Origin of the sequence: Vibrio sp. 10N.237.312.B06 (assembly GCF_041464685.1) — a bacterium.
GTDB lineage: Bacteria > Pseudomonadota > Gammaproteobacteria > Enterobacterales > Vibrionaceae > Vibrio > Vibrio tasmaniensis_A.
The window spans coordinates 1-57,671 of record NZ_JBFSPI010000021.1 but is presented as its reverse complement, the minus strand read 5'-3'; the positions used below and the strand labels follow the sequence as shown (position 1 = coordinate 57,671).

Here is a 57,671-nt window from a genome sequence, read left to right as displayed (position 1 = left end):
TGAGAGTTTTCTCTTTCTTTGGTGCGCTTGGCTGGTTAGCGATGGCAGGCAAAATTGCAATGACGAAGACACCAACATTTTTCGGTTAATTATCTCCTTATTTCGGTTAGTTACGTATGTACGAATTTTTTGATGAAGACTTTGACCAGCTAGAGTTAGCTGAAGGTGCATTGATCTTAAATAAAGCGATTAACCCAGAAACTCAAGACAGCTGGGCTGAGCAAGAACTGGCGAGATTGTTAAAAGACGCTGAGTTTGCTTTGGTTAATGAAACCGATGAGCAGCAGAAGTTTGAATCTTTTATTCGACTATTCTTTTACGAGTGGGGTTTTGCTGGCGATAAAGACGCTTACTTCTCATCGGAAAACGCGTTTATCGATAAAGTGCTCGAGAGAAAGAAAGGCATCCCAGTGAGTCTTGGTGCGATTTTTCTTTTTCTAGGTCGCAAGCTAGGCTTCCCTGTAGAGGGCGTCTCTTTTCCTACTCAATTCTTGCTAAAAGTGAGTTGGTACGGGCAAGCAGCCGTCTATATTAACCCTTACAACGGTGAGTATGTTGGCGTGCAAACTTTACGAGCTTGGTTAATCGGACATGATGGCCCACTCGCTAAGGTGAAAGCGGAGCACTTAGAGGTTGCCGACCACCCAACGATTATTGGTAAGTGGCTAGCGTTGCTTAAGAGTGCATTACTGCGAGAAGAGCGTTATACGCTTGCATTGAAGTGTACCGATCTTGCGTTAACCTTTGTGCCGGATGATCCGTACGAAATCCGTGACCGTGGCTTTATTTATCAGCAGCTAGACTGTCATCAAGTTGCAGCAACGGATTATCAATACTTTATCGACCAATGCCCAGATGACCCTGCATCTGAGTTACTGAAATCTCAAGTGAACGTCATGAACGAAAAGACAGTGGTTGTTCACTAATTAATAATTATTTAGAGAGAATATGATGGAACAGAAAACAGTTCACATTGGTGATATGCCAATTGCTAACGACAAGCCATTTACGCTATTTGCAGGCATGAACGTTCTTGAATCTCGCGATCTAGCAATGCAGATCTGTGAGCATTACGTGAAAGTCACAGAGAAGTTGGGCATCCCTTACGTATTTAAGGCGTCTTTCGATAAAGCAAACCGCAGCTCAGTTCACTCATACCGTGGTCCAGGTATGGAAGAAGGTCTTAAAATCTTCCAAGAACTGAAAGATACCTTTGGCGTGAAAATTATCACGGATATCCACACAGAAGCACAAGCTCAGCCTGTTGCAGATGTGGTTGATGTAATCCAGCTTCCAGCGTTTCTTGCTCGTCAAACTGACCTTGTTGAAGCGATGGCTAAGACCGGCGCTGTAATCAACGTGAAGAAGCCTCAGTTCATGAGCCCAGATCAAGTGGGTAATATCGTTGATAAGTTTGCTGAGTGTGGCAACGACAACATCATTCTTTGTGAACGTGGTTCTTGCATGGGTTATGACAACTTAGTTGTTGATATGCTTGGTTTCGGTGTAATGAAAAAATCATCAAACGGCAGCCCAATTATCTTTGATGTGACTCACGCGCTTCAAATGCGTGATCCATCAGGTGCTGCCTCTGGCGGTCGTCGTGAGCAAACCGTTGAGCTTGCTAAAGCGGGTCTTGCGACGGGTATTGCGGGTCTGTTCCTTGAGGCACACCCGAACCCTGATCAAGCACGTTGTGATGGCCCATCGGCGCTACCTCTAGATAAACTAGAGCCGTTCTTGAAGCAAATGAAAGCACTTGATGACCTTATCAAAGGCTTCGACCACATCGATATCAAATAGCTTTGGCTGGTGCTAAATAACGAGCATTAAATCGCTAATGTTAGTGAGTTTAAGTGGTTATTTAACAGCATAAGATAAACGCCCAACTCTTAGAGTTGGGCGTTTTTGTTTAACGGGACATCCGTTTAGCGAACTGAAGCCTCGGCCTATTTTGACGATGACTAAGCTATTTTTCGATGACTAAGCTGTGTAGTCGTTAGCTAACCTGTTTTTCAGAGTACTAATCAACGGCAGATGATTAATTCTTTGTTAACAGAACCTCTGATTCCCTAAGAAAGTGGTATAGGTGTGTGAGGTCTGTCCTGTTTATAGTAAATTACTGATGTTCATCACACTTTATAAGTAAACGATTGCCTGTGATGCAGGGGAAGTTTGAGTGTAATCTCATAATTTTGTTACACTTAACTGCCGATCTATGCGTGACCAATTCGACATAAATATGAAATCGTCGTGTTACATCTAGAATGTTAATTTAAGATTAGTCATGTTGAAGTCTTATTGTTCGAACTCCAGGAAAGGGGTTGCAATAGATTATAAAAAGCAGTGGATTCCCCTAAAAAGTTCAAAGGTATGACAATGAAGCAACGCCTTATTCTAAAGACAGCACTAAGTGCTGCAATCCTAGCTACTCTAGCTGGGTGTGCGTCTCAATCAACTCAAGATTGGAACCAAGACGAAACTTACAAGCTAACGGTTCTACACACTAACGACAACCATGGTCGTTTTTGGCAGAACAAATACGGTGAATACGGCATGTCTGCGCGTAAAACGCTTGTTGACCAACTTCGAGCTGAAGTTGAAGCAGAAGGCGGTAGCGTGTTGCTTCTATCTGGTGGTGACATCAACACCGGTGTGCCAGAGTCAGATCTTCAGGATGCAGAACCTGATTTCAAAGGTATGAATAAAATTGGTTACGATGCAATGGCATTGGGTAACCACGAGTTTGATAACTCATTAGACGTACTACAAAAACAGATCGACTGGGCTAACTTCCCAATGCTATCTGCAAACATCTATGATAAAGCAACAGGTGAACGCAAGTTCCAAGCTTACGAGATGTTTGAAAAGCAAGGTATCAAGATTGCGGTTATCGGTCTAACCACTGAAGATACGGCTAAAATCGGTAACCCTGAGTTTATCGCGAGCATTGATTTCCGTGACCCTAAAGAAGAAGCGAAGAAGCTGATCGCTGAACTTAAAGAAACAGAGAAGCCAGATTTAATCTTCGCTGTGACTCACATGGGTCACTACGAAAACGGCCAACGTGGTGTTAACGCTCCGGGTGATGTAGCACTAGCGCGTTACCTAAATGAAGGCGACCTCGATATGATCGTTGGTGGTCACTCTCAAGAGCCTGTATGTATGGAAGGCCCTAACGTTGCGAAGAAAAACTTCAAGCCGGGTGATGAGTGTGAACCGGACAAAAAAAATGGTACTTACATCGTTCAAGCTCACGAGTGGGGCAAGTACGTAGGCCGTGCTGATTACGAATTCCGCAACGGCGAGCTAGAACTAAAGCGCTACGATTTGGTTCCCGTAAACCTTAAGAAAAAAGTAACGGATAAGAATGGTAAGAAACAACGAGTTTTAGTTGGAGATGAAATCGCACAAGATTCAGAGCTACTTGAGTTCTTACGTCCTTTCCAAGAGCAGGGCCAAGCTCAGCTAGAAGTTCAAATTGCTGAGACAAATGGTAAGCTTGAAGGCGATCGTAACGTGGTGCGTTTCCAACAAACTAACTTAGGTCGTTTGATTGCGACTTCTCACATGGAGCGTGCACAAGCAGACTTCGCTGTGATGAATTCTGGTGGCGTTCGTGACTCAATTGAAGCGGGCAATGTCACTTACAAAGATGTACTGAAGGTACAACCTTTTGCAAACATCCTGACTTACACAGATATGACAGGTAAAGAAGTTCTAGATTACCTAAACGTTGTGGCGACGAAACCAATCGATTCTGGTGCTTACGCGCAGTTCGCTGGCATTTCAATGACAGTAGCAAACGGTGAAGTATCGAATGTCTTCATCGGTGGCAAACAGCTTCGTTTAGACGAAACATACCGTTTCACAGTGCCAAGCTTCAACGCGGCTGGTGGCGACGGTTACCCTAAACTGTCAGATCACCCTGGTTACGTGAACACAGGTTTTGTTGATGCTGAAGTACTGAAAGAGTACCTAGAAGCGAATAGCCCAGTTGACGTGAACAAGTACGCACCTTCTGGTCAAATGGTTTACAAGTAATTAAACCCAGTTGATAGAGTCAATAGGTGCTAAATTAGATTGACTCTAGCACCATGATAAATTTAACTAAAGCGACGCCTCGGCGTCGCTTTTTGTTTATCTATCGTTTGGATTTGTTATGACCCCTGCAATCAATCTCGCTAAGAAAAAGAAAATCGCTCATAGCGTGCATCAATATCACCATGATGCGAATAATATGAACTACGGATTAGAAGCCGTTGAAGCGCTTGGGCAGGATCCTAAACGTGTATTTAAAACGCTTTTGTTCTGTTTGAATGGCGTCGCTAAAGATTTAGCTGTTGCCGTTATTCCCGTTGATCAGAAGCTAAACCTGAAGCTTGCCGCAAAAGCGGCAAAAGGCAAAAAAGCAGAGATGGCGAATCCTGATATTGCTCAGAAAACCACGGGTTATGTGGTGGGTGGGATCAGCCCTCTTGGTCAAAAAAAGGCCCTGCCTACCTTTGTTCATTCCAGCGCGACAGATTTTGAAACGATATGCGTGAGTGCAGGGAAGAGAGGGTTAGAGATCGAGCTAGATCCGAAAGACTTAGTACTACTTACGCGTGGTCAGTTTGCTGAACTATGCCTGTAGCTTGTGCTTTCCATAACGATAAACGTACATGATCATAAATAAAACGCCCGCTAGACTAATCTAGCGGGCGTTTCTTTATCGACAGTCCCGTTTGAAAGGGTTCTGACTACTTTTTTAAACCTAAAGTACCACCAACACGTTTCGGTGCAGGTTTGTTCGGCCTGTTTGAATCTTGACTACGGTCTGTCGGTTTACCGCTTCGACGTTCGTTATTGTCGCGATCTGTGCGATTGCGATCCGAACGGTTTTTATCTGAATTAGAACGCTCTGAACGAGAGTTTGATTTCCAGTTTTCGGTATTGCCACCGCCACCGCTTTCACTGCTCGATGAGTTACGGCCACGCTTTGAGTTAGGCGCATGACGGAATTCATCCGCATTGTTACCGCGGTAAGTGCGAGTACGGTTCTCGTTTTGATTACGGCGCGCTGTTGAAGTTTGGTTCTCTTCACGGCTATCAAAAAGTTTCGCGTCAGTTGCTTTACGAATGCGTTGACCTTTCGCGTTCATTTTTGACGCATCTTCAGTACTTACTGAGCCTTCACACATTGCCAAGATTTCAGTAATCTCTTCGTCGCTCAGGTAGCGCCATTTTCCGTTAGGAATGCCGTCTAATGAGATGTTCATAATACGAACACGGCGAAGCTTAAATACTTCATATCCGAGCGCTTCACACATACGGCGAATTTGACGGTTAAGGCCTTGCGTTAATGTGATGCGAAACGAGAACTTGGTCTCTTTCTCTACCTTACATGGCAAGGTAACAGTATCGAGAATATGAACGCCAGCGGCCATTTGCTTCAAGAATTCCGTCGTAATTGGCTTGTCTACACGCACTACATATTCTTTCTCGTGGTTGTTACCTGCACGTAGGATTTTGTTTACGATATCGCCGTCGTTGGTCAAGAAGATAAGACCATCAGAAGGCTTATCTAGACGACCAATAGGGAATATACGCTTGTGGTGACCTATAAAGTCGACGATGTTGCCTGGAATATCACGCTCAGTCGTACAGGTGATACCTGTTGGTTTATTTAAAGCAATGTAGATCGGCTTTTCTCTTGAACGAACCGGTTTATTGTCGATCTCAACATCATCACCAGGCAAGACTTTAGTGCCCATTTCAGGGATCTTACCGTTAATAGTAACTCGGCCAGCATCAATGAGTTTGTCGGCTTCGCGGCGTGAGCAAAAACCAGTTTCACTGATGTATTTATTAAGGCGTTTAGCTTGGGATTCTTGTGACATGATATTCTCTTAGCGTTTCACAACGGAAATATAGATAAACAAAAAGCAACCTCTGAATAGTTGCTTTGAGCTGGGATTCGTTAACTGAGGACAATTTTAGCACTTGGTGTGAGTCTAGGCACGAAATATCGCTCTTGATGCAAGACCGCTATTAGCTTAATTATTTATCTCAACTTATCAACTGCTGCGCTTTTGATGGCGCTCTCTGTTCTCTAGCTTTTTGTCATTACTCTTTCTGAGCATGACATAGACCGCGCCAGTACCACCATGAAATTGCTGAGCAGAATGTACACATTGAACATCGTTAATCTGTGTTAGCCAATTTGCCACGTAGCTTTTCATCATTGCTGGTGGATTCGAACGCTCACCTTTACCGTGGACAATGATAACGGTGCGAACATCCATTCTTAAACACTGGCGTAAAAATGAGAGTACTTCGTTACGAGCGTCTTTCAGTGTTTTCCTGTGAAGGTCGAGTTTGGCTTGAATTGGATACTTGCCCAAGCGCAGCTTTTTGTATACGCCTTCTTGTACACCATCTTTCTTATAAGCAATGACATCGTCAGGTTTGATCATTGGAGAGTAGTCTAATGATAAGTAGTCTTTCTCGTCGTCAGACAGCCACATAGCGGCTTCACGCTTAGCAAGGTGAGATTCTGTGACTCGGTGTACTTTCTGGTGTTCGGCGGTGTCATGGTCGATACGTTTAACATCGCCCATCATTTCTTGGAATAGATCTAAGTCGTCATCATGAGACATAGTGTGTATCTCAAGTTGGATAAGGATAGGGTAAGTATACCTAAGTTAAGGCCGGGTTTAAAAATGAAAAAACCGGAGAAGACACTAAGTCGGCTCCGGTGCAAAGCGTTTTTACATCTACCTAAAGAAAATGATACTTAAAAGTAGATGATTTAGGCTGAGCGATTCTAGTGAGGAGATTTTTCAGTCATAACTTTGTAGATGAAGAAGCCTCCATAGAACATCATGAGACCCAGAGCCCCGAATATTACTATCATTGAAGATAGCCCCACCGCATTACCAAATAGGAGTTCTAGCCAAAAGTCCATGTGTATACCTCAAAGTTATATGACACGAGTTAGTGTATTAACTGGTGTTATCAATTCACTGATCTGGATCAATCCTGTTTCATAAGTTAAATACTTGTTGGTAACTGTGTGTTTTTCGTCACATTGGCATTTCACTTGTACGTCTTTTGTTCGAACGATTCGATATTGTAAAAAAGAGTGAAAAAAGCCCTTGCGGATAAACTCAGAATCCGTATTATACGCTTCATCGACAGGCAATCAGCCAGTTAGATATCTCGGTGAATAGCGCAGCTTGGTAGCGCATCTGGTTTGGGACCAGAGGGTCGGGGGTTCGAATCCCTCTTCACCGACCACATTAAGAAAGCCTGCTCAATGAGCAGGCTTTCGTCGTTTTAGAGCGTTGGAAATAGGATTAGAACCAAAGTGGGGTTCGCCTGATGTTCAAAATAAGATCTTCACTGCCACATTGAAGAAAGCCGTAGCACTCTCGTAATAGAGGGGGCTACGGCTTTTTTGCATTTTGGTATATGTGTCATTCCCTAGAGCGACGAAGGAGCGAGTCGGGAATCTCTTGTTGTTCTAAACATCCCGTATAGAGAAAGGATTGACTCAATAAGCCAGCCGAAAATCTGTTTACTTCACATCACACGTGATGTTCTTGATTGGCGTCTCTGAAGTAACAAAGCAAACATACGCTTCAACAGGGTTATTTCGACCAATTCGAATGTAACCCGCCTGTATTTCATCTTCGTTAAACGTCACCGAGTGAGAGTTACTCGTTTGGCCATCGTAAAAGCTCGCTTCAAATTTTCTATTCATTTGGCTCGCGATACGGTTGCGTGTCGTCGATGTAATGAACGTAATATTGGCACAGCGTATCGGTGGCTTCTCAGTGATCAGAAACTGGCCGCTTTCTTTATCTAACACACCGCCTTTTGTATCCGGTTGAATGTCTATCGCCTGAAACTGTTCGATGGTACAAGTTTCTTTAGCCGTCACTACCGTAGGCGTGAGGATCGCTAGGGCTAAAGGTAAAGCAAAGAGTACTAGTTTCATGAGAACAACACCGTATATAAAAAGAGCGAAAGATAATAACACCGTTATGGTGCGATTAAGTGTAATGATTCAGTTATTAAGTAATGGTTATATTATGAGAAGGTCATGGTATCGAATTTAGTTAGTTGTCGTCACTAGTCTCAAATTGACACCGGGCCTGTTGGCTTTGTGATTGTTGAGTGACATTGAAACCTTTCTCTTCTAACAACTGCAATAAGTTACCTTCTCCTATTAGGTGCAAGGCGCCAACCACAATTAAGTAGCTCTCTTTCGAGTCAAGTTTCCAATCATTGGCGGATAGTTTGTTTGCCCAGTCTATATTGCGATCGGTTAAAAATGCTTTCTCTAGTTCAGGTGACATCTCAGACAGCTCTGCGAAAGCTTCTAGCTTCGCTAAATCACCCGCTTTCCAGCTTTCGATTAAGCAATGAACCACACGATCAGTTTGGTCAAACTCTTCAAGGCTACTGACTAACCACTCCTTACCGTCGTCCTTTTGTTTTGTCATCAGGTCTATTTGGAATTGAAGCGGCTCTAAGTTGATAACGGGAACATCTTGGATAGTCGCTTTGTAAGCTAGCGTCGCATCAACGCCGCCGGCGGAGCCATAACCGAGTTTTTTTAACTGCTGCATCTGTATAGAAAGAGATGTCGCCCAAGGCGGTGAGCTAAGCAGTTGTTGCGTCGGCATGTCCAATGATTTTGAGATGTCGGTTAATAATCGCAGCTGTTCTTCATTGAGTACATCGGCTGTAGTGAATTTGTTGCGGGGATATACAACGTCATCAGACTTTCTGATATCCGTTTCGATAACTAAGCCATCACTGTTTTTTAGCGCGTCGGTAATTGCCGAAGGAAGTGGGTACATGCTCTCGTCTCCCACGTGCACAGAACCTAAGATAGTAAGCGTCAGATCATCCTTTTTGGCTTGCCAATAAAGAGGCTCGGCCACAGCATGTTTGGCTGAAAATGCGAGAACGAATAAAGTTACGTACCAAAATGTGCGCAAGGAAAGCTCCTATTAAAAGATATGAACTCGTTAAAATTGATTTTGACGGCGTTTTTTAACGGTTTTTTTTGAGAACAATGTCACGTTGTTTGTACGAAAAGTATAACAACACGAACAAACTCTTAAACCTTTCTCCCTATCAACAACACGATTTTATGAAATCCTTTAAAAAGATTGTGATTCATTTCTCAGTTTTTACGTCAAAATAAAAATGACGGAAGTGCCGTGGATTGTAACTTTATGATTTTAATATAATTAATTTTATCAGTGTTTTTGAGATTTGAAGCTGATCACCTTATTAACCTGATTTAATTCACGGCAAAAAATAAGCCCATATAGTTTATCTAACTTTCGAAGCGCTCCACTTTGCTTCTGACTCAATTTTAAATTTATGGGTGAATACGATGTTGAAGAGAAACTTACTATCTGTAGCGGTACTGGCTGGTTTGACGGGTTGTGCTGTAACGCAAGCACCTGAGCAACAGGTGGTTAATGCACTGGCTGATAACCTTGATGTGCAATATGAAATTCTAACCAATCACGGTGCGAATGAAGGCATGGCTTGTCAGGACCTAGGTGCTGAGTGGGCGTCATGTAATAAAGTGAACATGACTCTGACCAATGACGGTGAAGCGATTGATTCGAAAGATTGGACTATCTACTTCCATAGTATTCGCCTTATTTTAGATGTTGATAACGAACAATTTAAAATCACTCGTGTAACGGGTGACCTACACAAACTAGAACCAACAGATAAGTTCGATGGTTTTGCCGCTGGTGAAGAAGTGATTCTTCCGTTAACGAGTGAGTACTGGCAACTGTTTGAAACTGACTTTATGCCGGGTGCATTCGTAACTGCGCCAAACGCAGAACCTAAGATGATTGCTTCATTGAATACTGAAGATGTCGCGTCGTTCGTAACAGGTTTGGAAGGAAACAACCTTAAGCGTACACCTGATGACAACAATGTCATGGCGACTGCTGTTACGCGTTTCGAAAAGAATGCGGATCTAGCAACGCAAGACGTTTCAACAACGCTTTTACCAACCCCAATGTCGGTAGAAGCGGGTGAAGGTTCAGTGAGCATTGCTGGTGGTATTGCATTACCGAAAGAGGCATTCGATGCTGAGCAGTTCGCTGCAATTGAAGAACGTGCAGATGTGGTAAACGTAGATGTGAGTGGCGACCTACCTGTTAGTGTTGCCGTTGTTCCTACTCAGTTTACGGGTGATTTAGCAAAATCTGGCGCTTATGAACTAAGCATCTCGGAAGAGGGGATTGCGATTAAAGCGTTTGATAAAACAGGTGCTTTCTACGCAGTTCAGTCTATTTTTGGCCTAATAGACAGTCAGAACGCTGAATCACTACCACAACTGTCGATCAAAGATGCACCACGCTTTGATTACCGTGGTGTGATGGTGGATGTTGCTCGAAACTTCCACTCAAAAGATGCCATCCTAGCGACGCTAGATCAAATGGCTGCATACAAGATGAATAAACTTCACCTTCACTTAACGGATGATGAAGGTTGGCGTTTAGAAATCCCAGGTTTACCAGAGCTAACGGATGTAGGGTCTAATCGTTGTTTTGATTTGGAAGAGCAAAGCTGTTTACTGCCTCAGTTAGGTTCAGGTCCAACAACAGACAACTTTGGCTCTGGTTTCTTTAGTAAAGCGGATTACGTCGAGATCTTAAGCTACGCAAAAGCGCGCAGCATCGAAGTAATTCCAGAAATTGATATGCCAGCACACGCTCGTTCTGCTGTGGTATCTATGGAAGCGCGTTACACTCGCCTAATGGCGGAAGGCAAAGAAGCTGAAGCAAGTGAATATCGCTTGATGGATCCACAAGATACGTCAAACGTGACGACTATTCAGTTCTACGATAAGCACAGCTTCATCAACCCATGTATGGAATCATCGACTCGCTTTGTTGATAAAGTGATTACTGAAATTGCAGCTATGCACAATGAAGCAGGTATGCCACTAACGACTTGGCACTTTGGTGGTGATGAAGCGAAAAACATCAAGCTAGGCGCAGGCTTTCAAGATGTTGATGCTCAAGACAAAGTGGCATGGAAAGGTAACATTGAGCTAGACAAGCAAGACAAGCCATTCCAACAGTCTCCACAATGTCAGTCTTTGATTGCTGATGGTTCAGTGAGTGATTTCGGTCACCTGCCTGGCTACTTTGCAAAAGAAGTATCAAAAATTGTTGCAGACAAAGGCATTCCTCACTTCCAAGCTTGGCAAGATGGCTTGAAGTATGTGGAAGAGGGTGAATCTGGCTTCGCTACTGAAACGACTCGCGTTAACTTCTGGGACGTTCTTTACTGGGGCGGCACTTCATCAGTGTACGACTGGTCAGCGAAAGGTTATGACGTGATTGTCTCTAACCCAGATTACGTATACATGGATATGCCATACGAAGTTGACGCAGCAGAGCGAGGTTACTACTGGGCAACGCGTGCAACGGATACTCGTAAGATGTTTGGCTTCGCACCAGAAAACATGCCACAAAATGCGGAAACCTCATTAGACCGTGACGGCAATGGCTTCTCTGGTAAAGGCGAGATTGAAGCAAAACCTTTTTACGGTTTGTCGGCGCAACTTTGGTCTGAAACCGTACGTACTGATGAGCAGTATGAATACATGGTATTCCCGCGAGTTCTTGCAGCTGCAGAGCGCGCATGGCACAGAGCGGATTGGGAAAACGACTACAAAGTGGGCGTTGAGTACTCTCAAGATACCGACCTTGTAAATAAGCAGTCTTTAAACAACGACTTTAATCGCTTCGCGAATATTGTTGGTCAACGTGAACTGGCCAAGCTTGAGAAAGCGGGTATTGATTACCGACTACCAGTTCCGGGGGCAAAAGTGGTTGATGGCAAGCTAGCGATGAACGTTCAATTCCCTGGCGTAGAGCTTCAATACTCAGCGGATGGTGAAAACTGGCTAACGTATGATGAGCAGCAACGTCCATCGGTTTCTGGCGAAACTTACATCCGCTCTATCTCTGAAAGTGGCGAGAAAGTAAGTCGAGTGACTTCGGTGAAATAATCGATAAGCAACATTAATAGATGAGCTCCCTAGCTATTATCTTACTCAGATAAAAGTGGGAGCTTTTTTTTCGTCCAAACTAAGTTCGGTACATTCCTTAAACTGAAACATATAGAAATAGCCTTTGTTTATAACGTCAACAATGCACATAAGGTGAGCTTCATCGCAAAAGTGACGCACTTCTCATTCTTCTCTTCAAAAAATAAGTCCGCCATAAAAAACTATAAATCAGGTGTGATTGAAATAACTGAATCTAATTTTACGCCGTGAAATAACGTGATCTTGATCCGTTTTGATTATTGGGTTTCTTTTTTTATCTATTTTTATGTTTTTAAGTTATTGATTTGTTTGGTTTAAATAACTTTCTTTTTTTTGATGGTGAGAGAGATCACTCTGTTTGCCCTTTTATTTTGAAACGTAAATTAATTCGAGCAAGATAGATTTCATGCCAGGGAGGCTACCAATTACTCAAGCGGCGAAGGTGAATGATATACCGAAGATATGTCGCTGAAAAATTTAAACTAAGGCAGTTTACTATGAAAAAAATTATCGCTCTAAGTGCACTTTCTCTTGCTTTCGCTTCTAGTGCTTTCGCTGGTTCTTCTTACGTTACAGGTAATATCCAATTTCACGACGATGGCCGTATCCACGGTTCTGATATGACTTCGACTCTAGAAGCTGGCCACACGTTTGACAACTCTCTAGGCGGTTTAACTGTTTACACTGAGTTTGATGGCATCCAACTTGGCGACCTTGAAGGTCTAACTGCTGCTGAAACTGGTGGCGACGCAACAACTGGTCAAGCAAATGCATTCATCACTGTTGGTGGTGAGCAAGCTTTCAATATCACTGACAACCTATGGGTTGCAGCGGGTTACCAACATGTCTTCTCTGCTGGCGAGAGCATTCAGTTCCGTCCACTGGTTAAAATTGGTTACAACTTCGATAACGGTATCTCTATTAGTAACCGTACTCGTGCACACATCGATGACACTTCTGCAGATGCTGACACTGATTACCGCATGGATAACCGCATTGCTTACTCTGTAAACGAAGACCTAGCGCTTAGCTACAACAACGTATACATGATTGATGCTGAAGCTATGGATCACGAGCTTCGTGCAACATGGACTCGTCAAGGTGTTCAACCTTACTTCGAATTCCGTAGCCAAGCTAACGGAGTTGATTTCGCGAACGGCGCGTCTAAAACAAACAACGCATTCGTATTCGGTGCATCTTACGGCTTCTAAGCTGATTCACTTGGCTGCTTAATCGATTAGATTATTAGCCAAGTGAGTTTCTTCGCTAATTAGCTTTTTTGTTAAATAGAGTTTTTGCTAACTAGCGACGAAAACATAGTGGTACTAACAGCCCGGTTGGTGTCGCGACAAGATTTGCTTTACTGTCCAAAAGCAAAGAGCCTAGTAAGTAAACCACAGTCTTGGGTTTACTTAATGCTAGGCTCTATTTTTATTGCTGTTCGTAGGTCTATTTACGCTCTATTTTCCGTTGTAATGACGGTATTCAAACACCTGACCTTTCTCGTTAAACGCATACACAGAATACTCGTCTTTCTTATCGCCATACTCCATGCCCGGAGAGCCCATTGGCATGCCTGGAACCGCCAAGCCAATCGCATTGCGTGGTGGATTTTCTAAAAAGGCTTTCACGTCCTCTGCTGGAATGTGCCCTTCAAATACGTAACCGTCGATCTCTGCCGTATGGCAAGAAGCCAGTTCTGGCGTTACTCCTAACTTCTGCTTGATTGGGTTCATGTCATCATGGAGTTTCTCTGTGACATCGAAACCTGCGTCTTGCATGTGTTCTGTCCATTCTGTGCAGCAGCCGCAGTATGGGGATTTATGATTTAGTACATTAGTAGCGAGAGCTTGTCCTGAAATTGCAGCGAGTGCAGTAAGAGTCATAACTTTACGAATCATGGTGAACCTCATGAATATGGTTTTTGTTGATATTATAATGAGTGGGTTTGAACAATCTTAATCTGTTGGCATTGCTGACTACGGTGATTGATGACATCGCCATCGCAGCGCCTGCAACGACAGGGCTAAGTAAAAACCCGAAGAATGGGTAGAGCACACCAGCCGCAATTGGAATACCTAACGAGTTATAGATGAAGGCACCAAACAGGTTTTGCTTCATATTTCTCACGGTCGCCTGGGAGAGCTCGATCGCATTACTCACAGACAGTGGCGACGAGTTCAGCAGCGTCATTTGCGCACTTTCAATCGCCACATCACTACCACTGCCCATTGCGATTCCTATATCCGCTTGAGCAAGAGCTGGTGCATCGTTAATACCGTCTCCTACCATGGCAACGCTCTTATATTGTTGTTGAAGCTGAACAATATGCTGAGCTTTCTGCTCTGGTAGTACTTCCGAGATAACCTCGTCGATACCGACGTTTTTACCTATTGCTTGAGCCACAGAGTCGTTGTCGCCCGTTAATAGTACGGTGTGAATTCCGGCGGATTTTAGTTGAGCAATGGCTTGTTTGCTATCTATTTTTAACGAGTCTGAAATGCCAAATATACCTTCCAGTTTTTGATCGATTACAACGAAGATGGGTGTCCATGCTTGTGTACGACAAAGCTCGATGAAATCCGCGCCAATGTCTGTATTGACACCTAATTGGGTGAGGTACTTAAGCGAGCCAACTTGCACGTTCTTGCCGTTAATTATTGCCTGTACCCCAAGCCCTCGTTGGTTTTCAAATTCGCTGTGGGGTAGTGCTGAAACTTGTAAGCTTTCAGCATATTGGCAAACGGCTTTCGCTAATGGGTGTTCTGACCCTACCTCTACCGAATAGGCGTAAGCCAGCAGTTCTTGTTCTGATAAGTCGCCATAAAAGGCCTGCTGAACGGTTGGTTTACCTTGGGTTAGGGTGCCTGTTTTATCAAATACGACAGCATCAATTTTGCTTGCAGATTGCAACACATCTGCATCCTTGATCAGAACACCAAACTCAGCGGCTTTGCCAACGCCAACAGTAATAGAGAGCGGTGTCGCTAAGCCCAATGCGCATGGGCAGGCGATGATTAGCACTGTTGTTGATACCACGAGCATGTAACTTGCACTCGGTTGTGGTCCAACAAAAAACCAAACTAGGGCGGAAATGGCTGCGATCGCGACCACAACTGGTACGAAAACGGCAGAGATAGAGTCGGCAAGCTTCGCAATCGCAGGCTTGCTGCTTTGTGCTTGGCGAACCATCTGAATGATTCGAGCCAACATGGTGCTTGAGCCAATTCCTGTCGCTTCAATGATTAAGCTGCCATCACCATTAATGGTACCTGCTGAAATGCCATCATTAATTGATTTAACGTTGGGAAGCGGTTCGCCAGTCAGCATCGATTCATCAATATAAGATTCGCCAGATACCACGACACCATCGACAGGGACTTTTTCTCCCGGTTTCACTCGAACTTGCATACCGACTTGAATGGCTTCTACAGCGATGGTTTGCTCTTTACCATCGACGATAACCACAGCCTTTTGAGGTTGTAAATTAATCAATGCCTGCAAAGATTTGGTGGTGCGTACCTTGGCTTTGGCTTCAATGTAGTGACCCAAAGAAATAAGGCCAACAATCATTGCGCTCGCTTCAAAATAGACATGGCGTGATGGTTCTGGGAACCATGATGGAATCAGCACAACCAGCATTGAATAGAACCATGCCGCGCCTGTACCTAGAGCGACCAAGGTATCCATGGTTGCACGCTTGTGCATCAGTGATAGCCAAGCGTTAGTAAAGAAGCTGCGTCCTGAGGTCGCAAGCAGTATCAAACAGACGACTCCGACCAACCCCCAAGCCAATTGGTCATTAAATGTAGCAATGGTCATGCTGCCACCGAACAGACCCCACGCCATCAGCGGAGCACCGATCAGCAGTGCACTTACTGAATTCTTTAGGAAAGCTTTTTGGGTACGAAGTTGTTGTTTTTGCTGTTTTTGTTGTTGAGTCGCCGCGTCATCAACGAACTCGGCACCATAACCTGCGGTTGTTACCGATTCTATGAGAGCGCTTTCGATGATGTCACGTGTTTCAGATGTGAAGACCAAGGCTGTCTGTTCAGCGAGGTTGATCTGAGCTTGGTCGACGAACTCATTCTTTTTCAGCGCTTTCTCTACCGAAGAAACACAACTCGCACACGTCATTCCCTCAAGAACAAGGTGATAGGTATATTGGCTAGCAGCAGGTTTATCTTGTGTCGGTTCCACTGACGCTGTTTTTTTATCGTCTTCTGATTCTTTATTAGATAAAGGCTCATTAATTTCAGAGTAAGGAGTCGCGTGATAACCCACACTTTCGATTAGCTCAATAAGCTCGGATTCTGAAAGCAGAGTAACCAACGACAATTCATGTTTGCTGACTTCTAGGTCTGAGATTTGCTCGGTCTGCTCAAGCGCTTGTGTCAGCTTGTTCACGCACTTACCGCAGCTAAGACCGGATAACGAAAGGTGCAGTTTATTGCCCATGCTATAACCAAGCGTCGCTAACTGTTGGTTGAGTTGAACGTAATTAATTGGAGTCGAAATATCGATGTAGGTCGGCGATATGTCGTTGATCTTCGTATTCTCGAGATCGTCAAACAGTGTGCGAACTTTCTTCGCACAACCCATGCAATTTAGGCCGTTGAGCATAGCTGTGTAATGGTTCATATCGATACTCCAATTCTCATCTACGCCTAACATAAACCTTCCCGTAAGGGTAAGGTCAAACATAAATTCAAGAATTTGATATTTGCTGGAATATTGAGTGATGGAATAGATGAGGTTTATCGCGAGCGTGGCGAGAATTTGCCGTTTTAGAGCATTTGACATGTGCTTGAGCTATTGGTTTTCTCCTTCTACGATAGCTTTCGTACAAGATCAGCGCATTAATCATTCACTACTGATTGTAGATTTAAGCGGTGGTGATAAAATAGCGCCCAAAATTTAGTGATATTTTTCTGTTGCAGGCTTTGTAATGGCAATCACTAAAAGAATCACCTACATAATCAAGGTATTTAAATGACGGTTAAAACTCGTTTTGCTCCTAGCCCAACTGGCTATCTTCACGTTGGTGGTGCACGTACTGCACTTTACTCTTGGCTATTCGCTAAGAACCAAGGTGGTGAATTCGTTCTACGTATCGAAGACACGGACGTTGAGCGTAACTCTCAAGAAGCGGTTGATGCAATTCTAGAAGGCATGCAATGGATGGGTATGGAATGGGATGAAGGTCCTTACTACCAATCTAAGCGTTTTGACCGTTACAACGAAATGGTTGATAAGCTACTTGCTGAAGACAAAGCTTTCAAATGCTATGCGTCTAAAGAGCTGCTTGACGAAATTCGTGCAGAGCAAGAAGAAAACAAAGAAATGGCTCGTTACGATGCGAACCACCCTAAAATTGTTGCAGCAAACGAAGCAGCAAAAGAAGGTGATGCATGCGTTATCCGTTTCCGTAACCCTAAAGAAGGCAGCGTAGTATTTGATGACCAAATCCGTGGTCGCATCGAAATCTCTAACAGCCAACTTGATGACCTAATCATTCGTCGTACAGACGGTGCACCAACATACAACTTCGTTGTTGTAGTGGATGACTGGGACATGGGTATTACACACGTTGTACGTGGTGAAGACCACATCAACAACACACCTCGACAAATCAACATCTATGAAGCACTAGGCGCGCCAGTTCCAACTTTCGCTCACTGTGCAATGATTCTTGGTGATGACGGTGCGAAACTTTCTAAGCGTCACGGTGCTGTTTCTGTAATGCAATACCGCGACGAAGGTTACCTACCAAATGCACTAAACAACTACCTAGTTCGTTTAGGTTGGTCTCACGGTGACCAAGAGATCTTCTCTCAAGAAGAGATGATTGAATTCTTCAGCCTGAACGCTATCAGCAAGTCTGCTTCTGCATTCAACACTGATAAGCTACTTTGGTTGAACAACCACTATATCAAGACTTCTGAGCCTGAGTACGTTGCTAAATACCTGCAATGGCACCTAGACGCACAAAAGATCGATACAACAAATGGCCCGGCGATCACTGAAGTGATCACGCTAGTTGGCGAGCGTTGTAATACGCTTATCGAACTTGCTGAACAGTCTCGTTACTTCTACGAAGATTTCTCTGAGTTTGAAGCTGGCGCAGCGAAGAAGCACCTACGTGGTGTTGCTAAAGGCCCACTAGAGCTTGCTCTTGCTAAGGTTGAAGCGCTTGAGGATTTCACTACTGCAAACATCAAAGATGGTGTGATTGCAGCAGTATGTGAAGAGCTAGAGGTCGGCATGGGTAAAATCGGTATGCCACTTCGCGTAGCAGTAACAGGTGGCGGCCAGTCTCCTTCTGTTGATGCAGTGATGGAGCTTGTTGGTAAAGAGCGCGTAATCGCTCGCATCAAGATGGCTCTTGAGTTCATCGCTGAGCGTGAAGCTAACGCTTAATTGAGTATTAGCTAGATTGAAAAAAGGGTCAGTAACTTGGTTACTGACCCTTTTTATTTGTCTTGAGTTTTATCTAACCAAGCTCAGATTTTCTTGAAGATGATTGAAGTGTTGATCCCGCCAAAGGCAAAGTTATTGCTCATCAGGTATTCAACATCCAATTCGCGACCAGAACCTGTGATGTAATCGAGTTTACCGCAGCGTTCGTCGATGTTTTCAAGGTTCAATGTTGGGCTGAACCAGCCAGAATGCATCATCTCTAGGCTCAACCAAGCTTCAATCGCACCACACGCACCAAGCGTATGGCCAAAGTAGCTTTTCAATGAGCTGATTGGCACTTCACCAAAAATGTTCGCGGTCGCATTACTTTCTGCAATATCGCCTTTATCTGTTGCCGTTCCGTGCGCCGAAACGTAACCAATTTTTTCAGCAGGAAGCTGTGCATCTTTCAGCGCTTTCTCCATACAGATTTGCATGGTTTCCATTTGAGGTTGGGTCACATGGGCGGCATCGCAATTGCTGGCAAAACCGATGATTTCCGCGTAGATCTTTGCACCGCGAGCAACCGCATGTTCATACTCTTCAAGAACAAGCGTACCAGCACCTTCACCGATAACTAGGCCATCGCGCTCACTGTCGTAAGGGCTAGGGGATTTTTCTGGCGTGTCGTTTTTTAAACTGGTAGCAAAAAGGGTATCAAAAACGGCAGATTCGGTTGGGCATAGCTCTTCACCACCACCGGCAACCATCACGGTTTGGTAACCGTGTTTGATTGCTTCATAGGCGTAGCCAATCGCTTGGCTACCTGAAGTACAGGCACTGCTAGTGGGAATCACACGTCCACGTAAGCCAAAGAATAGCCCGACGTTGACCGCTGCGGTGTGTGGCATCATCTGAACGTAAGTCGTTGCGGTGATAGCTCGTGTCGATTTCTCGTTAAGCATCACGCCAAATGCACCAACAGCGTCAGTACTGCCGGTTGAAGAACCATAGGCAATGCCTGTTTCGCCATTAGTCAAAACGTCGTGGCCAATCAGTCCTGCTTGCTCTAGTGCATTTTCGGTCGCCACTGTTGCTAGGCGAGACACGCGGCCCATGCCACGAACCTGTTTGCGCTTATAGTGCTTAGGTAGTTGGAAGTCATCAATAGGTGCGGCAAGCTTAGTGTTTAGACCATCATACTGCTCAAAGCTAGGCATGTACTGGGTCGCATTTTCACATGCTTTTAGTTTTGGCTCGATGTGCTGCCAATCGTTGCCAAAAGCGGTAACGCCTGACATGCCAGTTACAACAACGCGGCGGGTCATACTAAGCCTCCATTAACTGAAATCACTTGGCGAGTTACGTAGCCGGCAATATCCGACATTAGGTAGCTGACTAGGCCGGCGACTTCTTCTGGCTCGCCCATGCGGCGCAGTGGAACTTGAGGCAGCGCATGCTCTTTTACATGCTCATCAACCATGCCAGTATCGATTAAACCCGGAGCCACACAGTTTACTGTGATCTTGCGTTTTGCTAGTTCTAGAGCAAGTGACTTAGTAGCGCCAATCACACCTGCTTTTGCTGCGGCGTAGTTGGTTTGACCGCGGTTTCCCATGATGCCAGATACCGACGCCAGAGTAACAATTCGACCGCCTTTACGCTTTTGAACCATTGGCATTACGCACGGGTGCAGTACATTGTAGAAACTGTCGAGGTTGGTGTGAATCACGCCATCCCACTCTTCTTCCGTCATGGCAGGGAAGGCTGTGTCGCGTGTAATGCCCGCATTGTTCACCACACCATAGTAAGCGCCATGCTCGGCAATATCTGACTCAAGCGTTTCGCGACATTCGCTGCGATTGCTGATATCAAATTGGATCAGACGTCCAGCGCCACCCAGTCCGGTGATCGACCTTAACGTGTCTTCAGCACCTTGCTTGTCACCCATGTAATGAACGGCGATTTCAAAACCGTCTTTCGCGAGTTGAATAGCGATCGCTTTACCAATGCCTTTACTGGCACCAGTGACTAAAACCTGACGGCTCATGATGGGCTCCTAGTTTTCATTTCTTGTAATTTTTGTTCGGTCGGCACGTAGACGTTGAGTTGGCATTGAGCCACTAACTCGCCTTGGTCTTCGACTCGGGCGGTAAACACGGCCATGCCACTGTCTTCCATGAGTTGTTCAGCATAGATATCAAGGATTTGACCTTGAGTAAATTCATCACACAGTGACTTGTAGCGACGAGAACCGAGTAAGAAGCCGATTGGAGGAGTAGTGCCGTTTTTCAGCGCATGGTATCCAGACCAAGCTGCAACTGACTGCGCCATAAACTCGATGCCAACATAAGCTGGGACCGTTTGAGATTCGGCGTCAAAGAATAGGTTGTGCGCGCCAATATCGACCTGGCAGTGAATCGACAATGCCTCAACGTTGATAGCTCGATCGATTAATATCATCGGATCATCGTGTGGGAGAAGTTGGTCTACAGAAGGGATATCAGTCATTTATTACACCAAAAATCAGGCTAATGTTGTTGCCACCAAAAGCGAACGAGTTGCTTAAGATGTTCTTTACTTTAAGTTTCTGGGAACAGTTTACCAAATCAATCTCAATATCTTCAGCTTTATACTGACATTTTTGTAAGGGGAGTGGTAAGTCATATTTTAGAATATGCCACGCAATTGCAGCCTCTATCGCACTTGCCGCTCCAAGAGTATGTCCTGTTAGAGGTTTGGTTGAACTGACGGGAACCTTGTTTGCAAAAATACGATGGATGGCTTTGCTTTCCATTGAATCATTGAGTGGAGTTGCGGTGCCATGGGCATTAATATAACCGATGTCTTTTGCTCGTAACTGTGCAGAATCTAACGCCTTTCTCATTGCTTGTTCTGCACCGTTCCCTTCTGGATGGGGCGCGGAAATATGGTGTGCGTCGGAGCTGTCGCCATAGCCTAATAGGACTATATTCGAAGTGCTTTGAGTTGTATTGGTAGCGGTTGGTTTTGTCTTGCTAAGCAACATAAATGCCGCAGCTTCTCCGATGTTGATGCCATCACGAGAGGCGCTAAAGGGCTTACAATGTGTGGTTGATAGCGCTTCAAGACCATGAAAGCCATTGAGCGTCAGTTTACATAGTGTATCGACACCTCCAACCAACACAGCATCAGCCATTCCTGAATCTAACAAACGTTGGGCAGTAACAAATACACGGCCACTTGATGAGCAAGCGGTCGATATCGCATAGCTTGGCCCGGTTAATGCACAATGTTGGCTAACAAACTCAGAGGTGTTGCTTAGCTCTTGTTTTGAATAGTGGAAATCTTCGGGGAAAGAGCCATGTTCTAGTTTGTGTTTAAACGCAGTTTCACCATCAGAAATTCCCGAGGTGCTTGTGCCGATAACTACAGCAATTCTATCGGCACCAAATTGTGATTTTGCTTGCTCGATAGAGTCTTTGATTTGATTAACAGCCGATAACGCCAGTTGATTGTTGCGAGTGGCGTATTCCGCTTGTTCTGATGGGATTTCTGGTAATTCGCCAGCCACCTTACCAACGACCGTCGGCTTACCGTCGTTTAGCATGTCGCTCACTTCAACCATGTTTGATTCATGCTCGCCTTTGAGGCAGCCATGAATGTCAGCAACGCTTGAGCCTAATGCGGAGTGGAAACCACAGTCTTGGATATAAATAGGCATAATGTTTAGCTCTTACTTGGGTTGTCGACAATCGTTGAGTTCAACGTTTGAATGGTGATGGTGTAGCCTTGAATCAAATGCTTGAAAACAATATTGCCTGCCGTTTTATGTGCTCCGGGCTCTGCTTGGTAATCAATTTCAATGATTGGCTGTTGGTTTTCATCAAAGACGGTGCGGCTGTTTTCTGTATCGACCAAATACCAACCGATGTCTTGTAAAGGTTGAGCCCATGCTTCAACTGGCCATAGAGTTAGCATTAAATTAAATAGTACTTGCTCGGGTTGCGGCAGGGTTGCGCCAAGACCAGATAGAACTTGAGTATCAATCGTTTGGTTTTGGTATTGCAGCGATAGAATGCGAGTACCCCAAGAGGAGAAACCTGCCAACACGACTTTGTCTGATGTGACTTCGACTTGAACCGGTAGTTGCTGCGTATCATTTTCCCACGTAGCGCTGATCAGCTGGCTCGCCGTAAATGAGTATCCCAGTTCAGCAGGCAGCGGCAAGGCGAGCTCTGTGTCTTTATCGATTGCGACACTTGCGCCTGTAGGCTGTTGAGACACCATCGAACAAGCGCTGAGTAGTAAGCCCAATCCAACGACGAGCGCTATCTTGATTGTTTTGTTCATCTAAAAGCCTCTCGAGAGTTTGATTTTTCCGCTGCTTGTTGGTTGTTGATTGCAAGTGGCGAAAGCAACCACGCGACGAAAATACCAGTTAGGACGGTAACACCGAAACTATGAATGGCATGAGTTTGACTCAACGATAATAAGCCAAACGAGAGTAACGTCGTGAGGCCTGACAAAGTAATCGCCAATAAGGTGCTTAGTGATTTCTTCTGCTCAGCAAAGAACAGGGTATAGTCGATACCAATCCCTAAAATTAGAATCAGTCCAAGCAGGTTAAACAGATTCAGTGTCGAGCCTAAAATGCCCGTGACCGCTAAACCAGCGACTCCGGCAATTAATGAAGGCAACAGCATTAATAGGCTTTGCTTCACACCGTAGCGCCAACCTAACACCATCCCAATAGCGGCCAAAGCTATCAATAATAGCTCGGTGATCTTGACTCTATATTCCGCAAAGAGAGCAGAGATTTCATCAGCTTTATTGAGGTATTTAACACCTTGCTGCTGAGCAAAGCTTGAATCAAGCCATTGAGAGAACAGTTCTGAATTTGTGACGTCTTTGATCAAAATGACTGACGCTGCTTGTCCGTCTATCGGCTTTAACCAAAGTGGTCGAACAGGTTCTGACACTGGTGATTCTAAAAATCCAGATACCGTGATTGCTTCGAACTTAGGTAATTTTGGAAAGCTAGGCCAACCAAGTGTGTTCTGTAAGATATGGCTTTGCTGGTCATAGAGTTGCTCAACCAATTGATAGTTATCATGCTGGTCTTGTTTACTTAACAATTGCTGATTGATGCTGCGATATCCTGAGATACCTTGGCTATCGACCAAAGAATCTAAGCTCGTAGTGATCTCAGCCAGTTTTTTTAGCAGTTTTTGATCGCTGTTGGCAGTCACCAGCAGCATATTTTGACCACTGCCTAATCCTGATATCTCAGTAATGGCTTGCTCTTGCTGTTTGAGTTGCTCTGGCATCGCCTGAAGTTGTCGAATATCGTCATCGTAGCGAATTTGACTGAGTGATATCAAACTAACGACAGTCACTATTAATGGTAAGCCAATTCTAAACTTTTGGTTGTTCCAGAGGCTTAACCAAGTATGCCAAAGCTTCGACAAGGGAAGACGGCGTTCTTGGCTTGGTTTTGCCGCTAAAACGGGGTACCAACACACCACGCTGGCGTAAGCGGCAATAAGTCCAATTGACGAGAACAGAGCAAGTTGCTGCAAGCCAGGGAAAGGTGCCACCAACAGACCTAGGTAGCCAATCAAGCTGGTGATCAGACCCAAGGTTATCGCAACGAGAATGTGCTTCAAGCCTTTTTCACTTTGCCATTTACTCCCAGCTGCTAAGCGGTCAGTCAGGTAGTGAAAGGAGTAATCGATGGATACGCCAATTAAGCTGGCACCGAACACCAAACTAAACAGGTGAACTTTACCGAAGATAGCGACGGTGCTTGCCAGTGCGACCAATAATCCGGTACTGATTGAAAGCAAAGACAAGGCAAGAGGTAGGGCACTACGAAACGTCAGCCACACCAATAAAATCACACCTGCCAATGAGCCTAAACCAATGGTACTGATTTCTGATTTCGCGCTTTCGGTACCGTAATTGGCGTAGAACACCACACCGGTATGCTGCACTTTGACACCAAACTGCTTTTCGATCTCGCGCTCAATTGAACCAAGAGCGGGAAGTTGCTCTTGAATCGACAAGCTATAAGGTGAGCCTGCCAGAGTCGCCGTCACCAAAATATGAGTTTGCTCATTAGATTGAGCGGTGAGGTAGCCCTCTTTCACAACAAAGTTACTTGATTGAACGCTAACAGCACTGATGTAGTCGCGAAATAACAAGAATGGGTCTAGAGATAGCTCTGCTGCGGTGACGCCTGAGAACGGATTGTACAGAGACTGAATGACATATTGAGCTCGCGAATCCGGCGAGTGTGTCAGCGTCTCTTTTTGTTGTTGAGTTAGAAGTTGAGCTCGGTGACGAAAATAGAAATCGCTCCATTGGCTTTGCGTGCTGGCGTTGATCTTGCCTTGAACTTGCTTAAACAGAGTTGGCTGATTTGAGAAAGATCTTTGGTTGAGGGCTTTTTCAAAAGCGTCAGTCGCTGTCATGGCTTGTTCGACGTCGGAGGCACTTATGATAAACACCACTTGCTCGCTCATCGAGCTGGATATTTGCTGAAAGGCTTGCTCTACCATGGGATCTTGCTGGTTTTCTGGCAGCAATTTCATGATGTTGCTTTCAATGGGTACCGACGAAGAAAAAGCGAATTGTTTGATCAACAATCCGCTAAACAGTATTACGACAACAAGCCAAGCAAGGGCTAGGCTAGAATTGGAATTGTTGCGCTTCAGCATCTGATAATACTTCCGGTAGATGGCTTAACTGGCTAAATTCGATCACAGTGCTGTCCCCACGAACTTCTCTAAGTTCGATACGTTCAATGTCACCTTTTCCTTGCAGTGTGATGGCTTCAAACACCGCGTTCATTGGCGCATTCTTTGGCTTTAGAGTGAGTGTCCATCGTGTGTCTTCTGAACTTGAGTTTGCACTTTCATCAGAATTTTTCTCAGTCGCTGGTTCAAATGACAGTGAGAATTGCTCTTGAAGTTTTTGCGTGTCCCCGTGAAACACCGACAGGAATATATGGCTGAAATAAAATGCCATTGGGTTTTCTTTATCGGTAATGATCTTAGCGGGTTGATCGGCAAATCTTTGGCTCAGTTTGTTATCGGTTAGCACCAAGCTCACAGGAAAGGGGGTCGCTTGTGTCCAAAGCAAACCATTCGACTTGTCTAACAGGAAAGTACCTTGTGATGTTAGAGGTTGGGCGAACATTTCCATGTTACGTGTTTGAGTAAACTCACCACGAACGATACTATTTTCGCTTAACACGGTTTGTAGTTCTGTAATAGAGCCGACAGCATTCGTGTTCTCGCTAGCGCCAGCAAAGTGGCTCGCCATCATTGAAGCAAGCCCTAGCAGTGCGATACTGATTTGCTTACGCCCGTGTTTAAACAGACTCATGTTTCACCTGCTGCTGTGTGTTAGGTACTTGCGGTTGCTCTGATTGGTGATCGTTTGATTGCTGCTCAGTTGATTGGGGTAAGCAGCCAAATTGATGCCAGTGTTCGATTTTATCGGTAAACACTTTCGGCGAAGCAAAACACATCTCTTGCTCTTCAATGGTTACTGCAACCTGCATGGTGTGAGCGCGTGTCATACGAGCACCGGTGTTGGCATCGTGAATTTCGTAGTCAACACGCAAGCGGTTTTCCCATTCAGTTAACTTAGCGGATACCGTGATCTGATGATTAAACGGTATTGCTTTGATGTACTTTACGCGCGTGTCGATGATCGGCCACATGTAGCCAGAATCCTTCATCTCATGGTAGTTGTACTCAATCTTATCCATCATGATGCGCCTAACTTCTTCAAAAAATCGGAAGTAGTTGCCATGGTAGATCACGCCCATTGGGTCGGCATCTTGGAATGAGGTTACTAAAGTAACCTCTGATTTTAATGGATGAAGGATTTCAGACATAAATCGCTCTCAACAATATTGCGTAAAGGGTTAGCTACTCTAGGAGTAAAGTGACCAGTGTTGACTTTGAATACGAGCAATGAAGTGGCGTAGATCGCCTTCAAGTGGTCGATCTTCTACGATAAATTCAAACTCTTTAAGCACTTCGTCGCGAATGTGCTTTAGGTTTTCACTCATGTGGTGCTCATCAAGCTCATTATGGCGTTTACGAAGCTCAAGCGCTTGTGTCCCCGCCAGAAGTGATGCTGCCGCTACTTGTTCAGTCAGTTCAAGAACGCGTAAGCAGTCACGAGCCGCAATGGTGCCCATGCTGACTTTGTCTTGGTTGTGACACTCGGTTGAACGAGAGAACACGCTTGCTGGCATGGTGTGTTTTAATGCTTCTGCTGTCCAAGCTGAAACGCCAATCTGTACCGCTTTGAAACCGTGGTTGATTGGTTTACGTTCGCCTTCAGCACCGGTTAGGTTAAATGGCAAGCCGTTGTTGAACTTGTAATCCATCAACTGCGCCATTTGTCGATCAAGTAGGTCTGCAAGGTTGGCTACCGCTGTTTTTAGTGTATCCATTGCCATTGCGATATGACCACCGTAGAAATGTCCACCGTGCAGTACGCGCTCATTGTCGCCATCGATAATTGGGTTATCGTTAGCGCTGTTAAGCTCGTTCTCAATCATTTGGCGTAGCCAAGGCAGAGAGTCTTGAACCACACCAATCACATGTGGGGCACAACGCAGTGAGTAACGATCTTGTAGGCGATCACTGTTACGTGGCGGACGATCCGCTTGTAAGTCATCACGTAGCCATGCAGCAACTTGCTGTTGACCCGGATGAGGCTTCACTGCAAACAGCGCTTCATCGAAATGGAAATCGTTGCCTTGCATACCTACAGACACCATTGCGGTGATCTTAGTCGACAGCTGAGCTAGGTATTCTGCACGTTTGTAGGCGATACAAGCCAGAGCCGTCATTACCGACGTGCCATTCATCAATGCTAAGCCTTCTTTTGGCTTAAGCTTGATAGGGTTAATCCCTAGCTCTTTGTAAACGTCACTAGTAGGGCGAACTTCACCTTTGTAGATGACATCGCGCTCACCAATCAGTGCAGCTGCCAGATAAGACAGCGGCGTTAAATCACCACTGGCACCAACCGATCCTTCTTGAGGAATACGCGGTGAGATATCTTGATTGATCAGAGTGACGATCTGGTTGAGCAAATCGTGAGTCACACCAGAGACACCTTGTGACAATGAACAAAGGCGCGTTGCTAATACGGCACGAGCTTGCTCATGAGACAGTATTTCGCCTAAACCACAGCCATGAAAGCGCGTTAGATGCAGTGGTAATTCATCAACAAGGTTTGGTGGAATTGCAACGGTACATGAGTCACCGTAGCCCGTTGTCACACCATAGATCACGCCTTCTTCTTTCAATAGGCGTTCTAAAAAAGCGACACCGCGGTCGATCTTTGATGTGAACTCATTACTTGAGTTCATCGAGGCTTTTGCGCCTTGTGAAATAGCGACAACATCCTCAATCGTGAGGCGTTCGGCACCAAAGGTGATGCTATTTGGATTTTTTTTCGTCATGGTGCTTGCTCAATGTCCAAAAGTTAAAAAAGTTGTACCACTGAAGCGGTGCTTTCAGTGTGTAGTGCTGAAGTCGGTCTGCGTATTTCTGCACGACTTGCTGTAAAGATTGTTCGCGAGTCTTCCTAGGTAGCTCTAGCTTGTCGCTGAAATGCTCAAAATAGACATTAAAATGCGGTTTGGTTTGTGAGTCATCTCGTAGGCCAAACAGTAAGAATACTGGCGCTTTGAGAACAGAGGCTAACATAAATGGTCCTTGAGGGAAGGGAGCTTCTTTACCCAAGAACTCTGCCCATACTGAGCGACTCTCTTTGCTGGTGGAGGTTCTATCGCCAACGATCACAATCCATTCACCTTGCTCCAATTTCTGTTGCAACAAGATGGCGGTATCAGGGCCCATCGATGTCACCTGAATCAGGTTTAAATCAGACTGTGGGTTTACCGCTTTCATCACCGAATTAAAGCGTTCGGCGTGTTCCGTGAAGACCAGCGCATTGATTTTGATGTGTGAGTGTCGACGTCCCAAAGCGCGGCACAACTCGATATTACCAAGGTGAGACCCCAGGATTAGCACACCTTGCTGGTTTTCCACCATACTTTCGAATTGCTCTTGACCATGAATGGTCAGGTTATCGACTGAAAAATCACCTTTCCATGCGGCTAATTTGTCTAGCATGGTGTGACCAAACGAAAGCAGGTGGTTATAACTGGTTAATTCAGCGGGTAAATCAATATTCTGTTGCTCTGCGTATGTCTTAAGCTGGAATAGGTATTGCTCAGAAGCGTTTCGTGCGCGCTTTCCTGTCAAATGGTAGTAACGCATTACACCGCGCAAAATTAGGTTGAATACACCTCGGCCTAATAGTGAGTAAACAGCTAACAACAGTTTGATACCGAGTACTGTGCCGCGCTCTTGAGTTCTGGACCAATGAGGCTGTTCAGTGCTATTTGGTGCCTGCTGCGCCTGATTGCTTTCTGAAAATTGTGTAGAACTTGTTAGGTGATCTTCAGAATCTGATTTGAAGTGACGAGCAATCAGCTTAGGGGCTCTTGGCAGCATGCCGAAGAACAGTCGAGTATGCATCCAACTGATTTTTACGTTGTCCCACAGCGCATCGAAATGAGAGACACCATTTTCAGGGTAGATGACTCGCGTCTCAATGAAGTCAATGTCGCAGCCTTCCCAGTATAAGCGAACCAGAATCTCGATATCGAAGTCCATTCTCGAACCGACATCGTATTTATTCAGTACTGTTTGTGCCTTATCGATTGGATACGCTCTAAAGCCACACATGCTGTCTTTAATCGAGAGAGATAGAGTTTCTATCCACACCCAAATATGTGTCGCGTAGCGCCCGTAGAGCCTTGCCTTCGGTACGCTATCGTCATAGACAGGCTGACCTGAGATCAGGCGCTGGGGCTTAGCTTGTGACGCTTCGATTAATGCGGGTAGGGCGTCTAGGTCATGTTGACCGTCAGCATCAATCTGAATGGCATGACTAAAGCCGAGCTCCTGTGCTCGCTTGATGCCAGCCTTTACGGCACCGCCTTTGCCTTGGTTCTGCTCAAGCGTAACCAAGGCTACGTTTGAATTCTCTACTAAGGGAGCCAGAAACTGTTTCGTGGTGAGTTCACTGCCATCGTCAACGATGATGATCGTCAACTCAAAATGATGGAGTGACGACACCACTGCAGGCATGGTTTCACCGTGGTTAAAGCACGGGATTAGGAAGCAAGCTTTGTAGTTGCTTTCTTTTGTTACGTGTTGAGAAGCAGCCTCAGCAGGAGCGCTATTCACTTTTCTCTCCCAGCTTCATTTTTCCTGAAGAGTGGGTCTGTTCACCGTTGTTTGAGGTGTAGCTGAAGCTCAGCTTGTCTTTGTCAGCATCCCATTTGAGTGATAGCTGGATTGTGGCGTCAGGAAGGATAGGCTCTTGGAATTTGATGACCTCCATACCTTTAAAGTAACCAGGGACATTTAACTCTTGGACAGCATAGTGAAGTGCCCAGTCAATTTGTGTCACACCGGGAAGAATAGGGAAGCTCTTAAAGTGCCCCTTAAAATCGGTGATGTCTCCGGTAACATGGAGTGTCAGGGTCGATTCTTTCTCTACAGTGTCAACAGCAATGACGTTTGGTTTTCTCTTATCCATAGCGTGTGCTTAGAATCCTTGGGCTAAAATGGGTCTTCTGACAAAAATATAAAAGATAATCTCAGTATAAAATGCGACCAGTGATTTTTATGATTTTACGAGCTGCTCTATGTGAGAGGTTAGTCTCTTGCCTTGGCTGTTGAGGGGGATCTCATCAACAACACGATACTTTCTTGGAATAGCGATTGGCTCTAACCATTTTCTGAGTTCTGAACGTAACATTAACCAGAATTTACCTTTACTCATGGTTGCGAGAGTCGCTTGGCCTTCCTCTGATAATACCAAAACTGACGCCAAGATTAAGCGCTCCGGTTCTTCAAATGGAATCACCACACACTCGCTTATCCAAGGCAGTTGCTCAAGTCGCTTTTCGACTTCAACCAGTGATACTCGTTTTTCTTCTATCTTGATCACTCGGTCGGTTCGGCCTTTCAATATAAATTGATTATCTGAGACCATTTCGCACTCGTCTGCGGTTTGATACCAGTTGTTTTTGTCGATGTACGGCGACAATAACTTAATGCAATTCTCACTATTGAGACTGGCCTTAATACAGTCAAAAAGCTGCCAAGGTGTTTGAACGCTCTGTTGCTGACGAAACGCGATGCCGCCGGTTTCTGTGCTGCCAAACACTTCGATAGGTAAATGCCCAAGCAGACCTCGTGATTGATGAGCCGACTCGGTAGGTAAAGGGCCACCAGAAGAGAATACCCCCGCTAGATGCGTAGACTTTGTCTCGTGTTTTAATCGTTTGAGTAGCGCAGGGCTGCTGATCAGCACGCTCTGCTTGTTAGCGTGAGACAGGATCTGTTCCGGGTATTCGAGATTGTTTCGAGAAAATGGAACGCTAGAACAAAGCGGCCATAAGATTCGAAACAACAGACCATAGATATGTTGGTGTGAGACGGTGCTGTGGACTTGGTTGTCTTTAAGCAAGGCGCCCCAGTTTTTATCTAGCTGAGCGATTTCAATATCTAGGTGTTCTAAGGTCTTATGGATTGCTTTTGGTGTACCGCTTGAGCCTGAAGTAAACAAGGTCAATTGGATTGCTGCTAACTCAATGGCGGGAAGATTATCGGTTAGAGGTTCTCGTATTTCGGTGTCTAATAAGGTTTGGATATTGCGAACTTCATTTATTTCCACTGCACCAATCGCATCATCGACCAACAGACAGTCAAAATGCTCACTCAGCTCGGCAAGCGCACACGGTTGATAGTTACCTGGCAAGATGATGTGTTTGTTGCTGGCTGCGCACGCTAAAAAGGCCACTGAAAATAGGTAGCTGTCTTGGGTGCAAATCGCAACTCGTTGAAAAGGGGATGAAGATAAAAGCTGTACGAGTTGAGATAAGTCGTCGTTAAATGTTTGCCACGAAATCTCGCTATTGTCGTCAAAGCAGACAATAGAATCAGGCGATCTGTTCTGACTGAGAAGTTCAGACAAGGAAGTGTAAGAGACGGTTTGTGTCATAACAATTTAACTCTGACGAATGCGCTGTCTTACTATCCACTCTCCTGCAAAGAGCAACCCTGCAAATACATAGCTGAGTAAGCCATTGTATAGGGTCCATATTTCAAGAGGTTGGAAGCAGGTGTAAAGGGCGATAGAGCCATTGATAACAAAGAACAGACACCAAACTTTGGTGACTGTTCGTGTGTAATCAACGCCACTTTGTGGAAGTTCTGGCTCTTGGAGGCGAGCAAGCCGCTCGATAATCGTTTGCGGTTGCCATAGGCTCGAGGCGAACACAACCAGCATACAAACATTAACGATGACGGGGTAATAAGTTAGCCAGCCGTGCTGTTTGAAGGTTAACCCTAATGCCAGCAGAACAATCCCTGCACTTCCGCTGATCCAAGCTAGGTGTTTTAGCTCTTTGATTTTAGCCTGACCACCGGTGAAAATGCGGACAGCAAAAATAGCGGCTAAGACGATACCAACGGTTTGTAGGCCAAACTTGTTGAGTCCAAAGTAAACCGCTATTGGATAAGTGAAAAGTATGATTGCCGACAGTAAAGTCAGCAGAGGACGCATTATGCGTCCTTCAATAGTTCAACCACAGACTCGACAACGTCATTAACGGTGCGTACTGCTTTGAACTCTTCAGGCTTGATCTTCTTACCTGTAACGTTCTGTAAGTGAACGACCAAATCAACGGCATCAATGCTGTCGAGGTCTAGGTCGAGATAAAGGTGTGCTTCTGGAGTGATATCTTCAGCATCAAGCTCAAACAGCTCGATAAGCGCATCTTTAACCTGGTTGAATACTTCTTGTTGGTTAGCTTGTGTCATAAAGATCTGTCTAGTTGTTCGTTTTAGATGAAATGTAGTTAGCTAGGTTTTCAACCGATGCAAAATGTTGGCGAGTGTTTGAATCGTCGGCATCGATAACAATGTTGTACTTTTTCTTGATAGCAAGGCCGAGCTCAAGGGCATCGATAGAATCTAATCCAAGTCCATCACCAAACAGTGGTGCTTCCGTTTCAATTTCATCAATGCTCATATCTTCAAGATTCAGTGCGTCGATAATCAGTTGTTTTAGTTCGTTGTGTAATGTTTCCACTTAGGCCTACTTAGTACTTTATCTAAATGCTACTTCAAGGGGGGCGATTCTACATTATGTGATGTATTTTCGAAACGCTGATATCACCAGTTATTTTATTGATGAGCTAAATATTTTCTTCGGAAGGAAAAATAGTCTGTGCAAGGTGTTGATTGAGGCGCCTTGCTGCCGAAGTTAAGTTATTTGAATTCTCAATAAAGGGTGCGACGTCTATTTTACCTTTCACTGCGATATGAAAAAAGGGTTTAGTGGCAGGAACTTGATACCATTTTTTCTCTTTTGTTAAGAATGTCGGAGAAACTGTAATATGAATCACGCGTAAGTCGGTTTGTGTTCGAGTGGCAATTTGTGCCGCACCACGTTGTAAGGATGGTTCAATTCCTGGCGTTGTGCGAGTTCCTTCAGGGAAAACTAACAATACATTTCCACGCGAAAAGCGTTCTTCACAGCGTTCTAAAAGATCGTCAGGGGTTTGGTTGGGTATGTATCCCGCTGCTTTGACAATCCTCTTCATAAACGGGTTTTCCCATATTGCCGCTTTAACAAGACAATCACATTGAGGAAGTTGAGAGGCGATCAGTACATAGTCAATCAAGCTAGGGTGATTGGCGACAATGATGCAGTTGCGATCTTCGCGGAGCAGTTCGGCGCCATCAATTCGGTAATCAATCGCGCCTGTGAACTTCATTATTTGGCAGAATGCATTGAATGAGAAACGGATTAATCGTTGTGCTTTGAGCTCTCTTTCTATGACGTTGCGAGTCGTTAGGGCGATCGAAGGTAAGATTAAGAAGCTTAAGACTAAGCCTCCCAAACCAAAGATGGTAAAGCAGAGCCCCGTCGCGAATACTCGCCAACATTGGCCTACTTTGCTCATTTCTGTGCACCTGCTTGGGCGTTATTGACCCAGAACCAGTTTTGGTGCTTACCAGCAATAGTCCAATGCTGTGTTCCCAATAGGATATGTTGTAGCGTTTGTAGGCCTTGCGGTAAATCAGCGGCTGAGCTGTCTCTAACTTTGGGGGGGCTAGCGATTGGTTTACTTGTTACTGCTCTCGAAACCGAGTAGTCACTGCCTGCAGTGAGTACTAAACCTAGAGCGTAGTCAGCATAGTGCTGATTTTCGTATTCTCGATATACATCAGGCAGAGGTTGGTCGAAGTCAATGACGAGTACACGATGTGACGGATACTGATGTAGGTAAAGATAAGCTTCAATCAGGGCGTTGTAAAAGGTATCTTGCCCAGCAGCGATAGAGGTCAGTGGAATCGGCGCTTTTGCAGCAATCGTTGTTAGACCTGCAGCGGTGTTGTGTACCGATTGGGAAAACGCCATTGGAGAGGCGTCGTCACCTTCTAATATTGATTGAATTAAAGTGGCTGTTCGGTGGAGCTCACCATGTCGACTGGCAAAAACCAGATAATCAATCGAGGTATCTTTTAATAGGGTTAATGCGGTTTGGACGGCCAGTTTGCTTTGCAGGCTCATTCGGCGGCGCATCATCGGAGGGATGGCTTTAAATTCAGTTGAGCCATTTTGTGGCCAATCTAAATGAGTGCTCCACGTTTGCCACTCGGCAACGGAATAGAGGCCTGGCGAATTTGCTGACCATTTTTCAATATTAAACGACATTAATTGGGATTGATTTGACATAGAGTATTGATTTACTTTGGGTCTAACTAATACTATGCATGCTTATAAATAAACACGGGTAAGGAGTTTAAATGAAATTACTAAAAATAGCCGTTTCAATGTTATTTATACTCGTTCTTGCAGGCTGTGGACGTGTCCAACCTGTAATGAATATTGAGGATACTCCAGTTGCTTTGAATCTTCAAAGTAAACAGGTGAAATCAGCGATTTATGAGTCTGCTGAGAACCGAGGTTGGTTGGTTTCAGAAATTAAGCCAGGCCTAATCCGTGCTGAACTGTATGTCCGTTCACATCATGCTGTGGTTGATATTCCATATAATGATAAGTTTTACTCTATTCTTTACGTCGAATCCGAGAATTTGAAGTACGACGATGGTGAAATTCACCGTAATTACAACCGTTGGGTTAATAACTTGAACGTTGATATTAAACGCAAGCTTGCACAAATGGCTGCTATGTAGCTCTCTATTATTTTAAAGTTAGGTTTTTCGTGTCGGAATATAAATTAGATCCATTTAACGCATTAGAAGCAAAAACAGAAGCGCAAAAATTGTCTTTTGCTCCTATTGTTTTTCATACAGCTCGTACACTTCGTGATTTAGGTATTTTGAAAGCGTTAGATGACGCGGGCAATGATGGTTTACCCGCTGAAACTATTTCTCAAGCAACGGGTGTATCCGAATACGGTGTCAAAGTTCTGCTTGATATGGCGTTGAGTGCTCACATCGTTACTTGGGATAAGCCTCATTATAAAATGGCTAACCTAGGTTTTTATCTATTGCATGATGGCATGACCAACGCAAATATGGATTTCACGGCTGATGTTTGTTATGCCGCGATGATGCATTTAACCGAAGCAATAGAAGAAGGTACACCTGCAGGCCTGAAAGAGCTGGGTGATTGGGAAACGATTTATCAAGGTTTGTCTCAATTACCAGAAAAAGCAAAAGAGAGCTGGTTTAAGTTTGATCATTTCTACTCAGATCGTTCGTTCCCTGTGTTGCTTGAGAAAGTTTTCAGTAAGAAGCCTAAATCGCTGGTGGATATTGGCGGTAATACAGGTAAGTGGGCAATGCAATGTTGTAACTACGACTCTGATGTCGAGGTGACGATTGTCGATTTGCCGCAGCAATTAGAAATGGCAATGGCAAACGCAACACAGCACGGTCATCAAGATCGAGTGACTCCATTCCCCGCTAACATGCTTGATAAACAGCAAGCGCTGCCGACAGGTACGGATGTGTGGTGGATGAGTCAGTTCCTTGATTGTTTCTCGCCAATGGAAATTCTTAGCATATTAAAGCGTGTTCGCTCTCATATGTCAGAAGACGCGACTGTTTATATCCTTGAACTGTTTTGGGATGCACAGAAATACGATGCGGCTTCTTATAGCTTAAATGCGACGTCTCTCTACTTCACTTGCTTGGCCAACGGCAACAGCCGCTTTTACCGCAGTGAAGATTTCCTAGAGATAGTGGAAGAGGCTGGCTTTGATGTGGTGACTCGTACCGACGATATCGGTCTTGGGCATACGCTTCTGGAGCTGAAAGCTAGCGCGAAATAATCATGGTAAACATGGCTTAAATTAATGAAAAAACTGTCAACTCAAGTAGTGATCATCGGAGCTGGCCCATCAGGGTCTATTGCGGCGTCTTTGCTTCATAAAAAAGGCATCGATGTTCGAGTGATTGAAAAAAGCCTTTTCCCCCGTTTTTCTATTGGTGAAAGCCTGTTACCAGCGTGCATGGAAGTGATCGAACAAGCGGGCATGAGCGAAGCTGTGGCTAATGCTAACTTCCAATTTAAAGATGGCGCGGCTTTTCGTAAAAATGGTGTTTATACGGCGTTTAATTTTGAAGATAAGTTCTCTTCTGGGCCGGGAACGACGTTTCAGGTTCAACGAGGTACTTTTGATAAGGTAATGGCAGACTGTGCTGAAGCGCAGGGTGTTACCATTGATTACCAACATGAACTGATAGGCATTAACTTCGCTGAAGACCGTACTATATTAGATGTACAAATACAGGGTGGAGAGCGTTATCAGCTAGAGGCTCAATACGTCCTTGATGGTAGTGGTTTTGGTCGAGTGTTACCCAAGATGCTCGATTTAGAAGAGCCATCACGACTTCCTCCGCGCAAAGCTATCTTCACACATATTAATGATCATATCTCAGCAACGGATACTGATCTTGAATACGATCGCAGTAAAATTTTGGTCTCGGTACATCCAACCAATCCTGATGTTTGGTATTGGTTGATTCCCTTCAGTAACGGAGTCTCTTCATTCGGTGTGGTAGGGGAACCTAAATTCTTTGAATCATACCCAGAAGACAAGATTTCGGCGATTAAGCAGCTGGCAACAGAAGAGTCGGGCTTGGCCGAGATTTTGGCAAATGCGGAGTATCCAAATCCCGCAGGCGAAATTGGTGGCTATTCTGTCAACGTTAAACATCTTGCAACCGATAAGTATGCATTACTGGGTAATGCAGGGGAATTTCTTGACCCTGTATTTTCATCGGGAGTGACTATTGCGATGAAGTCGGCTCAGTTTGTGGTTGAGTGTGTGGAAAAACAACTCAATGGCGAGAAAGTCGACTGGGATCGTGAATACGCTGAACCATTGATGATTGGGGTAAATACTTTTAGAACGTATGTTGAGGGTGGTACTCGGGGGCTCTTCAGGATGTGATTTTCTATCAAGAACCAAACCCGAAGATTAAGCAAATGGTGTGTTCTATTTTGGCTGGTTACGCATGGGATCAAAGTAACCCCTATGTGAAAGAATCAAAACGCCGACTGACGACACTGTCGGAGATATGCCGAAGCTAGGTGGTCGATTAAGGTGTAGCAATCTACTAAAGCACCATAATGATAAAGCCTATAAATCAAAACAGCCGCAATGCGGCTGTTTCTGTATCTGCTAAATATGGGAAGCTGATTCTTAGCTTACTCGCTTTACTGAAGTTGATACTACTTCAGGTCGATGCTGTTCAATCGTCCCATAAAGATAAGTAACTCAATCACATCTTTGTGGGCTTCAAGCAGCGCTCGTTTGGTTTGGCTGTAGGCGGCGAGTCGCCCGTGCTTCCTTATAGAGCATACTTTGGTTCTGTATTTGTATTCACCACTTTCAGAGAATACGCGCCACTTAGCGATGTAGCATTCATCTCGATGTTCGGGATCTGTCTGAGTCGGGTTTGGTTTGAATACTATTTTAGGTTCTAAACTATGAGGCAGACGTGTCATGAGATAGGGCTCTTTGAGGACTTTTGGCCAAAACTTTCCCCAGAGCTTTCTGCCAAGCTCATCTCTTAACTTGATGGTTTTCTTTAGTGCTTTGTCTTCACCCATACGAACAAAACCGACAGAACGATGTAACACCGTATCTTCGGGAGTATGGATGTGGATTTTAAAAGCGGTTTGGCCTTTCGAGATAAAGCGGTAACCGGTAGCACCAATTAGATTATTCTGGCTCATAGTTTGCTAAATGATGATTATGTTATTAATAAGATTACGACAAATACCGCGAAACCGAAACTAATCCTCATGAAAAAAATAAAGCCTTAGTACTTTTGCTAAGGCTTTATTAGAAAACATGAGTTGATGGTGCTGCTAACTACATGATTTTCTGCATTACATCACCAATTTGAATGCTTCCCGCAAGGCTTGGTTGATCAATGGTGAGTTCAGCTTCGTTTTCATAAACGCGAGAAACCGTCAGGGTGATATCGCTTTGAGAGACCTTATTGCGTGGCAAGCCTCTTTGGTCGATAAATGAACCTGTGTGCCAAAGCTGAAGTTTGTCGCCTTGTTCTACACCGTGTATTCGGCCTAAATCAATGGTCACCATATTCCCAAACACAGCAGCAACTTCAGGAAGCGTGATTTTACAAGATACTTCCGATTCTAAATCCAACATAATATTACGACTGACACGAAGCATCATGCTGCCATAGGTTGATGCCCAGAAACGAGCACTGCGGGTGTCGATTTCACTGGTCTTCGCAAATGGCCATTTTGCTACTTCACGATAGCTTCGGTTGTAAACCTGATGACCTGTTTTACCATCGAATACCTGCATTTCTAACGCAAATTGGCGATTGATAATGTCGTCTTTCAAAAGCTTCGATTCAATGGTTGCGGTTAAGTCGGTGATGTCACCACCTATGATGTACTGTGCCCCCGTATCTTGTGCGATCATTTTGATCACTTCCGGTCGACGCTTGTCTATGTCGTAATTTGTTGTACCAACAGAGACAAAACTGCGAGATTCTTGCGCCAGTTGTCGGTTAACGACATGGCCAAAATCATCACCAATGTTATAGATTCGGCCCATCACAGCTTGTTGTGGAGAGCTTACATCAATATTACCGACCAAAAACGTCTTCTTATATTGGCTTTCATGGCAAGCACTTGCCGAAGGGTAGATGTCTATCCTTGCAGTGACCATTATATTGCCACCGCGTTTCTTCTCTTTTTCTACTAAGATGTAGCGCACTTCATGATTGGTAAATTGAAATTCTTTCTTTTTTGCATCTAAGTAGGGGGTGAGGTTTGCAATACTGCCGATGTCAGCGCCAGAGAACTGTATGGCTTTGTAAACGGCATCCTCTAGGGCATGAACCCTTGCCGCATCCTCTGACGATACGATGGTTGCAGTACCGGTAACTTCATACCAAGAGGCATGAGTACTGAAGCTGATGGTTGTCAGTAAACTTATTGAAAATAAGTAATAAATTATTTTTTTCATCTATTCGTTACCAGTTGGGTATAAATATTGCTTAACAAATATCTATAAGCTTAAAGCTGACTCAAGTGCGTTTTTCATAATCTGAACCATTAATGAAAAGCAAAGATTGTTCCAACATTGTAATCCATTGAAAAGAGTCATGGCGAGAACATATTGGAACAGCAAGCACTAAATATATCTGGAGATAAGAGAATGAAAAAATGGCTCGTAGTAATGAGTGTCATGTTAATGACATCATGCGCTTATTCGCCAATCTATAACGGTAAATCTGAGTATTCAGGCAGTCCGTTTATGTTGATGGACAGCCCGCGTCATACCATGGATTTTTTCGTGGAAAGCATGACCGAAGATTTGATCTTGTCGAATACGAGTATTTCAGCCAGAACACCCATTGCCATTACCTCGTTTGTCGATCTGCAACACATGGACACAACCAGTTGGTTAGGAAACTCGGTATCAGAAGGTTTCATTCATCAGTTTCAGCGTCGAGGTTTTAAAGTGGTTGATTTTAAAACCACAGGCTCTATCCAAGTGACCCACCAGGGGGATTTTGCTATTAGCCGCGATTGGAAAGACTTAGCCCAAGAGCAAGACGTCCAGTATGTTTTGACTGGAACTATGCTTCGTCAAGAAGGCGGTGTTCTAGTAAATGCTCGTGTGGTCGGAATGCAAACTCGCATCGTTGTTGCTTCCGCACAAGGCTTTTTACCTGCAGACCGTATTGGTCGTGACTTAGATACTCTGAACAGTATTCGAACTCAAGATGGGGTTATTATTCGTTCTGATCCAACGATCAGTCAGCCTCATACTGTTATTCTTCGCCCTTAGGAGTTCGTGATGAAGAAGTTAATATTTGTTGTTGCCGCTTTATTGCTTGTCGGCTGCCAACCATTACAAAGCATGAGACCTAATGACTTTTTGGTTGCGGTTGGCTACGCGAGTGTCAGCGAGCAGAAAGGTCGTAATGACGAAGAGAAACGTATTCGAGCAATGAGAGCCTCTAAAATTGATGCGTATCGTGAACTTGCCGAGCAAGTGTATGGTATGCGCGTGAGTGGTCGAGCTGAGCTTGAAGATCAGCGTCTTGGTACTGAGAGAACTTCAGGCGCGGTTGATGGTGTTATCCGTGGTGCCGAAGTGGTGCGCAGTTACCCTGTTGGCGACAGCTATGTGACTGAACTACGGTTAGATATCCGAAAAATGGAACAACTGCGTAATTATGGCGAAGTTCAACCAGTGCCTGAGAAGAGACAACAAACGTTGTTCTAGTTTAAGGATCGTCTAGTTATAGGTTTCTCCTGTTATATTGGCTGCTATTCGCTTTCCAGATGGCGTAACGGCAACCAGTAACGGCTATGAATAAGAAAGCGGCAAGTATTAAAGTACTTGCCGCTTTTTTGTTTATTGGCTTGGGGAGTACATTCACTGGCTTAATAGGCGTTTTGATAGGTGTAACGAGAAGGGTAGGCTGAGATACAGATACAGATACAGATACAGATACAGATACAGATACAGATATGAGAGGGCGGTGGTTTACCTAACTAAGCTTTAACGTTGGTTCCTAGCGTAGAAATTGTATGCGTTTGGCCTCCGGCATTGTAGGTCATGCCAATTTTGCCGTGACTTTGCTGCATCATATTGCTGAGTTTTTTGAAGCTAAGGTGTGCTCGATTCAAGGCTTCGCCATTTACTAGGTTCGCTTGATGGCAGTCGTGCACTATGGACTTGATGGTTGCGACTAACTGAGCAAGTTCAGGGTTCTCGGTTAGTTCAGATATATTAGTATGGGCAGCGATTCGTTGATCGGTTGATCTTAGTTGTTCAACAAGAACCACTTTCTCTTTGGCTATTCGCTCAATATCGCTCGATTGTCGGCTTGTAATAGCGATTTTCTCTGAACTCAATAATTCAGATAAGGCTTTGGCATTTTGAAGTTGGAAATTAACTAAATCTGCTAGTGCCGCCATAATGTAACCTACTAATAACCTCGTGTACTTTAAGATAATAACTTTATTTAAAAGCTAATGTTTGCTTAAAGACCTTTTAATTCGTTTTCAAATTTCATCATGTTGTCGGCCAACTTTTCTGGATCAACAGTGTATGAGCCATTTGCGATCGCTTCTTTTATTGCCGCGACTTTCACTGAATCGAAACTTGGTTGTGCTGCCATCTCTTGATGGAGTTGACCAATCGCCTTGCCTTGTTGGCTTAGTGAAACCGCATCTTTGCTTGCGGGTGATTTAGATGACACATCAGCTCTTGATGCCTCAGACTTAGAATCAGAGCGCACTGCTGAGCGGTTAGTGCTCGCTAGGGTTTGCCCTGAACGAATATTATCAATACCTGCCATAGTTAAGCCTTTTTCTTCAAAATGGGAACCTGTACAGTCAATATCGACCATGGGTGAGAATACTTTAGCAATTTTTAGCTCAATAGTCGAAAACGAACCAAACACCTCAACCGTTATAATTGGATGTTAGAGTTGAGAATAAAAGCGCTAACGATACCGACACTTTAAAGTGAAGTGTTAAAAGTAAACCGTGACTTCAGACATGCTGGTAACAATACCTTCGATTATACGCTGTGATTTGTCATTTTTCACCCTAACTTGATCACCCATTGAGCCATCGGTAAGTGCAGTACCTTTGGTGGTAATGGTCATGCCACCTTTTACTGCCTGTATGATAACCTTCTCATTTCGGCATACGACACAAATATCGCCTCTTTCGACAACATCACCGGGTCTTAGGTTCTTTTTTACCTTAGCACCGATGACTTGTTGTGGAGTGGTAAAGCCTTGGCGACGAAATTTGTTGAGAGAGATCATCGCAGTTGTGACGTCGTATTGACCGACAATTTCGCCTCTCGCCAGTGAACGAGTCGTTGTGACAAGTGGTACTGACATTGAAAGGCGCACTGGCACGTAAACACGCCATTCATCAGGAACACAACGAACTAAAACAGTAATGCTGCTGCGAGTGTTGGTTGTTGTAGAGGCACTTGTCTCAAGGGGGATAGGACAATTTGTTGCTTTGATTCTAGAGTCTACATTAGCGGAATTAACAAAAAGTTCACCGCCTCGCGGTTGCTCCACCGAGTCAAGGATGTGTTGCTCAGCCGCTGATTGGATCATGTCAATTTGTTCCGGCGTTGCCGCGTGTGTAAAAAAACTAAACAATATTGTTAGAATGCCGATAAACTTAGCGACAGTTTTAAAAATAGTTCTACACATAGCTATGGAAAAAAGATATATGTTTGCTTTATGATATGTCATTTTATTTCTCTAGTGGTTCGTAGCCTGCAGTAGACTAACACTTTCTATCCAAAAAGTTTGATATGGAGATGAGCTCATGACGGGTATTCTTGATTCAGTGAATCAGCGTACGCAACTCGTCGGTCAAAACCGATTAGAATTACTAACCTTTCGCCTAATGGGGCGTCAGCGTTACGGTATTAATGTATTTAAAGTGAAAGAGGTTTTACAATGCCCTCGTCTGACTTTAATGCCAAATTTACATCATCTCGTAAAAGGTGTGGCTCATATTCGTGGTCAGACAGTTTCTGTCATTGATTTGAGCCTAGCGGTAGGCGGACGTCCTACATCTGATATCGATAAGTGCTTTGTGGTGATTGCTGAATTTAACCGTACTATCCAAGCATTCCTCGTAAGCTCTGTAGATAGAATTGTTAATATGCACTGGGAAGCTATTCTTCCACCACCAGATGGTTCAGGTAAAGATAATTACCTAACAGCGGTAACCAACATCGATAATGAATTGGTTGAAATTCTGGATGTTGAAAAGATTCTTGCTGAGATCTCACCTGTTGATGAAACCATGGATAGCAGAATCGCAGAGGAAATTGCAGAAGTTGAACAAGAGAAAGAATTGGTTCGCCGAATCTTGATTGCCGATGACTCGACGGTTGCTCGTAAGCAGGTTCAACGTGCTATAGAATCTATTGGTTTTGAGGTCATTGCTGTCAAAGATGGTAAAGAAGCCTATGAGACTCTGATGAAAATGGCATCGGAAGGCAGTATTTACGATCAAATTTCATTGGTGATTTCAGATATTGAAATGCCTGAAATGGATGGATACACGCTGACTGCTGAGATTCGTCGTCACGCAGAACTAAAAGATTTATACGTAATTTTGCACTCATCATTGAGTGGTGTATTTAACCAAGCCATGGTTGAGCGTGTAGGGGCTAACTCCTTCATCGCGAAATTCAATCCTGATGAGCTTGGTGGCGCGGTTAAAGCTGCGTTAACTAACTAAAAGAGACATTAATGACTGCTATAACAATAAGTGATCAAGAGTATCGCGATTTCAGCCGTTTCTTAGAATCTCAATGTGGCATTGTATTAGGTGACAGTAAGCAGTATTTAGTGCGCAGTCGTTTAAGCCCATTAGTAACGAAGTTTAATGTTGCTTCATTGTCTGATTTGCTAAGAGATGTAGTGACAGGTCGAAACCGTGAGTTGAGAGTGGCGGCAGTGGATGCTATGACGACTAACGAGACACTTTGGTTCCGAGATACTTATCCGTTTGCTGTACTAGCGGATAAACTTCTACCGGAAATAGCGGCAAATAAACGTCCTATCAAGATTTGGTCTGCGGCAAGCTCTTCAGGTCAAGAACCATACTCAATGGCTATGACGATACTTGAGACCCAAGCACGTAAGCCGGGTATGTTGCCAAATGTATCGATTACCGCTACTGATATTTCAGCAAGTATGTTAGATATGTGCCGCACTGGCGCTTATGACAACCTTGCCTTGGGCCGAGGACTTTCTCCTGAGCGCCGTCGCACTTTCTTTGAAGATGCTGGCGATGGTCGTATGAAAGTGAAAGACAACGTTAAGCGAATGGTAAACTTCCGTCCTCAGAACTTGATGGAGAGCTATGCACTGTTAGGCAAATTCGACATTATCTTTTGTCGTAACGTGTTGATTTATTTCTCTCCGGATATGAAGTCAAAAGTACTTAACCAGATGGCAAATAGCCTGAACCCTGGTGGTTACCTGTTATTGGGTGCGTCTGAATCGTTAACCGGCTTAACAGATCGTTTTGAAATGGTTCGCTGTAATCCAGGCATCATCTACAAATTAAAGTAATTAGTGTCACCACTTTAAGGTGCAATATTACTGTCCAAATTTAAAACCCAGCCAAGTGCTGGGTTTTCTTTTTCTCATTTAATCTATATCTTTAAGTCAGAGTGACATTCCAATTTACTCTATTTGTTGGCTTGTATATTGCAAGTTTACCCACGAGTAACCTGTAAAAGTAATGGTCGGCCACTTTATTTTTAAAGTTGGTATATATATTGCTTGGGTTATTTCATAACAGTCAGTTCTTGAGTTGAGGTTTACATGGCTATTTCTTTTGACAATGCTTTAGGCATTCACCAGCACACAGTTGGTGTACGTGAGCGTAACGCTGAGGTGCTTTCCACCAATATCGCGCAAGCTAACACGCCTGGGTATAAAGCAAAGGGATTAGACTTTAATAAATCACTGCAGGCGGCAAGTTCTGGGGCAAGCATTGGTCTTAGCCGAACAGACGGTCGGCATATTTCTGCCTCAACAACGGTGAATGGGGAAACGAAGTATCGAATTCCTACGCAACCTGATACTGGAGATGGCAATACGGTTGATTTGGATTTGGAACGAAATCTTTTCATGCAAAACCAAATTAGGCATCAAGCCTCTCTCGACTTCTTAGGAAGTAAGTTCAAGAATTTAACTAAAGCGATAAAAGGGGAATAACTAGATGAGCTTATTTAATGTATTCAATGTGACTGGTTCTGCGATGAGTGCTGAATCTGTTCGTCTAAATACTACCTCAAGTAACCTTGCTAACGCAGACAGTGTAAGTAGCTCTGCTAAAGACACTTACAAGGCTCGCCACGCAGTGTTTGGCGCTGAGTTAAATCAGGCACGTAATAGTGGTCACACTGTGCCAGTAAAAGTATTAGGTATCGTAGAAAGCGATAAACCGCTGAATGCGGAGTACAACCCAGATCACCCGTTAGCGAACAACGAAGGCTACATCTATAAGCCTAACGTTAACGTTATGGAAGAAATGGCTAACATGATTTCAGCATCACGTGCGTATCAAACAAACGTACAGGTTGCTGACTCGAGTAAACAAATGCTGCTGCGTACGCTGCAGATGGGTCAATAAGGATAAGGAGGTAGCAAATGGCTGGAATCAACAATGTTGGTCAAAGCGGCTTGTCCTATGTTGACCAGCTGAAGAGTCTTCAAGATGGTGCTAAGAAGCCCGATGAAACGACAGGTAAGCAAGATCTTAAACAAGATGACTTCTTATCGTTGTTGACTAAGCAACTTGCACAACAAGACCCTTTTAAGCCGGTTAGCAATGACCAGATGATTGCGCAAATGGCTTCATTTGCGACCGTAGATGGCATTGGCAAAATGAATACACAGTTTGAAAGCTTGAATTCATCAATGACTTCTAACCAAGCACTGCAGGCATCCTCTTTGGTTGGCCGCGATGTATTGGTTCCTGGAGCGGCAGGTGTGAAACAAGGTGATGGCGGTATGGCGTCAATGGTTAAGCTTCCTCAGGCAATGGACAATGTAATGGTCCGTGTTGAGAATGAAGTTGGCCAATTGGTTCGCACTTTTGATATCGGCTCAAAACCATCGGGTGACACGCGTGTTGAGTGGGACGGAAAAGACGAAGACGGTAATCCATTGCCGGCCGGTAAATACAACGTGAAAGCGTCGGGTTTATTGGAAGGTGAGAACACAGAGTTCCAAGTGTCGAGTTATGCGAACGTGAACAGTGTGCTTCTTGGTAAAGGCGATGGCAACGTACTACTCAATCTGGCTGGTTTTACATCGCCAGTACGACTTGCTGAAGTACTAGAAGTTGGTAAAGCGTAGCTCTTTTTAGAGTGATTATGCTAGCTAGATTAGGAGAATATTGGAATGTCATATGTATCTTTAAGCGGTCTATCCGCTGCACAGTTAGACCTGAATACAACCAGTAACAACATTGCGAACGCAAACACATTTGGCTTTAAAGAGTCTCGTGCGGAGTTCGGGGATGTTTACTCAAGCTCGTTGTTCACTAACGCAAAAACGACGCCAGGAGGCGGTGCGCAAGCTAGCCAAGTGGCACAACAGTTCCATGAAGGTTCAAGTATCTATACGAATAACCCAATGGACTTGCGTGTAAGTGGTACAGGTTTCTTTGCAGTATCGAAAGACCGTATGGTGCCAGAGATCAATGAACTAACGCGTAATGGTGCATTTCACCTAAACAAAGACAACTACATGGTTACGGCCAATGATGAGTTTCTTTTAGGTTATGATGTCGATCCAAACTCGGGTGAAGTTCTTTCTTATGCACCAAAGCCTCTCGACATTCCAGCTGAGTTTGGTAAGCCTAAACAGACAGAAAACATTGAAGTAGGGGTTAACCTTCCTGCGAACGGTGATCTTAAAGACCCGGCAACATTTGATTTCAAAGATCCAGATACCTATAACCGTGCAACGTCTTCGACGGTCTACGATTCTATGGGACAGTCTTACAAGTTAACGACTTACTACCTAAAAGATCAGACTCAACCGAATACTTGGCAAACGTACTACACCATGTCAGATGAAACGGGCGAGAAGCCGGTAAACATTACTGGTGGCGACGCGACGAATTCAGCAGGTCATGTTGGTCACACCATGAAATTCAACAATGACGGTACCTTAGCAAGCCTTAACAGTGGTCAGCCAATTCTATCTGATCCAATCGGCGCTGGTGAGAACGCAGTTGATTTGAACGGTGCAGATCCGACACAGGTACTTAACTTTGGTCTGGATTCTTCAACTCAGTTTGCCGCTCCATTCGAACTGTCTAGGTTTGATGAAGATGGCGCGACAACTGGTTTCTTAACGAAAATCGATTTTGATGAGTACGGCAGTGTTCTAGGCAGTTACTCAAACGGTGAAAATGTGATACTAGGCCGCGTAGGTTTAGTTCGTGTACCTAATGAGCATGGTCTAGATAAGAAAGGCGGCACTCAATGGGATTCTACTAAGGCTTCAGGTGATAAAATCTGGGGTGAATCAAATAAAGGTTCATTTGGTAGTATCAACAATGGCTCACTAGAGCAGTCGAATATCGATATGACTCAAGAATTGGTTGATTTGATTTCTGCTCAACGTAACTTCCAAGCGAACTCTCGTTCTCTAGAAGTACACAACCAACTACAACAGAATATTCTTCAGATTCGTTAATCGTTTCGAGCGTTTGAATCATCTGCGAATACCCAATTCAATGTTATTGAATTGGGTATTGTTGGTGAATTACGTATGGCTGCTTGCTTGTCTATTTGCCGCCCCTATTGCCGCCCGGTAATGCCTCTGGCAACAATTCTTCCTCAATGATCCTTTGCGATCAGTCTTTTTTGTTGTTTTTTCATTTAAGTTTTTGATAAATAACAGTTAAAAATATTGGCATAGTGTTTGCTTTATTAGTTCCAGAAAATGATTTTTTGGAGCAAAATTATGGATCGCGCACTGTTTCTTGCCATGAGTGGCGCTAAGCAAAATATGCAGGCTTTGCAGCTGCGTTCAAACAACCTCGCCAACGTAAGTACAACGGGTTTCCGTGCTGATTTAGCACAGGCACGTTCAATGCAAGCGTATGGCGAAGGCATGCCTACTCGTGTTTTCAGCATGACAGAGCGTCCGGGTCATAATTTCGCTCAGGGTAGTGTGGTTACTACTGGCCGAGATCTCGATGTCACCATTCAAGGTGATGGTTGGATTTCAGTAATGGACAATACTGGCCGTGAAGGTTTAACCCGTAACGGTAACCTAAGGGTTGACCAAAACGGTTTGCTTACCAACGCAAGTGGCCATTTAGTGCTTGGTGAAAACGACGCACCAATCACGCTCCCAATCCCAATCAGTAAAGTAGAAATTGGTACAGATGGTACGATTTCGGTGATTCCTCAAGGCGCTCCAGCTGAAGAATTAGCCGTAGTTGATCGTATCAAGCTTGTGCGTCCAGATAACCAAAGCTTGTTTAAAGATACGAATGGCCTCTTCCGTTCGAAAAACCCAGATCAGGCATACGAAGCAGATGCAGCGGTAACGTTGCTTAAAGGTGCTATCGAAGGCAGTAACGTAAATGCCGTAGGTGAAATGACCAGCTTAATTGACTTACAACGTCAGTTTGAAATGCAGGTCAAGATGATGAGCACAGCAGAGGAAATGGACAAGTCGTCTGATTCACTGCTTCGTATGAGCTAATAGAATTTTAAGGAAATTGCTATGCATCCAGCATTATGGGTAAGTAAAACCGGTTTAGACGCCCAACAAACCAATATTTCAACAATTTCAAACAACCTTGCCAACGCCTCAACCATTGGTTTTAAAAAGAGCCGTGCGGTGTTTGAAGATTTGTTCTATCAGAATATTAACCAACCAGGTGGCCAATCGTCTCAGAATACTGAGTTGCCAAGTGGTTTGATGTTGGGTGCTGGTTCTAAGGTAGTTGCAACTCAAAAGGTGCACACTCACGGTAACGCACAAACAACGTCGAATAGTCTAGATATGATGATTGAAGGCGACGGTTTCTTCCAAGTTGAGATGCCAGACGGTGAAACAGGTTACAGCCGTAATGGTCAGTTCACATTGAACGGTGACGGTGCGATCGTAACATCGGGTCAAGGTTATGCCCTACAACCCGAAATCGTTATTCCTGAAGACGCGATCTCGGTAACGGTTGGTAACGATGGTGAGGTGTCGGTTCGTCTACGTGGTCAGCAAAACAACGTCGTGGTTGGCCAAATCACCATTACTGATTTCGTAAACCCAGGTGGTTTAGAGCCCATTGGCCAAAACCTTTACTTGCCTACAGGTGCAAGTGGTGACCCGCAAGAGGGTGTTCCGGGGTTGAACGGCTTAGGTAATGTTCGTCAGTCTATGCTTGAAGCATCCAATGTAAACGTAACTGAAGAATTGGTTAACATGATCGAAGCTCAACGTGTATACGAAATGAACTCAAAAGTTATCTCGGCGGTAGATAAGATGATGAGCTTCGTTAACCAACAGCTGTAGCTGGTTAATTCGCTGTTTACTTATTTCTTTTAATCGTTCTATTTACTATTGTCTGCTGAGAGTACATCGCCATGAAACGTATTGTTTGTTTAGCTCTGTTTTTATCTATGACGGGCTGTACCACACTGGAGCCAATTGAAACTCCGGCGCAAGAGAACGCAACCACAGTGGTTGATGCTGTAGAAGGCGACAAGTCGGCCCAGGAAAGCTCTGGTATTATCGACACACTTCGAGATAGAACGGACCCTATTGCTGGTGATCCTGCATGGGCGCCAATTAACCCGAAGAAAAAACAAGAGCATTATGCGGCAGCAACAGGCTCACTGTTCAATGCTAACCACATTGGTAGCATGTATGACGACTCAAAACCTCGCGGTATTGGTGACATTATTACCGTTGCGTTAGATGAGAATACGCGAGCGACTAAAAAAGCTAATGCAGATATGTCTAAATCGAACGATGCATCGATGGAACCGTTAGCTGTAGGTGGTGAAAATCTAGAACTTGGTAAATACAACTTTTCTTACGATCTGAGTAACACCAACACCTTTGCTGGAGATGCATCAGCTAACCAAAGTAATAGCATTAGCGGTTACATTACCGTTGAAGTTATTGAAGTATTAGCGAATGGCAACCTAGTGGTTCGCGGTGAGAAGTGGATGACGTTGAATACGGGTGATGAGTACATTCGCTTAAGTGGCACCATCCGCCCTGATGATATCGACTTTGAGAATACCATTGCTTCGAACCGTGTTTCGAATGCACGAATTCAGTACTCAGGTACGGGTGTGCAGAAAGATATGCAAGAACCTGGGTTCTTGGCACGATTCTTTAATGTATCTTTGTAGAGCTTGAGACTGTGTCGACATACTGGCACTTTAAGAATTATCTAATTTCAAGCTAACTCATTATAAATTAAAGCAATACAGACAGGTTATTCAATGAAAAAACTAACACTCGTACTCTTCGGCATGCTATTTCTTGCCTCCAGTGCTCATGCCGCGCGTATAAAAGACGTGGCAAAAGTAGCGGGTGTTCGTAGTAACCAACTTGTCGGCTATGGTTTGGTCACAGGTTTGCCGGGTACTGGTGAAACAACTCCCTTTACCGATCAAACGTTTAACGCAATGCTGCAAAATTTTGGCATTCAATTGCCGCCTGGCACCAAGCCAAAAACCAAAAACGTTGCGGCGGTAATCGTTACCGCTGAACTTCCGGCATTCTCTAAGCAAGGTCAGGAAGTAGACGTAACGGTGTCGTCTATTGGTTCAGCAAAAAGCCTTCGTGGTGGTACTTTGCTGCAGACTTTTCTTAAAGGTCTGGACGGTCAAGTGTACGCTGTGGCACAAGGTAATTTGGTGGTGAGTGGTTTTAGTGCTCAAGGCAACGATGGTTCTAAGCTCGTTGGTAACAACCCTAACGTTGGTATCATCTCTAGCGGTGCGACGGTAGAGCAAGAAATCCCAACCCCATTTGGTCGTGGTGACTACATCACTTTCAACTTAATCCAATCTGATTTTACTACGGCTCAACGTTTAGCTGATGCGGTTAATAATTTCCTAGGCCCTCAAATGGCGTCTGCGGTCGATGCGACTTCTGTAAAAGTTCGTGCTCCACGTGAAATCAGCCAACGTGTGGCTTTCTTGTCTGCCATCGAAAACATCGAATTTGACCCTGCAGAGGGCTCTGCAAAAATCATTGTTAACTCTCGTACCGGTACTATTGTTGTTGGTAAGCATGTGCGCTTAAAAGCAGCAGCAGTAACCCACGGCGGCATGACAGTCGCAATCAAAGAAAATCTAAACGTAAGCCAACCTAACGCATTCTCTGGTGGTCAAACGGTAGTCGTTCCTGATTCGGACATCGAAGTAACCGAAGCCGATGGTAAAATGTTTAAGTTCGAACCCGGTTTAACGCTCGATGATTTGGTACGCGCTGTCAATGAAGTCGGCGCCGCACCTTCTGATTTAATGGCAATCCTTCAAGCACTGAAACAAGCGGGTGCAATTGAAGGTCAGTTGATCATTATTTAAGGGATAAAGCATGATTAAAAATAACAATGACATCGGCTTTATTCACGATATTGGTAGCCTAGACCGTCTTCGTCAACAAGCGGTAAGCGGTGAAGAAGGCAGTGAAAAAGAAGCGCTAACCGCTGCTGCAAAACAGTTTGAATCTATTTTTACCTCGATGTTGTTTAAGTCGATGCGTGATGCGAACTCGAGCTTTAAGTCAGATATGTTGAACAGCCAGAATGAACAGTTTTATCGTCAGATGCAAGATGACCAAATGGCGAGTGAACTCAGTGCGTCAGGTTCGCTCGGTCTTGCGGACATGATCGTAGCTCAGTTAAGCGCTGGCCAAGCAAATGATGCAACTGAAGATAAGGTTCGCAATGAAGGCTTTGATACTTCACTGCGAAGACCGCAATACTCGGGGCGTTCAGAAGATAGAGTGTCGGATGTTCAATCTGCGCAAGCTATGTCTGCAACAGACGTGTCAGCAGCCAAACAACCCGTTTCCTTCGATTCTCCAGAATCGTTTGTTGCCTCAATGAAGCCTTACGCTGAAAAAGCAGCGAGTGCGCTCGGTGTCGATTCATCACTGCTATTGGCACAAGCGGCACTTGAAACAGGTTGGGGTTCTAAGATGATTAAGAACTCTTTGGGCAACAGCAACAACCTATTCAATATCAAAGCCGATAGAAGTTGGAAGGGCGATAAGGTTGCTACTCAAACTCTAGAGTTCCATGGTAAAACAGCCGTTAAAGAGTCTGCTTCTTTCCGTTCTTACTCTAATTTCGAAGATAGCTTTAATGATTACGTGAAGTTCTTGAACGAAAACCCAAGATACGAAACGGCATTGCAGCATCAAGGTAACTCTGAGAATTTCATCAAAGGCATTCACCAGGCGGGTTACGCAACCGACCCTAACTATGCCGACAAAGTTTTACGAGTTAAAGCTAAGATTGATGAGATGAAATAGCGTTATTGAATGCACTCGAGAGCTTGCCACCGGCAGGCTCTTTTCTTATCCGCCCCTTCAGTCTTACGCGCCATCCATAGTTTTCTCCTTACACTTCAACAAATTATTGTATTTTAACTCTCCGTTGTTTCTATTGGCACATATATTGCTAAATATCTTAATAATAAGCTGTAGTAGTTAATCAGTTCATGCTGATTTTGTTAAGTTTTTTGGGGGCATTATGGCGTCGGATCTTCTGAATGTAGGAGCACAAAGTGTTCTTACTGCTCAGAGACAGCTAAACACCACAGGTCATAACATTTCTAACGCCAACACAGAAGGCTATAGCCGCCAGTCTGTGGTTCAAGGTGTGAATGACCCGCGCCAGTACGGTGGTCAAACCTACGGTATGGGTGTGCATGTGGAAAATGTTCGCCGCTCGTGGGACCAATTTGCCGTCAAGGAACTTAACCTATCAACAACCAATGCCGCTAACAAAGCGGATACCGAAGCTAACCTGGATATGCTGTCAAGCATGTTGTCATCGGTTGTTTCGAAGAAAATCCCAGAGAACCTTAATGAGTGGTTTGATTCTGTTAAGACGCTCGCTGATACGCCGAATGATGTGGGTACACGAAAAGTCGTCATAGAAAAAGCTGGGTTATTAAGTAAAACGTTAAATGAATTTCATGAAACCGTTCGTCAACAGTCTGATTCTGCGAATAAGAAATTAGACATGGGTATCGAGCGAGTTAACCAAATTGCATACGAGATCCGTGATCTTCAGCGACTAATGGTACGAACTCCTGGACCTCATAATGATCTACAAGATCAGCACGAACAGCTAGTTAATGAGCTTTCTGGTTACACTAAAGTGACGGTGACACCACGAGCTAATAATGAAGGCTTTAATGTCCATATCGGTAATGGTCATACCTTAGTTTCTGGTACAGAAGCGAGCCAACTGAAAATGATCGATGGCGTACCAGATGCACATCAGCGTCGTCTTGCTATCGTAGAAGGAAAGTCATTAAAGGCGATTACTAACCGCGATATTGATGGACAAATCGGCGCGATGTTAGACATGCGTGATGAACATATTCCTGCAGTTATGGATGAGCTTGGTCGTTTGGCGACCGCGTTTTCATACGAGGTCAATGCACTGCAATCGCAAGGTTTGGATCTCAATGGCAATGTAGGTAAAAACCTGTTTACCGATGCGAACTCTGAGTTAGTGGCTAAGTCTCGTGTTACTGCTCACGGACAGTCAAAAGCGGATGTCGCGGTTTATATTGATGATACTTCTGCTCTGAAAGGCGGCGAGTATGGTCTGAAATACGATGGCAGCGATTATGTGGTGATTAAGCCAGATGGTGAAACGGTAAAAGTTAGCACTAATTCAACCGGCAATGCCTTTTATTTAGATGGCATGCGAGTGGAAATTCGAAATCCGCCTGAACTGGGTGAGAAGCTTTTACTACGCCCAACTCGCAACTTTGCCGCGCAGATTCAGATGGAAACCAAAGACCCTAAAGATATTGCGGCGCAAAGCTATGAGGCATCAACTACCTTTGCCAAAGGCACTGCAGGTTTCAAAATTTTGGCGGCAGGTCAATTACGAGAATTTGAAGTGATCGTGTCACCAAAGGGCGAACAGTTTGCAGTTACCGATCCTAAGGGCAACATACTTATGCAGCCTCAACCGTATCCACCACAAGGCCCTGTGACAATTAATGGCACAACGTTTGAACTTACACCGGGCGCGGTGGCAAACGATAAATTTACGGCAAACCTTGTCCCATCAGAAGGTGACAATGGCAACTTGCGTAAATTGCAAGATCTCCAAACAGGCAAAGTCTTGGATGATGGTGAGTCTACTATTTTAGATCTTTACCACAACTTGAATACCAATACGGGCTTGAAATCTTCAACGGCAAATCGCTTGAGTGATATTGCTAGGCTAGAAAAAGAGTCAGCTCAAGAACGTATTGCTTCAGTCTCTGGGGTGAACCTAGATGAAGAAGCTGCAAATATGATGAAATTTCAGCAAGCGTACATGGCTTCTTCACGCATCATGCAAGCCGCCAATGATACGTTTAATACTATTTTGGCTTTGAGGTAGGAGATATAAATGTTGACTCGTATTTCTAGCTTTCATAATTATCAGTCAGTACAAAATGACTTTCGCCGCCAAGAAAACAAGGTGCATCATAATCAAGCACAACTGGCTTCCGGTAAGAAATTACAGTCGGCGAGTGATGATCCTTTGGCGACGCATTATTTACAAAACATCGGCCAGCAATCTGAGCAACTTAAACAGTATGTCGATGCGATCACTCTAATTAGAAACCGCCTTGAACATCATGAGGTCATGGTCGCCAACTCGGAAGGGTTCGCGGATGAAGCAAAACGAACCGTGATGGAAATGATTAACGGTGCACTTTCTCCGGAAGACCGCTTAGCGAAGAAACGTGAAATTCAAGAGTTATCGAATAATCTTCTACATTTAGCGAATACTCAAGATGAGTCAGGTAACTACACATTTTCAGGAACCAAGCCCAAGAGCCAGCCATTTTTTCAAGATAATGAAGGGAATGTTTCTTATCAAGGTGATGACTATCAAAGAAAGATGCGAGTAGCAACGAGCTTTGAAATGGCAATGAACGATCCGGGCAGTAAGTTGTTTATGGAAATAGATAACCCGTTCGGTGATTACGAACCTCAGTATGACCTTGAACCAGCCTCTGAGTTATTGCTAGGGCGTGCAACTAATACAGCTGACGATAGTGCAACTTATAAAGTCACTTTTGTTGATATGCAGACGGGCAAGTTCGCTTATCAGCTTGAAAAAGACGGTGCAGTGGTTGCTGCAGAAGATTTTGACCCTTCGAAGGGAGTTGTTTATGAAGGTTTGAATATCCAATTCAAAGGACAGATCACGAAAGGTGACTCGATCACTTTAGAGCCGAGAGAGACATTCTCTATCTTTGATACGTTCAAAGAGACCGCCGAACAGGCAGAAAATCCTGTATCAGATGCATCGGCAACGGCAAAGTTGCACCAAATGACCGAAGAATTTCATGCCGCGTTTATTCATTTGACTAAGGCGAGAACGGATGTCGGTGCTCGTTTGAGTACATTGGATATTCAAGAGCAGCAACATGAAGATTTTAAGTTGTCTTTAGCGAAAGCAAAAAGCAATTTTGAAGACTTGGACTATTCGAAAGCCATCATTGAATTCAATGAAAACTCTCGAGCGCTACAAGCTTCACAACAAGCGTTTGGCAAGACGAAAGACCTGACCTTGTTTAATTATATTTAGCTATGAACAGCCGTTAATCTGGGGTTAATTCTCTGCCGTATGTGCTATGCCATATGTGCGAATAATTCTATGGATTGCCACTTTTTTGTTCAGTGTGGCATGTTTGAAAAATAGCGGCAAAAAACGGCAACGAGAGATATCAATATCTTATTTTCTCGACTTGATATAATTAGCCCCTATGGGGGGTTGTGGTTTAACTTTTTGTTTTTTATGTTTATTTTAAGTTTATTGGAATTAAAATAAAAGTTGGCACACAACATGCTTTTATAATTTTCATAAATGATTAATACAGATCTTAAACCTTATCTAGGGTTTATCGCGTAATACACGGTCAGTGCTTATCCATATGAGAGTAAAGCTGGCCGCTTCGCAGTGACTTTGCGAACTCATAAGGAGAGCAATATGGCTATTAATGTAAGCACTAACGTATCTGCTATGACAGCACAGCGATACTTGAATAAATCGTCTAATGACTTAGCGACTTCTATGGAGCGTTTGTCATCAGGTCATAAAATCAATAGCGCAAAAGATGATGCGGCAGGCCTGCAAATCTCGAACCGCTTAACCGCGCAATCACGTGGTCTGGATGTAGCAATGCGTAATGCTAATGATGGTATTTCGATTGCTCAGACAGCAGAAGGTGCGATGAATGAATCAACGAACGTATTACAACGCATGCGTGACTTGGCGATTCAATCATCAAACGGCACCAACTCTCCGGCAGAGCGTCAAGCGCTAAACGAAGAGACAATGGCACTTCAAGATGAGCTTAACCGTATCGCAGAGACCACTGCTTTCGGTGGCCGTCGTCTATTGAATGGTTCATTCGGTGAAGCTTCATTCCAGATTGGTTCAAACTCTGGTGAAGCTATGATCATGGCGTTAACCAGTATTCGTGCTGATGACTTCCGCATGGGAGGAACGACGTTCGACTCTGAACACGCTAAAGACAATAGTTGGGAAGTTCCACCAACAGCAAAAGACCTTAAGTTTGAATTTAAAACTAAAGCGGGTGAAGCCATTGTTCTCGATATAAGCGCCAAAGTGGGTGAAGATATCGAAGAACTAGCAACTTACATTAACGGCCAATCTGATCTAGTGAATGCGTCTGTGACGGATGAAGGTCGCATGCAAATATTTGTTGCGGAACCTGATTTAGAAGGCGCGATGTCGATCTCGGGTAGTTTAGCCTCTGAGCTAGGCCTTAAAAGTGAAGGTCGAACTTCATTGGTTCAGGATATCGACTTGAATACCGTTGCTGGTTCACAAAACGCAATCGGTGTAATTGATTCTGCGATGCAGTATGTCGATTCACAGCGTGCTGATTTGGGTGCGAAGCAGAACCGTTTAAGCCACAGTATTAATAACTTGGCAAATGTTCAAGAGAACGTAGACGCTTCAAACAGCCGAATCAAAGATACAGACTTTGCGAAAGAGACAACGCAAATGACCAAAGCTCAAATTCTGCAACAGGCAGGTACATCAATACTTGCTCAAGCAAAACAGTTGCCTAACTCTGCAATATCACTATTGCAATAGTTATTGGTTGAACTTGCTACTCGTGTTCAGACGTGAACTGCGTAGCAAGGGAAACTGGCAAGCATACTTACTATCGGGTGTTTAGCTCTCTCATCTCTCACCTGCTATCCATTTTTACGGTAAGAATGCAACGGCGCGTCGGAAATGTGTTCATTTCTCGATGATCTCCGCACAGGCTCTGACACGCCAACTAGCCCCGTTTCCTTAACAGGAAAAGGGGCTTTTTCCTTTCTATTTCTACACTTTTATTTTCTTTTAGATCGTCTAGTTTACCTTTCAAATCCGCAAAACCTCGATCTCACTTATCTGTTTCACGACAAACAACTCAACTCTTTGTATAAGAAGCATACCAATCTGAGCTCTTTGGCGACTATTCATTTCTCTATATAGGATAACTCAAATAGTGATTAGTGTGTTTTTTGAACACTTTTAAATGCATTCTCAATTGAAGGCTGCCACTGTTATAAAAAATGTGAAATTTTAAGTGTCTGATAAATTTGATTTTAATATTTAATTTGTGGTTTTTTGAAAGTTTTTCTAAAGCTTCTGAATTTTGAGCCGTTATTAAAAGTAACTTAGAGATAACTACTTGGTTTTCCGAGACGTCGGAAACCGCTATACCGGAAAATCAATTGGAGAAATCACCATGGCAGTGAATGTAAATACCAAC

55 protein-coding genes, 1 tRNA gene and 1 pseudogene (1 of these 57 running past the window's edge) are annotated in these 57,671 nt (G+C 44.2%); 28 read left to right on the top strand and 29 right to left on the bottom strand.

What is annotated here, in order from left to right; translation table 11 throughout:
* The 5 genes from AB6C75_RS08100 to ybaK all read left to right on the top strand — a co-directional run.
* Positions 1-89: the end of a SirB2 family protein gene (locus tag AB6C75_RS08100; RefSeq protein WP_004736238.1), read on the top strand. Its footprint begins 295 nt before the window's first position; only the last 89 of its 384 coding nucleotides appear in the window; the start codon falls outside the window, past its left edge; the stop codon is at positions 87-89.
* Between the two features lie 27 nt (positions 90-116).
* Entirely contained in the window at positions 117-926 is an 810-nt protein-coding gene (locus AB6C75_RS08095) for a SirB1 family protein (RefSeq protein WP_017084479.1), read from the top strand.
* A 22-nt stretch (positions 927-948) separates the two neighbouring features.
* Entirely contained in the window at positions 949-1,803 is an 855-nt protein-coding gene (gene kdsA, locus AB6C75_RS08090) for a 3-deoxy-8-phosphooctulonate synthase (RefSeq protein WP_017076863.1), read from the top strand.
* Between the two features lie 576 nt (positions 1,804-2,379).
* Complete coding sequence (gene ushA, locus AB6C75_RS08085; protein ID WP_280604258.1) at positions 2,380-4,044, top strand: bifunctional UDP-sugar hydrolase/5'-nucleotidase UshA; 1,665 nt, start codon at positions 2,380-2,382, stop codon at positions 4,042-4,044.
* 118 nt (positions 4,045-4,162) lie between these two features.
* The gene (gene ybaK / locus AB6C75_RS08080) at positions 4,163-4,636 is read left to right on the top strand and encodes a Cys-tRNA(Pro) deacylase (RefSeq protein WP_372107526.1); all 474 of its coding nucleotides are present in this window, start codon (positions 4,163-4,165) and stop codon (positions 4,634-4,636) included.
* A gap of 106 nt (positions 4,637-4,742) precedes the next feature.
* Here ybaK and rluF read toward each other — a convergent pair whose 3' ends face one another.
* The 3 genes from rluF to AB6C75_RS08065 form a co-directional block, all read right to left on the bottom strand.
* Complete coding sequence (gene rluF, locus AB6C75_RS08075; RefSeq protein WP_372107525.1) at positions 4,743-5,882, bottom strand: 23S rRNA pseudouridine(2604) synthase RluF; 1,140 nt, start codon at positions 5,880-5,882, stop codon at positions 4,743-4,745.
* 177 nt (positions 5,883-6,059) lie between these two features.
* Entirely contained in the window at positions 6,060-6,641 is a 582-nt protein-coding gene (smrA, locus tag AB6C75_RS08070) for a DNA endonuclease SmrA (RefSeq protein WP_009848720.1), read from the bottom strand.
* Between the two features lie 167 nt (positions 6,642-6,808).
* Positions 6,809-6,949, bottom strand: coding sequence for a DUF3149 domain-containing protein (locus AB6C75_RS08065; RefSeq protein ID WP_004736246.1), 141 nt, complete (start codon positions 6,947-6,949; stop codon positions 6,809-6,811).
* A 255-nt stretch (positions 6,950-7,204) separates the two neighbouring features.
* Here AB6C75_RS08065 and AB6C75_RS08060 point away from each other — a divergent pair.
* Positions 7,205-7,281: transfer RNA gene (locus tag AB6C75_RS08060), tRNA-Pro, on the top strand.
* Between the two features lie 280 nt (positions 7,282-7,561).
* On the opposite strand, the gene AB6C75_RS08055 is transcribed toward AB6C75_RS08060, so the two are convergent.
* Together AB6C75_RS08055 and AB6C75_RS08050 are read right to left on the bottom strand one after the other, a co-directional pair.
* Positions 7,562-7,984 (bottom strand): hypothetical protein, encoded by a 423-nt coding sequence (locus AB6C75_RS08055; RefSeq protein ID WP_372107524.1) that lies wholly within the window; start codon positions 7,982-7,984, stop codon positions 7,562-7,564.
* A gap of 121 nt (positions 7,985-8,105) precedes the next feature.
* Entirely contained in the window at positions 8,106-8,993 is an 888-nt protein-coding gene (locus tag AB6C75_RS08050; protein ID WP_372107523.1) for a TraB/GumN family protein, read from the bottom strand.
* Between the two features lie 404 nt (positions 8,994-9,397).
* Here AB6C75_RS08050 and AB6C75_RS08045 point away from each other — a divergent pair, with 404 nt between their 5' ends.
* Together AB6C75_RS08045 and AB6C75_RS08040 are read left to right on the top strand one after the other, a co-directional pair.
* Complete coding sequence (locus AB6C75_RS08045) at positions 9,398-12,052, top strand: beta-N-acetylhexosaminidase (RefSeq protein ID WP_372107522.1); 2,655 nt, start codon at positions 9,398-9,400, stop codon at positions 12,050-12,052.
* 536 nt (positions 12,053-12,588) lie between these two features.
* Positions 12,589-13,302: an oligogalacturonate-specific porin KdgM family protein gene (locus AB6C75_RS08040; RefSeq protein ID WP_009848608.1), complete on the top strand. Its 714-nt coding sequence runs from the start codon at positions 12,589-12,591 to the stop codon at positions 13,300-13,302.
* A gap of 249 nt (positions 13,303-13,551) precedes the next feature.
* On the opposite strand, the gene AB6C75_RS08035 is transcribed toward AB6C75_RS08040, so the two are convergent.
* Positions 13,552-13,992, bottom strand: a complete 441-nt coding sequence (locus tag AB6C75_RS08035; RefSeq protein ID WP_029223113.1) for a DUF411 domain-containing protein — start codon at positions 13,990-13,992, stop codon at positions 13,552-13,554.
* Positions 13,982-16,765: a copper-translocating P-type ATPase gene (locus AB6C75_RS08030; protein WP_372107521.1), complete on the bottom strand. Its 2,784-nt coding sequence runs from the start codon at positions 16,763-16,765 to the stop codon at positions 13,982-13,984. The genes AB6C75_RS08035 and AB6C75_RS08030 overlap by 11 nt, the downstream gene beginning before the upstream one ends.
* 318 nt (positions 16,766-17,083) lie before the next feature.
* Here AB6C75_RS08030 and gltX point away from each other — a divergent pair, with 318 nt between their 5' ends.
* Positions 17,084-18,511: a glutamate--tRNA ligase gene (gene gltX, locus AB6C75_RS08025; protein WP_372107520.1), complete on the top strand. Its 1,428-nt coding sequence runs from the start codon at positions 17,084-17,086 to the stop codon at positions 18,509-18,511.
* 83 nt (positions 18,512-18,594) lie between these two features.
* Here gltX and AB6C75_RS08020 read toward each other — a convergent pair whose 3' ends face one another.
* From AB6C75_RS08020 to AB6C75_RS07940, 17 genes are all read right to left on the bottom strand, one after another.
* A complete protein-coding gene (locus AB6C75_RS08020; RefSeq protein WP_017099147.1) occupies positions 18,595-19,818 on the bottom strand; it encodes a beta-ketoacyl-ACP synthase in 1,224 nt (407 codons plus the stop codon).
* Positions 19,815-20,540, bottom strand: a complete 726-nt coding sequence (locus AB6C75_RS08015) for a 3-ketoacyl-ACP reductase FabG2 (protein ID WP_372107519.1) — start codon at positions 20,538-20,540, stop codon at positions 19,815-19,817. Before AB6C75_RS08015 ends, AB6C75_RS08020 begins: the two co-directional genes overlap by 4 nt.
* The gene (locus AB6C75_RS08010) at positions 20,537-21,001 is read right to left on the bottom strand and encodes a hotdog family protein (protein WP_372107518.1); all 465 of its coding nucleotides are present in this window, start codon (positions 20,999-21,001) and stop codon (positions 20,537-20,539) included. Before AB6C75_RS08010 ends, AB6C75_RS08015 begins: the two co-directional genes overlap by 4 nt.
* On the bottom strand, positions 20,994-22,193 hold the full coding sequence (locus AB6C75_RS08005) for a beta-ketoacyl-[acyl-carrier-protein] synthase family protein (RefSeq protein ID WP_372107517.1): 1,200 nt from the start codon (positions 22,191-22,193) through the stop codon (positions 20,994-20,996). The genes AB6C75_RS08010 and AB6C75_RS08005 overlap by 8 nt, the downstream gene beginning before the upstream one ends.
* 5 nt (positions 22,194-22,198) lie before the next feature.
* Entirely contained in the window at positions 22,199-22,822 is a 624-nt protein-coding gene (locus AB6C75_RS08000) for a DUF3261 domain-containing protein (RefSeq protein WP_009848600.1), read from the bottom strand.
* Positions 22,819-25,191 (bottom strand): MMPL family transporter, encoded by a 2,373-nt coding sequence (locus AB6C75_RS07995; RefSeq protein ID WP_009848599.1) that lies wholly within the window; start codon positions 25,189-25,191, stop codon positions 22,819-22,821. Before AB6C75_RS07995 ends, AB6C75_RS08000 begins: the two co-directional genes overlap by 4 nt.
* Positions 25,163-25,861 carry an outer membrane lipoprotein carrier protein LolA gene (locus AB6C75_RS07990; RefSeq protein WP_012603410.1) on the bottom strand — a complete coding sequence of 233 codons (699 nt, stop codon included), beginning with the start codon at positions 25,859-25,861 and terminating at the stop codon, positions 25,163-25,165. The genes AB6C75_RS07995 and AB6C75_RS07990 overlap by 29 nt, the downstream gene beginning before the upstream one ends.
* The gene (locus tag AB6C75_RS07985; protein ID WP_012603411.1) at positions 25,848-26,378 is read right to left on the bottom strand and encodes a thioesterase family protein; all 531 of its coding nucleotides are present in this window, start codon (positions 26,376-26,378) and stop codon (positions 25,848-25,850) included. The genes AB6C75_RS07990 and AB6C75_RS07985 overlap by 14 nt, the downstream gene beginning before the upstream one ends.
* A 39-nt stretch (positions 26,379-26,417) precedes the next feature.
* Positions 26,418-27,965 (bottom strand): histidine ammonia-lyase, encoded by a 1,548-nt coding sequence (gene hutH / locus AB6C75_RS07980; RefSeq protein WP_009848596.1) that lies wholly within the window; start codon positions 27,963-27,965, stop codon positions 26,418-26,420.
* Positions 27,943-29,763 carry a glycosyltransferase gene (locus AB6C75_RS07975; protein WP_372107516.1) on the bottom strand — a complete coding sequence of 607 codons (1,821 nt, stop codon included), beginning with the start codon at positions 29,761-29,763 and terminating at the stop codon, positions 27,943-27,945. Before AB6C75_RS07975 ends, hutH begins: the two co-directional genes overlap by 23 nt.
* Positions 29,756-30,118, bottom strand: a complete 363-nt coding sequence (locus AB6C75_RS07970) for a 3-hydroxyacyl-ACP dehydratase (RefSeq protein ID WP_065678580.1) — start codon at positions 30,116-30,118, stop codon at positions 29,756-29,758. The genes AB6C75_RS07975 and AB6C75_RS07970 overlap by 8 nt, the downstream gene beginning before the upstream one ends.
* Before the next feature lie 87 nt (positions 30,119-30,205).
* Positions 30,206-31,588 carry an AMP-binding protein gene (locus AB6C75_RS07965; RefSeq protein WP_372107515.1) on the bottom strand — a complete coding sequence of 461 codons (1,383 nt, stop codon included), beginning with the start codon at positions 31,586-31,588 and terminating at the stop codon, positions 30,206-30,208.
* 6 nt (positions 31,589-31,594) lie between these two features.
* A complete protein-coding gene (locus AB6C75_RS07960; RefSeq protein ID WP_372107514.1) occupies positions 31,595-32,152 on the bottom strand; it encodes a septation protein IspZ in 558 nt (185 codons plus the stop codon).
* Positions 32,152-32,409: an acyl carrier protein gene (locus AB6C75_RS07955; RefSeq protein ID WP_009848591.1), complete on the bottom strand. Its 258-nt coding sequence runs from the start codon at positions 32,407-32,409 to the stop codon at positions 32,152-32,154. The genes AB6C75_RS07960 and AB6C75_RS07955 overlap by 1 nt, the downstream gene beginning before the upstream one ends.
* Before the next feature lie 10 nt (positions 32,410-32,419).
* Positions 32,420-32,680: a phosphopantetheine-binding protein gene (locus AB6C75_RS07950; protein WP_009848590.1), complete on the bottom strand. Its 261-nt coding sequence runs from the start codon at positions 32,678-32,680 to the stop codon at positions 32,420-32,422.
* A 106-nt stretch (positions 32,681-32,786) separates the two neighbouring features.
* Complete coding sequence (locus tag AB6C75_RS07945) at positions 32,787-33,557, bottom strand: 1-acyl-sn-glycerol-3-phosphate acyltransferase (RefSeq protein ID WP_009848589.1); 771 nt, start codon at positions 33,555-33,557, stop codon at positions 32,787-32,789.
* The gene (locus AB6C75_RS07940; RefSeq protein WP_372107513.1) at positions 33,554-34,333 is read right to left on the bottom strand and encodes a beta-ketoacyl synthase chain length factor; all 780 of its coding nucleotides are present in this window, start codon (positions 34,331-34,333) and stop codon (positions 33,554-33,556) included. The genes AB6C75_RS07945 and AB6C75_RS07940 overlap by 4 nt, the downstream gene beginning before the upstream one ends.
* Positions 34,334-34,404: 71 nt before the next feature.
* Between AB6C75_RS07940 and AB6C75_RS07935 the strand changes: the two genes are divergently transcribed.
* The 3 genes and pseudogenes from AB6C75_RS07935 (at position 34,405) to AB6C75_RS07925 (ending at position 37,162) form a co-directional block, all read left to right on the top strand.
* Complete coding sequence (locus AB6C75_RS07935) at positions 34,405-34,794, top strand: hypothetical protein (RefSeq protein ID WP_009848587.1); 390 nt, start codon at positions 34,405-34,407, stop codon at positions 34,792-34,794.
* Positions 34,795-34,823: 29 nt separating this feature from the next.
* Positions 34,824-35,897 carry a methyltransferase gene (locus AB6C75_RS07930; RefSeq protein WP_009848586.1) on the top strand — a complete coding sequence of 358 codons (1,074 nt, stop codon included), beginning with the start codon at positions 34,824-34,826 and terminating at the stop codon, positions 35,895-35,897.
* Between the two features lie 24 nt (positions 35,898-35,921).
* Positions 35,922-37,162, top strand: a pseudogene (locus tag AB6C75_RS07925) (NAD(P)/FAD-dependent oxidoreductase).
* A gap of 141 nt (positions 37,163-37,303) precedes the next feature.
* Here AB6C75_RS07925 and AB6C75_RS07920 read toward each other — a convergent pair.
* Together AB6C75_RS07920 and AB6C75_RS07915 are read right to left on the bottom strand one after the other, a co-directional pair.
* Entirely contained in the window at positions 37,304-37,810 is a 507-nt protein-coding gene (locus AB6C75_RS07920; protein WP_372107512.1) for a Fe3+-citrate ABC transporter substrate-binding protein, read from the bottom strand.
* Between the two features lie 139 nt (positions 37,811-37,949).
* Positions 37,950-39,083, bottom strand: a complete 1,134-nt coding sequence (locus AB6C75_RS07915) for a flagellar assembly protein FlgT (RefSeq protein ID WP_017099160.1) — start codon at positions 39,081-39,083, stop codon at positions 37,950-37,952.
* A 192-nt stretch (positions 39,084-39,275) separates the two neighbouring features.
* On the opposite strand from AB6C75_RS07915, the gene AB6C75_RS07910 reads away from it, so the two are divergent.
* Positions 39,276-39,911 carry a FlgO family outer membrane protein gene (locus tag AB6C75_RS07910; RefSeq protein WP_012603422.1) on the top strand — a complete coding sequence of 212 codons (636 nt, stop codon included), beginning with the start codon at positions 39,276-39,278 and terminating at the stop codon, positions 39,909-39,911.
* A 9-nt stretch (positions 39,912-39,920) separates the two neighbouring features.
* Positions 39,921-40,352 carry a flagellar assembly lipoprotein FlgP gene (gene flgP / locus AB6C75_RS07905; protein ID WP_017099642.1) on the top strand — a complete coding sequence of 144 codons (432 nt, stop codon included), beginning with the start codon at positions 39,921-39,923 and terminating at the stop codon, positions 40,350-40,352.
* A 272-nt stretch (positions 40,353-40,624) separates the two neighbouring features.
* Here the strand turns inward: flgP and AB6C75_RS07900 are convergent, their stop codons facing one another.
* The 3 genes from AB6C75_RS07900 to flgA form a co-directional block, all read right to left on the bottom strand.
* Positions 40,625-41,050 (bottom strand): flagella synthesis protein FlgN, encoded by a 426-nt coding sequence (locus tag AB6C75_RS07900; RefSeq protein ID WP_009848580.1) that lies wholly within the window; start codon positions 41,048-41,050, stop codon positions 40,625-40,627.
* Between the two features lie 65 nt (positions 41,051-41,115).
* On the bottom strand, positions 41,116-41,433 hold the full coding sequence (flgM, locus tag AB6C75_RS07895) for a flagellar biosynthesis anti-sigma factor FlgM (RefSeq protein ID WP_029225445.1): 318 nt from the start codon (positions 41,431-41,433) through the stop codon (positions 41,116-41,118).
* Positions 41,434-41,610: 177 nt separating this feature from the next.
* A complete protein-coding gene (gene flgA, locus AB6C75_RS07890) occupies positions 41,611-42,357 on the bottom strand; it encodes a flagellar basal body P-ring formation chaperone FlgA (protein WP_012603426.1) in 747 nt (248 codons plus the stop codon).
* A gap of 76 nt (positions 42,358-42,433) precedes the next feature.
* Here flgA and AB6C75_RS07885 point away from each other — a divergent pair, with 76 nt between their 5' ends.
* The 14 genes from AB6C75_RS07885 to AB6C75_RS07820 all read left to right on the top strand — a co-directional run bounded on the left by AB6C75_RS07885 (position 42,434) and on the right by AB6C75_RS07820 (position 57,001).
* Positions 42,434-43,360, top strand: a complete 927-nt coding sequence (locus AB6C75_RS07885) for a chemotaxis protein CheV (RefSeq protein WP_009848577.1) — start codon at positions 42,434-42,436, stop codon at positions 43,358-43,360.
* Between the two features lie 11 nt (positions 43,361-43,371).
* The gene (locus AB6C75_RS07880) at positions 43,372-44,199 is read left to right on the top strand and encodes a protein-glutamate O-methyltransferase (RefSeq protein ID WP_009848576.1); all 828 of its coding nucleotides are present in this window, start codon (positions 43,372-43,374) and stop codon (positions 44,197-44,199) included.
* A 255-nt stretch (positions 44,200-44,454) separates the two neighbouring features.
* Positions 44,455-44,850 (top strand): flagellar basal body rod protein FlgB, encoded by a 396-nt coding sequence (gene flgB / locus AB6C75_RS07875; RefSeq protein WP_009848575.1) that lies wholly within the window; start codon positions 44,455-44,457, stop codon positions 44,848-44,850.
* Positions 44,851-44,854: 4 nt separating this feature from the next.
* Positions 44,855-45,268, top strand: a complete 414-nt coding sequence (gene flgC, locus AB6C75_RS07870; RefSeq protein ID WP_009848574.1) for a flagellar basal body rod protein FlgC — start codon at positions 44,855-44,857, stop codon at positions 45,266-45,268.
* A gap of 17 nt (positions 45,269-45,285) precedes the next feature.
* Positions 45,286-45,996, top strand: coding sequence for a flagellar hook assembly protein FlgD (flgD, locus tag AB6C75_RS07865; protein ID WP_009848573.1), 711 nt, complete (start codon positions 45,286-45,288; stop codon positions 45,994-45,996).
* Positions 45,997-46,041: 45 nt separating this feature from the next.
* Positions 46,042-47,346: a flagellar hook protein FlgE gene (gene flgE, locus AB6C75_RS07860; RefSeq protein ID WP_017100669.1), complete on the top strand. Its 1,305-nt coding sequence runs from the start codon at positions 46,042-46,044 to the stop codon at positions 47,344-47,346.
* A 270-nt stretch (positions 47,347-47,616) separates the two neighbouring features.
* Complete coding sequence (flgF, locus tag AB6C75_RS07855; RefSeq protein ID WP_009848571.1) at positions 47,617-48,366, top strand: flagellar basal-body rod protein FlgF; 750 nt, start codon at positions 47,617-47,619, stop codon at positions 48,364-48,366.
* Between the two features lie 21 nt (positions 48,367-48,387).
* Entirely contained in the window at positions 48,388-49,176 is a 789-nt protein-coding gene (gene flgG, locus AB6C75_RS07850; RefSeq protein ID WP_017103996.1) for a flagellar basal-body rod protein FlgG, read from the top strand.
* A 71-nt stretch (positions 49,177-49,247) separates the two neighbouring features.
* Positions 49,248-50,024 carry a flagellar basal body L-ring protein FlgH gene (flgH, locus tag AB6C75_RS07845; RefSeq protein ID WP_135445487.1) on the top strand — a complete coding sequence of 259 codons (777 nt, stop codon included), beginning with the start codon at positions 49,248-49,250 and terminating at the stop codon, positions 50,022-50,024.
* Positions 50,025-50,117: 93 nt separating this feature from the next.
* The gene (locus tag AB6C75_RS07840) at positions 50,118-51,209 is read left to right on the top strand and encodes a flagellar basal body P-ring protein FlgI (protein WP_009848568.1); all 1,092 of its coding nucleotides are present in this window, start codon (positions 50,118-50,120) and stop codon (positions 51,207-51,209) included.
* Between the two features lie 10 nt (positions 51,210-51,219).
* Complete coding sequence (gene flgJ, locus AB6C75_RS07835; RefSeq protein WP_012603428.1) at positions 51,220-52,161, top strand: flagellar assembly peptidoglycan hydrolase FlgJ; 942 nt, start codon at positions 51,220-51,222, stop codon at positions 52,159-52,161.
* A gap of 220 nt (positions 52,162-52,381) precedes the next feature.
* Positions 52,382-54,262, top strand: coding sequence for a flagellar hook-associated protein FlgK (gene flgK, locus AB6C75_RS07830; protein ID WP_372107511.1), 1,881 nt, complete (start codon positions 52,382-52,384; stop codon positions 54,260-54,262).
* Between the two features lie 9 nt (positions 54,263-54,271).
* Complete coding sequence (gene flgL / locus AB6C75_RS07825; protein ID WP_017100666.1) at positions 54,272-55,462, top strand: flagellar hook-associated protein FlgL; 1,191 nt, start codon at positions 54,272-54,274, stop codon at positions 55,460-55,462.
* A 402-nt stretch (positions 55,463-55,864) separates the two neighbouring features.
* Entirely contained in the window at positions 55,865-57,001 is a 1,137-nt protein-coding gene (locus AB6C75_RS07820; protein WP_017100665.1) for a flagellin, read from the top strand.
* The last annotated feature ends 670 nt before the right edge of the window (positions 57,002-57,671 follow it).

Coding starts and splice junctions, on each gene's coding strand:
- AB6C75_RS07880 (WP_009848576.1), top strand. CDS start 43,372: ATGACTGCTATAACAATAAGTGATCAAGAGTATCGCGATTTCAGCCGT.
- AB6C75_RS08030 (WP_372107521.1), bottom strand. CDS start 16,765: ATGTTAGGCGTAGATGAGAATTGGAGTATCGATATGAACCATTACACA.
- AB6C75_RS07955 (WP_009848591.1), bottom strand. CDS start 32,409: ATGACACAAGCTAACCAACAAGAAGTATTCAACCAGGTTAAAGATGCG.
- AB6C75_RS08035 (WP_029223113.1), bottom strand. CDS start 13,992: ATGATTCGTAAAGTTATGACTCTTACTGCACTCGCTGCAATTTCAGGA.
- flgB (WP_009848575.1), top strand. CDS start 44,455: ATGGCTATTTCTTTTGACAATGCTTTAGGCATTCACCAGCACACAGTT.
- AB6C75_RS08005 (WP_372107517.1), bottom strand. CDS start 22,193: ATGCCTATTTATATCCAAGACTGTGGTTTCCACTCCGCATTAGGCTCA.
- flgD (WP_009848573.1), top strand. CDS start 45,286: ATGGCTGGAATCAACAATGTTGGTCAAAGCGGCTTGTCCTATGTTGAC.
- AB6C75_RS07945 (WP_009848589.1), bottom strand. CDS start 33,557: ATGAGCAAAGTAGGCCAATGTTGGCGAGTATTCGCGACGGGGCTCTGC.
- flgC (WP_009848574.1), top strand. CDS start 44,855: ATGAGCTTATTTAATGTATTCAATGTGACTGGTTCTGCGATGAGTGCT.
- flgK (WP_372107511.1), top strand. CDS start 52,382: ATGGCGTCGGATCTTCTGAATGTAGGAGCACAAAGTGTTCTTACTGCT.
- kdsA (WP_017076863.1), top strand. CDS start 949: ATGATGGAACAGAAAACAGTTCACATTGGTGATATGCCAATTGCTAAC.
- flgM (WP_029225445.1), bottom strand. CDS start 41,433: ATGGCAGGTATTGATAATATTCGTTCAGGGCAAACCCTAGCGAGCACT.
- AB6C75_RS07820 (WP_017100665.1), top strand. CDS start 55,865: ATGGCTATTAATGTAAGCACTAACGTATCTGCTATGACAGCACAGCGA.
- ybaK (WP_372107526.1), top strand. CDS start 4,163: ATGACCCCTGCAATCAATCTCGCTAAGAAAAAGAAAATCGCTCATAGC.
- flgJ (WP_012603428.1), top strand. CDS start 51,220: ATGATTAAAAATAACAATGACATCGGCTTTATTCACGATATTGGTAGC.
- flgF (WP_009848571.1), top strand. CDS start 47,617: ATGGATCGCGCACTGTTTCTTGCCATGAGTGGCGCTAAGCAAAATATG.
- AB6C75_RS07960 (WP_372107514.1), bottom strand. CDS start 32,152: ATGCGTCCTCTGCTGACTTTACTGTCGGCAATCATACTTTTCACTTAT.
- AB6C75_RS08020 (WP_017099147.1), bottom strand. CDS start 19,818: ATGACCCGCCGCGTTGTTGTAACTGGCATGTCAGGCGTTACCGCTTTT.
- AB6C75_RS07965 (WP_372107515.1), bottom strand. CDS start 31,588: ATGACACAAACCGTCTCTTACACTTCCTTGTCTGAACTTCTCAGTCAG.
- rluF (WP_372107525.1), bottom strand. CDS start 5,882: ATGTCACAAGAATCCCAAGCTAAACGCCTTAATAAATACATCAGTGAA.
- AB6C75_RS07940 (WP_372107513.1), bottom strand. CDS start 34,333: ATGTCAAATCAATCCCAATTAATGTCGTTTAATATTGAAAAATGGTCA.
- AB6C75_RS08055 (WP_372107524.1), bottom strand. CDS start 7,984: ATGAAACTAGTACTCTTTGCTTTACCTTTAGCCCTAGCGATCCTCACG.
- gltX (WP_372107520.1), top strand. CDS start 17,084: ATGACGGTTAAAACTCGTTTTGCTCCTAGCCCAACTGGCTATCTTCAC.
- flgE (WP_017100669.1), top strand. CDS start 46,042: ATGTCATATGTATCTTTAAGCGGTCTATCCGCTGCACAGTTAGACCTG.
- ushA (WP_280604258.1), top strand. CDS start 2,380: ATGAAGCAACGCCTTATTCTAAAGACAGCACTAAGTGCTGCAATCCTA.
- AB6C75_RS08045 (WP_372107522.1), top strand. CDS start 9,398: ATGTTGAAGAGAAACTTACTATCTGTAGCGGTACTGGCTGGTTTGACG.
- flgL (WP_017100666.1), top strand. CDS start 54,272: ATGTTGACTCGTATTTCTAGCTTTCATAATTATCAGTCAGTACAAAAT.
- AB6C75_RS08015 (WP_372107519.1), bottom strand. CDS start 20,540: ATGAGCCGTCAGGTTTTAGTCACTGGTGCCAGTAAAGGCATTGGTAAA.
- flgA (WP_012603426.1), bottom strand. CDS start 42,357: ATGACATATCATAAAGCAAACATATATCTTTTTTCCATAGCTATGTGT.
- AB6C75_RS07840 (WP_009848568.1), top strand. CDS start 50,118: ATGAAAAAACTAACACTCGTACTCTTCGGCATGCTATTTCTTGCCTCC.
- AB6C75_RS07900 (WP_009848580.1), bottom strand. CDS start 41,050: ATGGCGGCACTAGCAGATTTAGTTAATTTCCAACTTCAAAATGCCAAA.
- AB6C75_RS07915 (WP_017099160.1), bottom strand. CDS start 39,083: ATGAAAAAAATAATTTATTACTTATTTTCAATAAGTTTACTGACAACC.
- flgG (WP_017103996.1), top strand. CDS start 48,388: ATGCATCCAGCATTATGGGTAAGTAAAACCGGTTTAGACGCCCAACAA.
- AB6C75_RS08040 (WP_009848608.1), top strand. CDS start 12,589: ATGAAAAAAATTATCGCTCTAAGTGCACTTTCTCTTGCTTTCGCTTCT.
- AB6C75_RS07985 (WP_012603411.1), bottom strand. CDS start 26,378: ATGTCTGAAATCCTTCATCCATTAAAATCAGAGGTTACTTTAGTAACC.
- AB6C75_RS08095 (WP_017084479.1), top strand. CDS start 117: ATGTACGAATTTTTTGATGAAGACTTTGACCAGCTAGAGTTAGCTGAA.
- AB6C75_RS07885 (WP_009848577.1), top strand. CDS start 42,434: ATGACGGGTATTCTTGATTCAGTGAATCAGCGTACGCAACTCGTCGGT.
- AB6C75_RS07935 (WP_009848587.1), top strand. CDS start 34,405: ATGAAATTACTAAAAATAGCCGTTTCAATGTTATTTATACTCGTTCTT.
- AB6C75_RS07910 (WP_012603422.1), top strand. CDS start 39,276: ATGAAAAAATGGCTCGTAGTAATGAGTGTCATGTTAATGACATCATGC.
- AB6C75_RS08065 (WP_004736246.1), bottom strand. CDS start 6,949: ATGGACTTTTGGCTAGAACTCCTATTTGGTAATGCGGTGGGGCTATCT.
- flgH (WP_135445487.1), top strand. CDS start 49,248: ATGAAACGTATTGTTTGTTTAGCTCTGTTTTTATCTATGACGGGCTGT.
- AB6C75_RS07920 (WP_372107512.1), bottom strand. CDS start 37,810: ATGAGCCAGAATAATCTAATTGGTGCTACCGGTTACCGCTTTATCTCG.
- AB6C75_RS07970 (WP_065678580.1), bottom strand. CDS start 30,118: ATGGATAAGAGAAAACCAAACGTCATTGCTGTTGACACTGTAGAGAAA.
- AB6C75_RS08010 (WP_372107518.1), bottom strand. CDS start 21,001: ATGACTGATATCCCTTCTGTAGACCAACTTCTCCCACACGATGATCCG.
- AB6C75_RS07990 (WP_012603410.1), bottom strand. CDS start 25,861: ATGAGTCTGTTTAAACACGGGCGTAAGCAAATCAGTATCGCACTGCTA.
- AB6C75_RS08000 (WP_009848600.1), bottom strand. CDS start 22,822: ATGAACAAAACAATCAAGATAGCGCTCGTCGTTGGATTGGGCTTACTA.
- flgP (WP_017099642.1), top strand. CDS start 39,921: ATGAAGAAGTTAATATTTGTTGTTGCCGCTTTATTGCTTGTCGGCTGC.
- hutH (WP_009848596.1), bottom strand. CDS start 27,965: ATGACGAAAAAAAATCCAAATAGCATCACCTTTGGTGCCGAACGCCTC.
- AB6C75_RS07995 (WP_009848599.1), bottom strand. CDS start 25,191: ATGCTGAAGCGCAACAATTCCAATTCTAGCCTAGCCCTTGCTTGGCTT.
- smrA (WP_009848720.1), bottom strand. CDS start 6,641: ATGTCTCATGATGACGACTTAGATCTATTCCAAGAAATGATGGGCGAT.